This window comes from Pseudomonas sp. FG6, from assembly GCF_057809015.1.
This window is the reverse complement of the sequence record NZ_JBMDJD010000006.1, coordinates 1-55,486: the sequence shown is the minus strand read 5'-3', so window position 1 is coordinate 55,486 and position 55,486 is coordinate 1. Positions and strand designations below refer to the sequence as shown.

The window sequence follows — 55,486 nt, the reverse complement described above, 5'->3', positions numbered from 1 at the left end:
CCCCCACGGCGAGTTGCTGGCGGTGCTCGACGTGTCCTCGGCCCGGCCGGACGTGTCGCGCCAGAGCCAATTCCACACCATGGCGCTGGTCAATCTCTCGGCAAAGATGATCGAGAGCTGCTACTTCCTGCGTTGCTTCGACAATCAATGGCTGTTGCGCTTCCACTTGCAGGCCGAGTCCGTGGGGTTGTTCAGCGAGGGGCTGCTGGCGTTCGACGGCGAAGGGCGGATCAGTGCCGTGAACCAAAGCGCGTTGAACCTGCTCGGGCATCTGCGCGGCGGTTTGCTGGGCCAACGGGTGGAAGACTTTTTTGATTGTTCCCTGGACGAGTTGTTGGGCCGGGCCAGTGCCCAGGCCAGCGCGAGTTGGCCGTTGCGCACCCGTGACGGTCGGCACTTGTTTGCCGTCTTGCGCGGGCAGCCGCGCAGCGTGCCGGTGCCGGTCGTTCCGGCGCTTAAAGCCCTCGAACCGGCCCGCCTGCCAGGTATCTGCCTGGGGGATGCGGCGTTGCAGGAGCATTTTCGCAAGGCGCTGCGGGTGTTCGAGCGCGATGTGCCGCTGCTGATCCACGGCGAAACCGGCTCCGGCAAGGAGGCCTTTGCCAAGGCCGTGCACCTCGCCAGCCAGCGGGCCGGCAAGCAATTCGTCGCCCTCAATTGTGCGGCCATCCCGGAAAGCCTGATCGAAAGCGAGCTGTTCGGTTACCGCGGCGGCAGTTTCACCGGTGCCCGCAAGGAAGGCATGCGCGGCAAGCTGCAACAGGCCGACGGCGGCACGCTGTTCCTCGACGAGATCGGCGACATGCCCCTGGCCTTGCAGACCCGTTTGCTGCGGGTGCTGGAAGATCGCCAGGTGGTGCCGATTGGCGGCGAAGCCGAAGCCGTGAACGTGCGCATCATCAGCGCCACCCACCGGCAACTGCTTGAACGGGTGCAGGACGGCAGTTTCCGCGAGGATTTGTACTACCGGCTCAACGGCCTGGAAATCCCCTTGCCGGCGTTGCGCGAACGCAGCGACAAGTCGCAGTTGCTGGATTTCCTGCTGGCGGAAGAAAGCGGCAGCGAGCAGGTCACCCTCGATGAACCGGCGCGCCGGGCGCTGCTGGCGTTCGATTGGCCGGGCAACGTGCGGCAACTGCGCAACGTGCTGCGGACCCTGGCGGCATTGTGCGAGGACGGGCGGATTGGCCTGGAGGACTTGCCGGCGATGATTCGCCAGGTGCGTCCAGTGTTGGAGGAAGCCCCCGTATCTGACCATCCGCTGGAAGATGCGGAGCGACTGGCATTGCTCAATGCGCTGGAACAGACGCGCTGGCACATGACCAACACCGCCGAACAACTGGGGATCAGCCGCAATACCCTGTACAGGAAGCTGCGCAAGCACGCGATTGCTCGTTGAATTGCTGACTGCTGACTGCTGACTGCTGACTGCTGACTGCTGACTGCTGACTGTGGATTGCTGTTGTGGCGAGGGAGCTTGCTCCCGCTGGGCTGCGCAGCAGCCCCCAAGCTTTCCTTTCCACCCAAAAACGAGGGCGACTGCTGCGCAGTCGAGCGGGAGCAAGCTCCCTCGCCACCAAAGCCGGGTGCGCGCATCAACTGTGTACCAGGTTCAAACACAAGGTGCGATTTCCCCCTCCCTACGCTAACCTGCGGCCATGTTTTACGAGGTCGACTATGCACATCCATATTCTCGGTATCTGCGGCACTTTCATGGGTTCGATGGCGGTCCTGGCCAAGGAGCTGGGTCATCACGTGACCGGTTCCGACGCCAACGTCTACCCACCGATGAGCACTCAATTGGAGGCCCAGGGCATTGAACTGACCCAGGGCTACGACCCGGCGCAGCTGGATCCGGCGCCGGACCTGGTGGTCATCGGCAACGCCATGTCCCGTGGCAACCTGGCGGTGGAGTACGTGCTCAACAAGGGCCTGCCCTACGTCTCCGGGCCGCAGTGGCTGGCCGATCATGTGTTGCAGGGCCGTTGGGTCCTGGCCGTGGCCGGCACGCACGGCAAGACCACCACCAGCAGCATGCTCGCCTGGGTGCTGGAGCACGCGGGTATGAGCCCGGGCTTCTTGATCGGCGGCGTGCCGCAGAACTTCTCGGTGTCGGCGCGCCTGGGCGGCACGCCGTTCTTCGTGATCGAGGCCGACGAATATGACAGCGCGTTTTTCGACAAGCGCTCGAAATTCGTCCACTACCGTCCACGCACCGCGATCCTCAACAACCTTGAGTTCGATCACGCGGATATCTTCCCGGATCTGGCGGCCATCGAGCGGCAATTCCATCATTTGGTGCGCACCATTCCGAGCGAAGGCCTGGTCATTCACCCGACCACCGAGCCGGCCTTGCAGCGCGTGATCGAGATGGGCTGCTGGACCCCGGTGCAGACCACTGGCGCGGGCGGGCAGTGGCAGGTGAAGTTGCTCAAGGACGATGCGTCGCAGTTCGAAGTGATGTTCGAAGGCCAGTCCCAAGGCGTGGTGGAATGGGACCTGACCGGTCAGCACAACGTCGCCAACGCCCTGGCGACCCTGGCAGCGGCCCGTCACGTCGGCGTGGTGCCGTCCATGGGCATCGCCGCGTTGAGCGCGTTCAAGAGCGTGAAGCGGCGGATGGAAAAAGTCGCCGAGGTGAAGGGCATCACCATTTATGACGACTTCGCCCACCACCCAACCGCCATCGCCACCACCCTCGACGGTTTGCGCAAGCGCATCGGCGATGCCCCGTTGATCGCGATCATTGAGCCACGCTCCAATTCCATGAAGCTCGGCGCCCACCGTGACGGCCTGCCGGAAAGCGTGGTCGATGCCGACCAGGTGATCTGGTATTCGCCGGCCAACCTCGGTTGGGACCTGGGCGCCACCGCCGCGTTGTGCACGGTGCCGTCGATTGTCAGCGATTCGCTGGAAGGCATCATCGAACGCGTGAAGAGCCAGGCCCAGCCCGGCACCCACGTGGTGATCATGAGCAACGGCGGCTTCGGCGGCCTGCACGGCAAACTCGCCGAGGCGCTGAAATGAACACGCGCCTGGAGAGCAACGGGCCCGAACGCATCACGCTGGCGATGACGGGTGCGTCTGGCGCCCAGTACGGCTTGCGCCTGCTCGATTGCCTGGTGCGCGAAGACCGCGAGGTGCATTTCCTCATCTCCAAGGCGGCGCAATTGGTGATGGCCACCGAGACCGACGTGACCCTGCCGGCCAAGACCCAGATGATGCAGGCCTTCCTCACCGAATACACCGGGGCGGCGGCGGGGCAGATCCGCGTGTACGGCAAGGAAGACTGGATGTCGCCGGTGGCCTCGGGCTCCGGTGCGCCGGCAGCGATGGTGGTGGTGCCGTGTTCCACCGGGACGTTGTCGGCGATTGCCACCGGGGCCTGCAACAACCTGATCGAGCGGGCGGCGGACGTGACGCTCAAGGAGCGCCGGCAGTTGATCCTGGTGCCGCGTGAAGCGCCGTATTCGAGCATTCACCTGGAGCACATGCTCAAGCTGTCGAACATGGGCGTGACCATCCTGCCGGCCTCGCCGGGGTTTTATCACCAGCCGCAGACCATCGATGACCTGATCGATTTCGTCGTCGCGCGGATCCTCAACCTGCTGAACATTCCCCAGGACATGTTGCCGCGCTGGGGCGAGCATCATTTGAGCAGCGATGAATAAGCTGCTGATGGTGGTACTGGCGCTGCAACTGACCGGCTGCGCCACCGCCCGCACCCTCGACGCCGCCAAGCCCGGTGCGCCAGTGGTGTATGCGGGCACGCGCCTGGACCTTTATGCCCTGAACGGCGGCTGCTGCGCCAAGGACCGCTTCGGTGCCGAGGCGCCAAGTTACCCGGGCATCGATCTGCCAGGCAGTGCACTGCTCGATACCTTGTTGTTGCCGTTGTCGTTGTTTACGGCGATGGGGGTGGGGTTTCAGGCCACGGGCGGGTTGTAACAAACACCGCCAAACCCCGTGGCGAGGGAGCTTGCTCCCGCTCGACTGCGCAGCAGTCGCCTTGGGTTTCAGCTTGAAAAGCTTGGGGCTGCTTCGCACCCCAGCGGGAGCAAGCTCCCTCGCCACAATAGGGGTTTGGCTTTGGATCGGGGATGAGCCCATCGCGAGCAATTATTTGCCCAGCTTACGCAACTCATCCGACTCCACCACCCGCACCCCATCCTGCTCTTCCAGCGCCAGGCGCCACATGGCGCGGGCCAGTTGGCAGGCTTCGATGCCGTGGTATTTGCCCGGGATCAGCTTCGACAACGGACCGGCCAGTTGCTCGGCCAGGCGCGGTTCGACGCGTTCGCCCAGTAGCAGGGAAGGACGGCAAATGGTCAATTGCGGCCAGCCTTGGGCCTTGAGCGCCGCCTCCATTTCGCCTTTGACCTTGTTGTAGAAGACCGATGATCGCCGGTCGGCCCCCAATGCGCTGATCACAACCAGGTGCCGTGCGCCCAGTTCCCGGGCGCGCTTGGCGAAGGCCACGACCAGGTCCAGGTCCACCGCCCGGAAGGCGGATTCAGAGCCGGCCTTCTTGAGCGTCGTGCCCAGGCAGCAGAAGGCGATGTCCACCTGGCCGCCGAGCCGGGGCAGGACCTGGTCCGGTTCGCCGACCGGGTTTTCCAGTCGTGGGTGCACGGCCAGTGGCCGGCGGGAGGGCGCCAGTACCCGGGTGATGGTCGGCTCGTTGAGCAGCCGGTCCAGTAGGTGTTCCCCGGTCAGCCCGGTGGCGCCGGCGAGCAAAACATGCTGAGGCGTCAAGTACATAGTGTTTCCCCCTTGATACGCTTTAGCTTAGTTGCTCTTTGTCGCCTCGTCGTTCAATGCAGCACTTTGCAACGCTTTTCGCGCTTGTTGCTTGCGCAGCAACTGCCAGTGGGAAAGCACCGTCCTGGGCGCCCACATCTGCGGTTCGGAGGCCTCGAAATTGTCGGCCTGCTCACGCTCGGCCACGGTGGCCTTGGCGCGCTTGAAGGCTTGCTCCAGGTCGTCGGTCTGGTTCAGTGCCTGGGCGAACAGGGCGTCGCCAAAGTAGGTGAAGTTGGCTTCTTCGGAGCAGCCGAAGGACACCCGGTCAGCCCGCGAGGCGGTCATGATCAGCGTGCGATCATCCTTGAGCGCCGGGATGAAACCGCCGGAATAGCACGCCGAGATCACCACGATCTTGTCGCGGTTCTTCAGAGGGGCCAGCACAGCGGCCAGTTCGTCGGCGGGCAGGTCGGCCAGTTCCATGCGCGGCTGGTCGAGCACCAGTTCATGGTCGCTGGTGCCGTGGCTGGTCAGGTAGATGAAGATCAGGTCTTCCGGGCCGCTGCGCTCGGCCAGGGTGGCGGCGGCGCGGCGCAGGCTTTCTCGGGTGGCCATGGGCCGATCGCCGAGGTGATCGCGGTGGTTCACCAGGCGAATCTGGCCGAACGCGCCGAAACGGCTGGCGAGCATGTTGGCGACGTAGTCGGATTCGCGCAGGAATACGCTTTGCTTGCCATCGCCGCCCAAGGTCAGGCTGTACAGCTCGACGGCTGGCGTGGAGGCCGGGATATTGGCCAGGGCGTCGTCGAGCAGGCGACCCTGGGCCAGCAAACCCAGCTCAAGGACGTCCGGCAGCAATTTGCCGTCGGCATCGCGCACGCGTTGGCCGTTGGTCCAGGTGCCGCTCTGTACCGTGCCGTCGGCCAGCGCCAAGGTGCCGTGGCCGTGGTAGCTGTCGTTTTCGAACTCGCCGATGTAGAAGCTGCCGTCAGGCAGGTTCAGGCGGCCCTGGCCGGTAAAGCGCCACTCGTTGAATTGGCCGAGGTAATGGCTGCCGTCGGCACCGATCAGTTCGCCCTTGCCGGTCAGCGCGCCCTCCTTGAACTGGCCGATCCAGACGTCGCCGTCGGCATTTTCGTAGCGGCCGCGACCGCTGAGCTGGTTGTCCTTGAAGCCGCCGATGTAGACATCGCCATCGGCGCTGTTGAAGGTGCCCTTGCCCTGCAGTTGCCCGTCGACGAAGTGGCCGGTGAACTGGTTGCCGCTGGCGTCGAAGCGCTGGCCTTCGCCATTGGGCTTGCCGTTGGTGAAGGGGCCTTGGTACTGGCTGCCGTCCTCCAGCTCCAGGCGGCCGAGGCCGGAATACCGGTCGGCCTTGAACTCGCCCCGGTAGGTCATGCCGTTTTCCTTGAGCGTCCCTTCGCCGTCGCGCCGGCCTTGCTTGAAGCCGCCGGTGTAGCTGCTGGTGGGGGTGTTCAGGCTGCCCTGGCCGTGGAACAGGCCTTGCTGGAATTGCCCGCGATAGATCTCGCCGTTGCTGCCATGCCACTCGCCGGTGCCGTGCCACTGGCCCTGGTCGAACTGCCCGGCGTACCAGCTGCCGTTGGGGTAGTCGATGCGTCCCTGGCCTTGCAGCAGGCCATTGACCAGGTCACCGCGATAGCGGCCGCCGTCGGGAAGGCGTGCATCGGCTGGCAGGAACGATTCGCCGTCGCCGCAGGCGGTCAGCAACACAATCAGGGTCAGGGGGACGAGTAAGCGCATAACGGGATCCAGGTCATCAGGCCACGAGTATGCCGCAGCTCTCTGGATATAGCGAAGCGCTGCGAAACTGCCGGGGCGGTTTCGCATTCGCGAAGGTTTACACGAAGCAGAGCGACAACGGCTCGGCGATGTAGGCCGGTTTTTCCGAACCTTCGATTTCCAGGGTGGCGGTGGCCTTGAGCAGCCATTGGCCGGGTTTCTTTTCGGTGACGTCCACCAGTTCGACCTTGAGCCGGACCTTGGAATCGACTTTCACCGGCTGGATAAAGCGCACGCTGTCCAGGCCGTAGTTGACGACCATCTTCACGCCTTCGGGCAGGATCAGGATGTCTTCCATCAGCTTGGGCATCAGCGACAGCGACAGGAAACCGTGGGCGATGGTGCTGCCGAACGGAGTTTGCGCGGCCTTGACCGGGTCGACGTGGATGAACTGAAAGTCACCCGTGGCTTCGGCGAACAGGTTGATGCGCTCCTGGTCGATGGTGAGCCAGTCGGAACATCCGAGTTCCTTGCCGACATAATCCTTGAGCGCTGCAACGGGAACGTAGGGCATCGAGACTCTCCTTGATTCATCGGTTCTGTCTTTTTTTGGGTGCGGAGCGCTTGGCCCCGAAAGAACCACTGTAGATCAACATGGCGGGCGAAGAAGGTCACCGACCATGCTTTTTGCGAATGCCGAACCATAGCGTCGGCATGCTTATAATGCTGGCGCATTCATTGGGGCTGTTGTGGGGGAGAGAGCAAATGTTGCTACGGGGCCTGACCTGGCTGGTGCTGTTTCAATTGCTGGGCACTGCGATCAATCATTTGTTCCTGCCGGTGTTGCCGGGGCCGATCGTGGGCCTGCTGCTGTTGCTGGGTTACCTGATCATGCGTGGCGAAGTGAGCGAGCCGTTGAGCCAGGCCGCCGCCAGCCTGTTGCGCTACCTGCCGCTGCTGCTGGTGCCGCCGGCGGTGGGCGTGATGGTCTACGCCCGGGCCATCGCCGCGGATTTCTGGGCGATCGTCGGCGCGCTGACGCTGTCGCTGGTCCTGTCCGTGGCGCTGACGGGGTTGCTGATGCAACGCCTGGCCCGGCGCCACGCCGCAGCGGAGGACAGCCAATGATGCTCGACTGGCAGGGCGCCTGGGCTTCGGTGATTCATCATCCGCTGTTCGGCATCGGCATTACCCTGGGCGCTTATCAAGTAGTGCTGGCGGCCTTCGAAAAGACCCGCTGGATGTTCCTGCAACCGGTGCTGATGTCGATGGTGCTGTTGATCGGCGTGCTGCTGGGGTGCGGCATCGGCTACGCCGAATACCGCAAGAGCACCGAAATCCTCAGCATTCTGCTGGGCCCGGCCACGGTGGCCCTGGCGGTGCCGCTGTATTTGAACCTGCGGCGGATCCGGCAGTTGTTCTGGCCGATTTTTACTACGCTGGTGATAGCAGGGGTGTTCGCCACCGGTTCTGCGGTGGTGCTGGGCTGGAGTTTTGGCGCCGATCACATGATCCTGATGACCATGGCGCCCAAGTCGGTGACCTCGCCGATTGCCATGTTGGTGGCCGAGCAGATCGGCGGCGTGGCGGCCCTGGCGGCGGTGTTTGTATTGATTACCGGCGTGCTCGGGGCGATCCTCGGCCCGAGCATCCTGACGAAGCTCGGGGTCCGCAGCCCCGAGGCGCGTGGCATGGCCCTCGGCTTGACCGCCCATGCGGTGGGAACGTCCGTGGCGTTGCAGGAAAGCGAAGAGGCGGGCGCCTTTGCGGCGCTGGCGATGAGTCTGATGGGCGTGGCCACGGCGGTGCTGTTGCCGTTGGTGGTGTCGATGACGGTTTAAGGAACTGTTTATGAGCTTGCCGCTTTTCCCGTTAAACACCGTGCTGTTCCCCGGCTGCACCCTCGACCTGCAGATCTTCGAGGCGCGTTACCTCGACATGATCGGGCGTTGCATGAAAAAGGGCGAAGGTTTTGGCGTGGTGTGCATCCTTGAGGGCGAAGAGGTTGGCCTCGCGCCAGACGGTTATGCCCGGGTTGGCTGTGAGGCGCTGATCACCGATTTTTCCCAGCAGGGCAATGGCCTGTTGGGGATTCGTGTGCAGGGCGGCCGGCGCTTTATCGTGCACGAAAGCAGCGTCCAGCCCGACCAGTTGACCGTCGCCGAGGTGGAGTGGCTGGAAGAAGAGCCGGAGCAACCGTTGCAGGATGAGGACGCGGACCTGGTGGCGCTGTTGCTGGCGTTGGCCGAGCATCCGATGGTCGAGGCGTTGAACATGGGCACCGAGGCGACCGGCCAGCAGTCACTGGCCAACCAATTGGCCTACCTGCTGCCGTTCAAGGAACTGGACAAGATCGAGCTGCTGCAACTGGGCGACCCGCAACAGCGCCTGGATGCGATCCAGGCCTTGCTCGATGAGTTGCAGGGTGAGTTGTTCGCCTGACATCACTCATCTTCACTGGACAACACTCAATCCCACAGGGGGGCAGTGTCTGTGGGGCGGCGCTTACTTAATAGGCATACCGCAACATCGCATGGGGCAAATGCCGCAGTGCGAAGAAGCTGAACGTCGCCACCAGCGCCGGCAGGACCAGCCACCAGATTTTCGGCGACATCGCCGGCAACGGTGCCTGGCGCTGGCTCAGCCATAGGGCGGCGGCGCAGACGCTGGCGGCGAGCATGGCGCCGGCGAGGACATCGCTGGGCCAATGCACGCCCAGGTATACCCGCGACAAGGCGATGGCCAGCGCCGGCAGGCAACCCAGCAGCAGCCAGGTCAGGCGCAGGCGCGGGGGTTGGCCGCGACCGGCCAGGACGGCGAGGGTCAGGAACAGGGCGAAGGCGCCGGAGGCGTGGCCGCTGGGCATGCTGTAGCTGCCCAGTGGGTCGGTCAGGATTTCCGGGCGCACCCGGGCGAAGAAGTGCTTGCTGGCGGTATTGGCGAGGGCCGTGAACAGCATCGTGCCACCGGCGAAGAGCGCCGGGCGCCACTGGCGTGCCAGCAACAGCAATGCGGTGACCAGCGCGCAGATCACCAGCATGTTGCGAAATTCGCCGATCAGCGTGAAGGTCACGGCGATTTCGTCCAGCGCCGGGCTGCGGTGTTCCTGGACCAGCGTCATCAGGCCCTGGTCGAACGCCGTCAAATACCGAAAACCGAGGAACAGGCCGATCAGGATTACCAGGCCCAGGCCGGCAATCAGCGCCGTGGCGTGCCGATGGCGGCGCAGGCTGCTGCTGACGCTCAGGCCGATCATCACCGCGACGCTGCCCATCACCACGCCGGCCTGTGGCCAGAAACCCTCGGGCAATGGCAGGCGAAACGCCGCCCCGGTGGCCCAGCCTGGGAGCAGGTACGCGACGCTCCAGCCTGTCGCGGCCAGCACGCTGACGGCGGCGAAGCGCGGGAACGGCATGTCGCACATCCCCGCCACCATCGGCAGCATGGGCCTGAGCGGGCCGATAAAGCGGCCCACCAGGAGGCTGGCGATGCCGTAGCGCTGGAAATAGTTTTCTGCCGCGCTCATCCACTCCGGGTGATGCCGCAGCCCCGGCAAGCGGCGAATGTTCTGGTGGAAATGCCGACCGAGGAAGTACGACACCATGTCCCCCAGCAACCCGCCGAGCAGGCCCAGCAACAGCGTCTCACCCAAGGGCAGCGCACCGCTGCCGGCCAGCACCGTTATCGCAAACAGCAACACGGTGCCCGGCACGATCAGGCCGACGATGGCCAGGCACTCCCCGCAGGCCACGATGAACACGGCCATCGCCAGCCATTGCGGGTTCACGGTCAGCCAGGCGGTGATGCTATCGAGCCATGGGCCCATAAGGACAACTCCATTGAATTTTGATTGGCGTGCATTGTTACCGTGGGCGAAAGTTTGTGGGAGCAAAGCTTGCTCGCGACGAACGATGACACGAATTTACTGTTGATCCGTGTCGCCTGCATCGCGAGCAAGCTTTGCTCCCACAAGCCCGCTCCCACAGGGGGATGAGGTATTTCATCAGGGCAGCAAAAAATAATCCCGACCTTCGACCTGTCCACGGCGCAAGGGGTTGCGGGTGCACCAGGGGGCGTAGGCGGCGTCGACGAAGCGATAGGGCAGGTGCTCGTCGCGTCCCTGGGGAATGCCCAGGCGTGTGGTCTGGATCACATTGACCGTCGGCACGCCCACTTCTTCCACCAACAGGCGTTCGGGGTCGAAGCGCTTGGCGTCCCACTCCGGGACTTTCAGCCCCAGGGCCTTGCACAGCAGGGTCTGGCCGGCACAGAGTTTTTGCGGCGTGCGCGGCCGGCCTTGGGCGTCGGGGTTGTTCAGCAGCATCTGCGCCAGGCTCTGGGGGGCGCTGAGGGCATCGACCCAGGGGTAGGCCGATTTGATCAGCACGGCATTGCCCGGCCCTTGCGCGCTGAAGTTCAGCGAATCGCCGCCGCGGGCGTAGTACATATAGATGTGGCCGCCGTCGAGGAACAAGGCCTTGCGCTTTTCCGTGTAGCCGAGGGAGGCGTGGCTGCCTTTTTCGGCGAAGTAATACGCTTCGGTCTCGATGATCCGCGCGCTGAGCCACAGGCCGTTGACCTTGTGGCGGATGACCTTGCCCAGCAGATCCTGGGCCAGCACTTGGGCGTCGCGGTCAAAAAAGGCGTGGGGCAGGGCGTTTGGCGGACGGAGCGAATCAGTCATGGTCGATAGGCAGAGTGAGGCCAAGGGAGGCGCGATGATAACAATGGAATGCTTAATCGCCGCTGAACATCGGATATTTCTGCCGGTTTTGCGCCTCCGCCGGTCACCGCTGTGAGTCCATGCTGTTAGTCGAGGGAGACGACAGCTATAATCTGCCGCTTTCCTCATCGCCAAGACCTCACAGACCATGACTGAGTCCGTTCTTGACTACATGACCCGCCTGGGTCGCGCCGCCCGCGAAGCGTCGCGCATCATCGGCCGGGCCAGCACCGCGCAGAAAAACCGCGCCCTGCAGGCCGCTGCCAATGCGCTGGACGCTGCTCGCGCCGAGTTGTCCGCCGCCAATGAGCTGGACCTGGCCGCCGGCCGGGCCAATGGCCTGGAGCCGGCCATGCTCGAACGCCTGGCGCTGACCCCGGCCCGCATCGACGGCATGATCGTCGGCCTGCGCCAGGTCGCGGCACTGCCGGACCCGGTCGGGGCGATCCGCGACATGAGCTACCGGCCATCGGGCATCCAGGTCGGCAAGATGCGCGTACCCCTGGGCGTGGTCGGGATCATCTATGAGTCGCGGCCCAACGTGACCATCGACGCCGCGAGCCTGTGCCTGAAATCCGGTAACGCGACCATCCTGCGTGGCGGTTCCGAGGCGATTCATTCCAACCGTGCCATTGCCGCGTGCATCCAGCGCGGCCTGGCCGAGGCCGATCTGCCGGCCGCCGTGGTGCAAGTGGTGGAAACCACCGACCGTGCCGCCGTTGGCGCCCTGATCAGCATGCCCGAGTTCGTCGACGTCATCGTGCCCCGCGGTGGCAAGGGCCTGATCGAGCGGATCAGCCGCGATGCCCGCGTGCCGGTGATCAAGCACCTGGACGGCATCTGCCACGTCTACGTCAGCGCCCACGCCGACCAGCCCAAGGCCCAGCGCATCGCCTTCAACGCCAAGACCTACCGTTATGGCATCTGCGGCGCGATGGAAACCCTGCTGGTGGACGAGGCTGTTGCCGCGCAGTTCTTGCCGGCGATGGCTGCCCAATTCCGCGAAAAAGGCGTCGAGCTGCGCGGTTGCGAGCGTACCCGGGCGATCATCGAGGCGGTGGAAGCGACCGAAGAAGACTGGGACACCGAATACCTGGCGCCAATCCTGTCGATCCGCGTGGTCGACGGGCTGGACCAGGCCATCGACCACATCAATCGCCACGGCTCCCATCACACCGATTCCATCGTCAGTGAAAACCTGGGCGAAACCCGGCGCTTCGTGGCCGAAGTGGACTCGGCCTCGGTGATGATCAACACCCCGACCTGCTTCGCCGACGGCTTCGAGTACGGTTTGGGTGCCGAGATCGGCATTTCTACTGATAAGCTGCACGCCCGCGGCCCGGTGGGCCTCGAAGGGCTGACCTGCGAGAAGTACATTGTGGTCGGTGACGGCCAGTTGCGTGGACAGGAGCCTGCCTGACTTGGGCAACCTTGATCCGGCGCCTGTGATGACGCACCCTGCGACGACCGCCGCGCCCCGGCGCATTGGTATCCTGGGCGGCACGTTCGACCCGGTGCACATCGGTCACTTGCGCGGTGCCCTGGAAGTCGCCGACGCCCTGGCCCTCGATGAGCTACGCCTGCTGCCCAGCGCCAGGCCGCCTCATCGGGATACGCCGCAGGTGTCGGCGCAGGATCGCCTGGCAATGGTCGAGTGCGCGGTGGCCGGTGTGGCGCCGTTGGTGGTGGACGCCCGCGAATTGCAGCGGGACAAACCGTCCTACACCATAGACACCCTGGAGCTGATACGCGCCGAACTGGCCGTGGATGCCCAGGTTTTTCTGCTTCTGGGCTGGGACGCATTTTGCGGCCTGCCCACTTGGCATCGCTGGGAAGAGTTGCTCCAGCATTGCCACATCCTGGTGCTGCAACGCCCGGATGCCGACAGCGAGCCGCCGGATGCCTTGCGCAACCTGCTGGCGGCCCGCTCGGTGAGCGACCCGCTGGCCCTGAAAGGGCCGAGCGGACAGATTGCATTCGTCTGGCAGACGCCGCTCGCGGTATCCGCCACCCAGATCCGTCAACTGCTGGCCAGCGGTAAGTCGGTACGTTTCCTGGTGCCCGACGCGGTCCTGGCCTACATCGATGCGCACGGACTGTACCGTGCGTCGAACTGAAAGCGGCGCGCTTCAAGGTACGTGAATGCGTAGCGAAGCGCCCGAACATACGAGCAAAACGAGTTTTATATGACTGACAAAGACGTAAGCAAAGTAAAGCGCAAGGGCACGTTCAAGAGCGCCCCGTTGCCTGCAGAGGCCCCAACCGGCGTCGTGCTGGCCGGTGAAGAACTGGTCAAGGTGGCCGTTGCGGCCCTCGAAGACGTCAAGGCCCAGGACATCCAGGTGATCGACGTTCGCGAAAAGCAGAGCATCACCGACTTCATGATCATCGCCACCGGTACCTCCAACCGCCAGATCAATGCGATGCTGGAGAAGGTCCGTGAAATGGTGAAGGCCCGTGGCGTCAAGCCGCTGGGTGAAGAAGGCAAGGGCGAAAGCGACTGGGTCCTGCTGGATATGGACGACGTCATCGTGCACATGATGACCGCCTCGGCCCGCCAGTTCTACGACCTGGAGCGCCTGTGGGCCGGTGCCGAGCAGAGCCGTGCGGCGGACGCTCGCCACCACAGCCCGGAAAACCCCCATGAGCACTTCACCAAGCTCAACAAAGACCAGCAATAAGGGATCGCTGTGCGACTGCGCCTGATCGCCGTCGGTTCTCGCATGCCCAAGTGGGTGGAAGAAGGCTGGCATGAATATGCCAAGCGTCTTCCTTCCGAGCTGGCCCTGGACCTGGTGGAAATTCCGCTCAATACCCGTGGCAAGAACGCCGACGTGGCGCGCTTTATCCGCCAGGAAGGCGAAGCCATGCTGGCCAAGGTCGGGCCGAACGAGCGCATCGTCACCCTGGAAGTCCACGGCAAGCCCTGGAGCACCGAGCAACTGGCGGTGGAGCTCGATCGCTGGCGGTTGGATTCGCGCACAGTCAATTTCATGGTTGGTGGCCCGGAAGGGCTGGCGCCGGAAGTCTGTGCCCGGGCCGACCAGCGTTGGTCATTGTCGCCGTTGACGCTGCCGCACCCCCTGGTGCGGATCCTGATCGGTGAACAGCTGTACCGTGCCTGGACAGTCCTGTCCGGGCACCCTTACCACAAGTAATCCCGCCCCCATGCCTCAGCCGATCCGCATCAAGGACCACGAAAAAGACGCCCGCCTGGTGCGCAGTCGCGTCGTGTTCGGCGCCATTACGGTGGTGACGCTGATCGGCGTGCTGATTGCGCGGTTGTATTTCCTCCAGGTGATCCAGTACGAGTACCACTCGACCCTGTCGGAAAACAACCGTGTGCATGTGCAACCGATTCCGCCGACGCGTGGCTTGATCTTCGACCGCAATGGCGTGGTGGTGGCCGATAACCGGCCCAGCTTCAGCCTGAGCATGACCCGCGAGCGTTCCGGTGACTGGCAGCAGGTGCTCGACGTGATCGTCGAAGTGCTGCAACTGACACCCGAGGACCGGGCGATCTTCGAGAAGCGCATGCGCCAGGGCCGGCGCCCGTTCGAGCCGGTGCCGATCCTGTTCGAGCTGACCGAAGAGCAGATTGCCCTGATCGCGGTGAACCAGTTCCGCCTGCCGGGCGTCGAGGTGGTGGCGCAGTTGGTGCGGCATTACCCCCAAGGCGAGCACTTTGCCCACTCGGTCGGCTACATGGGCCGGATCAACGAGAAAGAGCTCAAGTCCCTCGACCCGGTCAACTACAGTGGCACCCACCACATCGGCAAGACCGGTATCGAGCGCTTCTACGAGCCTGAGCTGCACGGCCAGGTGGGCTATGAAGAAGTCGAGACCAACGCCCGTGGCCGGGTATTGCGGGTGCTCAAGCGCACCGACCCGATTCCTGGCAAGGACATCGTCCTGAGCCTGGACATCAAATTGCAGGAAGCCGCCGAAGCGGCGCTGGGCGGACGGCGTGGCGCGGTGGTGGCCCTGGACCCGAACACCGGCGAGGTGCTGGCGATGGTCAGCCAGCCGAGTTTCGACCCGAACCTGTTCGTCACCGGTATCAGCTTCAAGGCCTACGCCGAATTGCGCGATTCCATCGACCGGCCGCTGTTCAACCGGGTGCTGCGTGGCCTTTATCCGCCGGGTTCGACCATCAAGCCAGCCGTGGCGATTGCCGGGTTGGACGCTGGCGTGGTGACCGCTTCGAGCCGGGTCTTCGACCCCGGTTACTACATGCTGCCCAACTATGACCACAAGTACCGCAACTGGAACCGCACCGGTGACGGCTACGTGGACCTGGAAACGGCGATCATGCGGTCCAACGACACCTATTTCTATGACCTGGCCCACAAGCTGGGGATCGATCGGCTGTCGTCGTACCTGAACAAGTTTGGCATTGGCCAGAAGGTCTCCCTGGACATGTTCGAGGAATCCCCTGGCCTGATGCCGTCCCGGGAGTGGAAGCGGGTGACTCGCCGGCAGGCGTGGTTCCCGGGCGAGACCCTGATCCTGGGGATCGGCCAGGGCTACATGCAGGCCACGCCCCTGCAATTGGCCCAGGCCACGGCCTTGGTGGCGAGCAAGGGCAAGTGGTATCGCCCGCATCTGGCCAAGACCATCGAAGGCGAGAAGCCGGTGGACCCGAACCCGATGCCGGACATCGTCCTGCGCAACGCGTCGGACTGGCAGAAGGTCAACAACGGCATGCAGCAGGTAATGCACGGTGCCCGGGGTACCGCCCGCAAGGCGGCCATCGGCTCGCCTTATCGCATCGCCGGCAAGAGTGGTACGGCCCAGGTCGTGGCCATCAAGCAGGGCGAGAAGTATGACCGCTCCAAAGTCCAGGAACGCCACCGCGACCACGCCTTGTTCGTCGGCTTCGCGCCGGCGGACAACCCGAAGATCGTCGTGTCGGTGATGGTCGAGAACGGCGAGTCCGGTTCCGGCGTGGCCGCGCCCGTGGTGCGCCAGGTGATGGACGCCTGGCTGCTGGATGAACACGGCCAGCTCAAGTCCGAATTCGCAAGCCCCACTACCGCGGAGGCTACGGCCCGTGAAGAGTAATTTCGACCGGATCCTCTCCAGCGAAGACGTGATGCGCCGGCGGGCGACGTTGTTGCAGCGCATGCACATTGACGGTCCGTTGCTGGTCCTGTTGCTGATCCTCGCGGCGGGCAGTCTGTTCGTGCTGTATTCGGCCAGTGGCAAGAGCTGGGACCTGCTGGCCAAGCAGGCCACCTCGTTCGGCATTGGCCTGGTGTCGATGATCGTCATCGCTCAATTCGAACCGCGGTTCATGGCGCGCTGGGTGCCGCTGGCCTATGTGGTGGGCGTGGGCCTGCTGGTGGTGGTGGACGTGATGGGCCACAACGCCATGGGCGCTACTCGCTGGATCAACATTCCGGGGGTGATCCGCTTCCAGCCTTCGGAGTTCCTCAAGATCATCATGCCGGCGACCATCGCCTGGTACCTGTCCAAGCGCACCCTGCCACCGCAGCTCAAGCACGTGTGCATCAGCCTGCTGCTGATTGGCATCCCGTTCATCCTGATCGTGCGCCAGCCGGACCTCGGCACCTCGCTGCTGATCCTGGCCGGCGGCGCTTTCGTGCTGTTCATGGGCGGGCTGCGCTGGCGCTGGATCCTCAGCGTGGTCGCCATCGCGGTGCCGGTCTCGGTGGCCATGTGGTACTTCGTGATGCACGACTACCAGAAGCAACGCATCCTGACCTTCCTTGACCCGGAGAGCGATCCGCTAGGCACCGGCTGGAACATCATCCAGTCCAAGGCCGCCATCGGTTCCGGCGGGGTGTTCGGCAAGGGCTGGCTGATGGGCACCCAGTCGCACCTGGACTTTTTGCCGGAAAGCCACACCGACTTCATCATTGCGGTGATGGGCGAGGAGTTCGGCCTGGTGGGTATCTGCATCCTGCTGTTGATCTACCTGCTGCTGATCGGCCGCGGGCTGGTGATCACCGCCCAGGCCCAGACGCTGTTCGGCAAGTTGCTGGCGGGCAGCCTGACCATGACGTTTTTTGTTTATGTTTTCGTCAACATCGGTATGGTCAGTGGCTTGTTGCCGGTGGTGGGGGTTCCGTTGCCGTTCATTAGCTACGGAGGAACTTCGCTGGTGACGCTACTGTCAGCGTTTGGGGTCTTGATGTCGGTCCATACCCACCGCAAGTGGATCGCACAGGTTTGAATAAGGTGAAGAGTTCAATGCAAGCAATGCGTGGCTGGTCGACGCGATACGCGCCGTGGATCGGCCTGTTCGGCCTGCTTGGGGGCGCGCAGCCGGCCCTGGCGGCGGGGGAATACGAAGGCTCGCCCCAGGTGGCCGAGTTCGTTGGCGAGATGACCCGTGACTACGGGTTTGCCGGTGAACAGTTGATGGATGTGTTCCGCGAGGCTGAGCGCAAGCAGTCGATCCTCGATGCGATTTCCCGGCCCGCCGAACGCGTCAAGCAGTGGAACGAGTATCGGCCGATGTTCATCACCGATGCGCGCATCGCCCGTGGCGTGGACTTCTGGCGCCAGCACGAGGCCGCCCTGGCCCGTGCCGAGCAGGATTACGGCGTGCCGGCGCAGATCATCGTGTCTATCATTGGGGTCGAGACGTTCTTCGGGCGCAATACCGGTAATTTCCGGGTGATCGACGCGCTGTCGACCCTGGGTTTCGATTACCCGCCCCGGGCCGAGTTTTTCCGCAAGGAGCTGCGTGAGTTCCTGTTGCTGGTCCGCGAGGAGCAGGTCGACCCGTTGACCCTCAAGGGCTCTTACGCCGGGGCCATGGGGCTGCCGCAATTCATGCCCAGTAGTTTTCGCGCCTACGCGGTGGACTTCGACGGCGATGGCCACATCAATATCTGGACCAACCCGACCGATGCCATCGGCAGCGTGGCCAGCTATTTCAAGCGCCATGGCTGGGAGGCCGGCCAACCGGTGGTCAGTCGCGCCGACGTGCGTGGCGACCGGGTGGACGAGGGCCTGACCGAGGGCATCGAGCCGACGAAAACCGTCGGGGAGTTGCGGGCGTTGGGGTGGTCGAGTCATGATGCGCTGCGTGATGACATGCCGGTCACCGCGATGCGCCTGGAAGGCGAGCAGGGCCCCGAATATTGGATGGGCCTGAAGAATTTCTACGCGATTACGCGTTATAACCGCAGCGTGATGTACGCCATGGCCGTATATCAACTGTCTGAAGAGCTGGTCAAAGCACGGGGCGTCAAATAATGCAGGCATTGCCTACCTATCAACCCCTGAAAGCCAGGCGCCTGAAGTTCGTGGCGCTGGCTGCGCTGTCGTTGTTGGTCGTCAGTTGTTCGACCAGTCGCGCGCCGACCCAGAAAAACTCCACCGCCGTGCGATCGGCGCCGGGCCTGGACATCAACCGGGCCCACAAGGACGGCGCGCCGTGGTGGGACGTGGATGTCTCGCGCATCCCGGACGCGACACCGACCCTGCACACCGGTCCCTACAAGGCCAACCCATACACGGTGCTGGGCAAGACCTATTTCCCGATGGCCGACTCCAAGACCTATGTCGCGTCGGGCACCGCCTCCTGGTACGGCACCAAGTTCCACGGCCAGAACACCGCCAACGGCGAGGTGTATGACCTGTATGGCATGAGCGCGGCGCACAAGACCTTGCCGCTGCCCAGCTATGTGCGAGTGACCAACCTGGACAACAACAAGAGCGTGATCCTGCGGGTCAATGACCGTGGGCCGTTCTATTCCGACCGCATCATCGACCTGTCGTATGCGGCGGCAAAAAAACTCGGTTATGCTGAAATCGGCACCGCGCGGGTCAAGGTCGAAGGCATTGACCCGCAGGAATGGTGGGCCCAGCGCGGCCGTCCGGCGCCTTTAATGCTCAACGAGCCTAAAGTGGCGCAAAATGCCGCGCCAACCGTGACGGCGTCCACCGGCACGGTCGAGCAGTGGACACCGCCGCCGCAGCAACACGCTGCGGCCGTCGTGCCGGTGCAGATCGATGCAAAAAAAAACGCTTCTGCAACAGCGTCTGGCCAGTTTCTGCAAGTGGGCGCGTTCGCCAACCCGGACGCTGCCGAACTGCTGAGGTCGAAGCTCAGCTCGATGGTGAGCGCCCCGGTGTTCATCAGCTCGATCGTGCGCAACCAGCAGACACTGCATCGGGTGCGCCTGGGGCCGATCGGTTCTCCGGGTGAGGTCCAGCAAGTGCAGAACAGCGTGCGCCTGGCCAATCTCGGTTCGCCGAGCCTGGTCACCGCCGAGTGACAAGAGATAGACGGCCTGCTTGCGGTTCGAGCGGGCCCGGTTGTTGGCTCGACAAATAACAAAAGCCCGGCAAGGGATATGAGTGAGCAACGTAAGCACGCGGCAGTTCGTTGAAAGGCTGCCAGTTACCATTAGCGATTTTCGAGAGACGGATGAACATCACCACCTTTGCCAAACGCCTTTGCCTGCTAGTCCCGCTGCTACTCTCACCTGCCGCGTTCGCGGTCGAGATGATGCCTTCGCCTCCACAACTGGCAGCCAAGGCCTATGTACTCATGGACGCCAGCAGCGGCAACGTGCTGGTCGAGAACAACGGTGACCAACGTCTGCCGCCGGCCAGCCTGACCAAGCTGATGACCGCCTACATCGCGACCCTGGAAATCCGTCGCGGCCAGATCGGCGAGAACGATCCGGTGACCGTCAGCGAAAACGCCTGGCGTACCGGCGGTTCGCGGATGTTCATCAAGGTCGGCTCGCAAGTGACCGTCAGCGACCTGCTGCACGGCATCATCATCCAGTCCGGCAACGACGCCAGCGTGGCCCTGGCCGAACACATCGCCGGCAGCGAAGACGCCTTCGCCGACATGATGAACAAGACCGTCGGCGACCTGGGCATGAGCAACAGCCACTTCATGAACCCGACCGGCCTGCCGAACCCCGAGCACTATTCCTCGGCCCACGACATGGCGCTGCTGGCCCGGGCGATCATTCATGAAGACCCGGCGCACTACGCCATCTACTCCCAGAAGGAATTCTTCTGGAACGGCATCAAGCAGCCTAACCGCAACCTGCTGCTGTGGCGCGACAAGACCGTCGATGGCCTGAAGACCGGCCACACCGACGAGGCTGGCTACTGCATGGTGTCCTCGGCCGTGCGTGATGGCATGCGCCTGATCGCCGTGGTGTTCGGCACCAGCAGCGAAGTGGCCCGTGCCGCCGAGACCCAGAAGCTGTTGACCTATGGCTTCCGCTTCTTCGAAACCCAGACCTTCTACCAGAAGGGCACCGAACTGGCCCAGGCTCCGGTCTGGAAGGGCACCAGCAATCAGGTCAAGGCCGGCCTGGCCGAGGACCTGACCATGACCCTGCCCAAGGGCCAGCTCAAGAAACTCGCTGCCAGCATGACCATGAACCCGCAGCTGACCGCCCCCATCGCCAAGGGCGACGTGATCGGTAAAGTCGAAGTCAAGCTGGAAGACAAAGTGGTCCACAGCGCCGATCTGATCGCGCTGGACGCCGTCGAGGAAGGTGGTATCTTGCGCCGCATGTGGGATAGCATCCGTCTATTCTTCTACGGCTTGTTCAACTGATTCGAGTGTTGAGCTGCATGGCCCCGTTCCTATCCGGTCCGGGGCCATGTTCGTTACCAAGGCTTACGAGGCCGCTACGCCATGACAGATTCCGAAGTAAAGGCGCCAAAAATCGAATTTCCGTGCGCGGATTATCCCATCAAGATAATTGGCGACACTGGGGTGGGCTTCAAGGACAAGATCGTCGCGATCGTCGAGAAGCACGCCACCGTCGACTTCAAGACCCTGGCCGAGCGCCAGAGCACCAACGGCAAGTACACCACGATCCAGGTGCACATCGTTGCCACCGGCCAGGAACAGCTTTACGACATCAACAGTGAGCTGCGGGCGACCGGTTTCGTGCACATGGTGTTGTGATGCCCGGTACGCTGGGCTTTCGCGAGCTGGGCCAGATGGCTTACGAGCCGGTCTGGCACGCCATGCAACGCTTCACCAATGAACGCGGCAACACCGCCGACGATGAGGTCTGGTTGGTGGAGCACCCGCCGGTCTTCACCCAAGGCCAGGCCGGCAAGGCCGAGCACTTGTTGCTGCCGGGAGATATCCCGGTGGTCAAGGTCGACCGGGGCGGGCAGGTGACTTACCATGGCCCCGGCCAACTGGTCGCCTACCTGTTGCTGGACGTGCGCAAGCTGGGCTTCGGCGTGCGCGAGTTGGTGACCCGCATGGAAACCTGCCTGATCGAGCTGCTGGCCAGCTATGGAATCAGTGCGCAGGCCAAGCCGGACGCGCCAGGTGTCTATGTCGACGGGGCGAAGATCGCCTCCCTGGGTCTGCGGATCCGCCACGGCTGTTCGTTTCACGGCCTGGCGTTGAACGTGGACATGGACCTTGCCCCGTTTCGACGGATTAATCCCTGTGGCTACGCGGGGCTGGCAATGACCCAGCTGCGCGATCACGCAGGTTCGATTGAATTTGCCGAGGTAAGTGCCCGGCTGCGTGCGCAGCTTGTCAAACACCTCGACTACGCTGAGCAGACGACCCTAACGGGCGGAATCGATTGATATGACGAATGATGCAGTGCAAACCGTAACTCCGACGCAGGATGGTACCGAGCGTCCGGCCCCGCGCACCAAGGTCGAGGCGGGCGTAAAGCTACGCGGCGCCGAGAAGGTTGCACGCATCCCGGTCAAGATCATCCCGACCACCGAACTGCCGAAGAAACCTGACTGGATCCGCGTGCGTATCCCGGTTTCCCCTGAGGTCGACCATATCAAGACGCTGCTGCGCAAGCACAAGCTGCACAGCGTCTGCGAAGAGGCCTCCTGCCCGAACCTGGGCGAGTGCTTCTCCGGCGGCACCGCCACCTTCATGATCATGGGTGACATCTGCACCCGTCGCTGCCCGTTCTGCGACGTCGGCCATGGCCGTCCGAAGCCTTTGGACGCCAGCGAGCCGGAAAACCTGGCCATCGCCATCGCCGACCTCAAGCTGCGCTACGTGGTCATCACCTCGGTGGACCGCGACGACCTGCGCGACGGCGGTGCCCAGCACTTTGCCGACTGCATCCGCGAGATCCGCAAGCTGTCGCCGAACGTACAGCTCGAAACCCTGGTGCCGGACTACCGCGGCCGCATGGACATCGCCCTGGAAATCACCGCGGCCGAGCCACCGGATGTGTTCAACCACAACCTGGAAACCGTGCCTCGCCTGTACAAGGCCGCGCGCCCGGGTTCGGACTACCAGTGGTCGCTGACCTTGCTGCAGCGCTTCAAGCAGATGATGCCGCACATTCCGACCAAGTCTGGCTTGATGCTGGGCCTGGGCGAGACCGATGAAGAAGTGATCGAGGTCATGAAGCGCATGCGTGAGCATGACATCGACATGCTGACCCTTGGGCAGTACCTGCAGCCTTCGCGCAATCACTTGCCGGTGCAGCGTTTTGTGCACCCGGATACCTTTGCCTGGTTTGCTGAGGAGGGGTACAAGATGGGGTTCAAGAACGTGGCTTCGGGGCCGTTGGTGCGGTCTTCGTATCATGCGGATGAGCAGGCTAAGTTGGTCAAGGCTGAGCTGATCGGGTCCTGATTTTTTTGCGTCGGTTTTTGGGGTGGTGTGTGTATCCGTTTTTTGCGTAACGGCTGCTTATGGTTCCGCCCTTACGGCGGGTCACTTTTTTCAAACGCCAAAAAAGTAACCAAAAACGCTTCGCCCCACCACTCGGTGCCTCGCCTAGGCTCGGCATGCCTGAACGAAGGCATCGCTCCGTGGGCCGCCGCGAAGGGCCATCCATGGCCCAGCGCGGCTAACCCGGCCTCCATGCCGGGTTACCCACTGCGCAATACCTTCGTTCAGCCATCGTGGTTAATGGGGCGCAAGAGCCAAAGCCAAAGCCAAAGCCAAAGCCAAAGCCAAAGCCAAAGCCAAAGCCAAAGCGAAGCGGTCTAGGAACCGGTCTGTTTTGGGCTGATCTGCGCCCTTGCGGCGCTGTGGGCCTCAACTGTGGGAGCAAAGCTTGCTCGCGATGACGATGAATCAGCTACAAAGATGCTGAACGCACTTTGCTCTGCTTTGCTTTTGACTTTGATCTAAGCGCCCCATTAACCACGCCGAGTGGTGGGGCACAGCGTTTTTGGTTACTTTTTTGGCGTTTGAAAAAAGTAACCCGCCGTAAGGGCGGAACCGCCAGTAGCCGTTACCGCAGAAACGGATATACATACGCATGCAAGCCTCAGGGAGCCCACGGATGACCGTGCAACCGCCAAGCCCACATCACCCCGTCCCAGCCCTCCCTAAAGAAGGCCTGATCGCCCTGATCGCCCCCGCCGGCCCCGCCCCCCTGGACACCGACAAAGCCATCCAATGGATGCACGCCCAGGGCCACGGCTTGCGGATATTCCCCGGCGTCTACGAAAAAAACGGCTACCTGGCCGGCAGCGACGAAGTGCGCCTCAACGACTTGCACGCCGCCTTCGCCGACCCCCAAGTCAAAGCCATCATCTGCCTGCGCGGCGGCTACGGTACGCCACGTCTGCTGGATCGCATCGACTTCGACCTCCTACGGCGCAACCCCAAGCCCTTCGTCGGCTACAGCGACATCACCGCCCTGCACCTGGCCATCAGCCGTTACGCAGGCTTTGTGACGTTCCACGGGCCATTGCTCAACGCCGACCTCCTGGGCGACAAGCAACCCCCAACCGTCACCTCGTTTTTCAACCTGCTGCATGGGCAGTTGAAGGCCGGCAGTGTGCTGAGTCATCCAGTGGCGTATCCCTTGACCACCGTCGAGCCAGGTGTCGCCCAGGGGCGTCTGCTGGGGGGCAATCTGTCGATGATTGCCGCGACCCTGGGTACGCCTTACCAGATCGACGCCGACGGCGTGGTCCTGTTCATCGAAGACATCAACGAGCCGCTGTACCGCATCGATCGCCTGCTGACCCAGTTACGACTGGCTGGCACCCTGGCGAAGTTAAGGGGCGTATTGGTGGGGGACGTGGCCGGGGTGGACGTCGAGGCGTTGAACCGCTTGCTCAAGCAGACGTTTGAGCCGCTGCGGATCCCGGTGGTGTCTGGCTGGCGCAGTGGGCATTGTGATCCGAACCTGACGTTGCCCATGGGGGCGTTGGTCAGGCTGGATGCGGATGCTCAGACCTTGGTGCTGGAGCAGGATGTGGTGATTAGCCGGTAGTGCTGTGTTGCCCGGAAGTCAGTCCTCGCGAGCAGGCTCGCTCCCACATTGGACAGTGTTCAAAAATCCTGTGGGAGCGAGCCTGCTCGCGATGAAAGTAGCCGCCATAAGGCAAATCAGCGGTTACGCAAGCCTTCCAGCAACTTGTGCGTCGGGTACCCATCCGCTGGCCAGCCGAACGACTGCTGGGCGCTGCGGATCGCCTTGCGGGTGTTGGCGCCGATGATGCCGTCGGGGGTGCCGGCGTCGTAGTTGTGCTGGGCCAGCAGTGTCTGCAACTCGATGCGCTCGCTGCGGCTCAGCGGCAGGTCGTCCTTGGGCCATTGGCCGTAGATCAAGCCTTCTCCCGCGAAGCGTTCCGACAACAACCCTACTGCCAACGCGTAGGACGAGGAGTTGTTGTACTTGAGGATGGCGCGGAAGTTATCGAACACCAGGAACGCCGGGCCGCGATAGCCGGCTGGCAGCAACAGGGCTGCCGACAGCTGGCGATCACCTGGGGCAATTGGCATGCCGGCATAGGTGGAAACCCCCAGTTTTATCCATTCGGCGACGGGTTTGCGGATCGTGCCGTCGGCCAGGGCGTAATCGAAGCCCTCTGCAAGTTGGACCTCGAATCCCCAAGGCTGGCCGCGTTGCCAGCCGGAGCTTTGCAGGTAGTGGGCGGTCGAGGCCAGGGCATCGGTGGAGCTGCCCCAGATGTCACGGCGCCCGTCGCCGTCGAAGTCCACCGCGTGGGTGTTGTACGTGGTGGGGATGAACTGGGTCTGGCCCATGGCTCCGGCCCAGGAGCCGAGCATTTTTTCCGGCGAGATGTCGCCCTGTTGCAGGATGTGCAGCGCGGCAATCAGTTGCGCATGGGCAAAACCTGGGCGTCGCCCTTCATAGGCCAGGGTCGCCAGGGAGTTGATCACCGATTTGGTGCCCTGGAACTGGCCGAAGTTGCTTTCCATGCCCCACACCGCCACCAGGGCCTGGCGGTCGACGCCATAACGCTGTTCGATGCTTTGCAGGACCTGGGCGTTCTGTTGGATCAGGCTCTTGCCTTTGTTGATCCGCAAGGGCGATAGCGCACCGTCGAGGTATTCCCAGACGGGCCGGGTAAATTCGGGCTGGCTGCGATCGGCCTTGATCACGCTCATGTCCGGGCTGACGCCGATAAAGGCGCGGTCGAACAGGTCGGCGCGGATTCCGGCGGCCAGCGCTTCCTTGCGAAAGCCAGCCTGCCATTCAGCGAAGGTCTGGGTCGGTGCGATGTCCAGGTTTTCACCGGTTGGCACCACCGGTGGCACGGCGGCCGGAGCGGTCAGGGCGGGGACGGTCTGGAGCGGTTGGGCGTCGGCGGCGGTAGGCTTTTCGGCGCAGGCGACAAGCAGGGCGACGCTTGTGGCGGCAATCAATTGGCGCATGGGCCAACGGCGGGAAAGACAAAAGGGCATGCACGGATCCAGAAAAACAAATCAGGTGCTGACCTTAACATGCGAAAGGGGCGTAGGGCTTGTCCGAGTGTTTCAGGCTGCCAGAAAGCAAGAAGCCTCCCAGTTGTCAGACTGGAAGGCTTCGCGGCGGTAGCTGCCCTTGCCCTTGGTGGGTCGTTCCTGACGGCTGCGGAACAGAGGCTGGGCGATGATGGACTTGGCCTTGTTGGGGCCGTGCCTGGATGGCTTTTTGCTCATGGTGCGATCTCTCATGGATGGTTTTTGCGGGGCAAATCATGGGGCAGGGGTGGGGTGTTGTCCAGTCCTGCATTGCGTAGGAAATGTAATCTGACTGAAGAGCTTTTGTGGCGAGGGAGCTTGCTCCCGCTGGGCTGCGCAGCGGCCCTAAAATTTTTGGGAGCGCTGCGCACTGGAGCGCCAGCCCGGTCCAGCGGGAGCAAGCTCCCTCGCCACAGAAGCATCTTTGCCACAAAAATCTGGGGCGCAGGATTATTCTGCAGGTAAAGGCAGCCGCTGCCCAGCCATCAACAGCGCCAGCCGACTCAGGCTCATCCACGGCGAACCAGCCGCCTGGCCCTTGATCTGCGCATCGATGCGCTGGGCTTCGAGCAGCAACTGTGCCCAGCGCGATGCCGAGTAGCGTTGCAGGGCCTTGCTCATCAGCGGCTTGCGTTTGTCCCAGACCGGTGGCCGGGCTTGGCTGAAAGCTTTGTCCAGCGGTACGCCCTGGCTGTATTGCAACGAGAGGTTGGCCAGCAGGCGCAGTTCCCGGGCCAGGGCCCAGAGGATCACCGGCGGTTCGACGCCTTCGCCCCGCAGGCCCTCAAGCATGCGCAGGGCGTGGGCGGCTTCGCCGTTGAGGATTGCGTCCGTCAGCCCGAAGACATCGAAGCGGGCGCTGTCGGCCACGGCGGCCTGTACCGTTTCCACGGTCACTTGGCCACCTTCGGCCATCAGCTTGAGCTTTTCGATTTCCTGGGCAGCGGCCAACAGGTTGCCTTCGACCCGCGCGGCAATCAGCTCCACCGCGTCCTGGCTGGCCGACAGACCGGCCTGGGATAGGCGCTGGCGGATCCAGCTGGGCAATTGACTGACGTCGACCGGCCAGATCTGCACGAACTGGGTCTGTTGACCTTCGACCAGGGCCTTGCCCCATTTGGTCTTCTGCGCACTGCCATCGAGTTTCGGCAGGCTGATGAGCAGTACCGTGTCTTCGGCTGGCCGTGAGCAATATTCGATCAGCGCGGCGGCGCCTTTGTCGCCGGGTTTGCCGGACGGCAAGCGCAGCTCCAGCAGACGCTTCTCGGCGAACAACGACATGCTCGCCCCAGCCTGCAGCAGTGTGCCCCAATCGAAGTTGGCGTCGGCGGCGAACACTTGGCGTTCGTCGAAGCCTTGCTGGCGAGCAGTGGCTCGGATGGCGTCGGCGGCTTCCTGGCACAGCAGCGGGTCATCGCCGCTGATGATGTAGACCGGCGCGAGGGCGCCTTGCAGGTGTTTGCCGAGTTGGGCGGGGGCCAGCTTCATAAAGCACAGCTCATAAGAGGAAGCGAGCGGGGCGCCAAAGCGCCCCGCAAGGCTTATTCAGCCGGGATCTGCATCGGCGACTGTTGCGGGGTTTCCGCTTCAGCCTTGCGTGCCGCTTCCAGCGCATCGGCGTCGGCCTTGGCGCGGGCGTTGGCGGCCTGTTGCAGTTGTTCCAGCTGGGCAGGGCTCAGCTGTTGCAGGCGCAGCATCATGCGCTGGACGAGGTCACGACGCATTTCGTTGCGAGTTTCGACTGACTCTTGGTCGGAGCCGGTGATGTTGTTGCCGTCATGCAGGTAGACCTTCTGCACCTGAAGCTTGTCGTCCAGCAGCGACAGGTTGTTCTGGCCACGGATCTCGTAGCTCAGTTCGTTGGTCAGTTGATATTCAGCCGAACGACCCGCGCCTGCATAGCTCAGGCTGCGCTGGCTTTGCTGTTCATTGGTCAGCACCAACTTGTAGGGGGCACCGTTATAAATCCTTACCCCGCTGTTCTCCAGGGTCTGGCGCAGCATTTTCACGGTGTCGCCGTAGGCGTTCCGTGCGCTGAGGTCCAGCTCCTTGATCGCCAGCTCGGTGGTGCCGGTGCCGCGCAACTGGAAGCCGCAGGCGCTCAACAGGACCGCCAGGCCCATCACCAGCAGATTACGTTTGATCATCTTGTTGCTCCCCTTGAAACCCATGGGTCGATCGGGCGACCCCGCAGGTTAAATTCGGCGCCCGGCCTTTGGCCAGGCGCCCGGTCCAATTAGCTTGCGACGATGTTGACCAGTTTGCCCGGCACGACGATCACTTTGCGAATCGTCAGGCCATCGACGAAGCGCAGTACGTTCTCATTGGCCCGTGCGGCGGCTTCGACTTCTTCGCGAGTGGCGGCGGCCGGCATTTCGATCTGGCCACGCAGCTTGCCGTTGACCTGGATGACCAGGGTCAGGCTGTCCTGTACCAGCGCGGTTTCGTCCACCACCGGCCAACTGGCGTCGATCACCGGGTCGGCGTGACCCAGTTGACTCCACAGCTCGTGGCTGATGTGCGGTGTGATCGGCGCCAACAGCAGCGTCACGGCTTCCAGGCCTTCATGGACCAGTGCGCGATCCTGCTCGGTGGCTTGTGCGGCTTTTTCCAGCACGTTCATCAGCGTCATCACCTGGGCGATGGCGGTGTTGAACTTGTGGTTCTGGCCGACGTCGTGGCTGGCCTGCTTGATGGCCAGGTGGATCGAGCGGCGAATGGCTTTCTGTTCGTCGTTCAGGCTGGCGACATCCAGCTTGCCCGGCAGGCCCAGGGTGACGTGGGCCTGCGCCAGGCGCCAGACGCGCTTGAGGAAGCGGTGCGAGCCCTCGACGCCGGAGTCGGACCATTCTGCGCTCATGTCGGGTGGCGAGGCGAACATCATGAACAGGCGGCAGGTGTCCGCGCCGAACTGGTCGATCATCGACTGTGGGTCGACGCCGTTGTTCTTCGACTTGGCCATCTTCTCGGTGCCGCCGATTTCCACCGGCAGGCCGTCGGCGATCAGCTTGGCGCTGATGACCTTGGCCTTGCTGTCGCGTTCGAGTTCGACATCGCTCGGGTTGAACCAGGTGTAGGCACCGTTGGCTTCGCGACGATAGTAAGTCTCGGCGATCACCATGCCCTGGGTCAGCAGGTTCTTGAACGGCTCGTTGGAGCTCACCAGGCCTTCGTCACGCATCAGCTTGTGGAAGAAGCGCGCGTAGAGCAGGTGGAGAATGGCGTGTTCGATCCCGCCGATATACTGATCCACCGGCAGCCAGTGGTCAGCCGCGGATTTTTCCACCAGCCCGCCTTCATAGCGTGGCGAGGCGTAGCGGGCGTAGTACCACGAGGACTCGACGAAGGTGTCCATGGTGTCGGTTTCACGCTTGGCCGGCGCACCGCATTTCGGGCAGTTGCACTCGTAGAACTCGGGCATGCGCGCCAGGGGCGAGCCGGCGCCGTCGGGTACGACGTCTTCCGGCAGGACCACGGGCAACTGGTCTTCCGGCACCGGTACGTCGCCGCAGCTGTCGCAATGGATGATCGGGATCGGGCAGCCCCAGTAGCGCTGGCGGCTGATGCCCCAGTCGCGCAGGCGGAACTGGGTGCGCGAGGCGCCGAGGTTCTTCTTGATCAGCGCAACTTCGATGGCATCGAATGCACCGGCGAAGTCCAGGCCGTTGAATTCGCCGGAGTTGATCAGTTCGCCGTGTTCGCCGTAGGCGTCTTGCCACGGTGCCGGAGTCTGGTCACCGGCGCTGGTGCGCACCACGGTCTTGACCGGCAGGTTGTACTTGTGGGCGAACTCGAAATCGCGCTCATCGTGGGCGGGCACGGCCATGACCGCGCCGTCGCCGTAGTGCATCAGCACGTAGTTGGCGACCCACACCGGGAGTTTTTCGCCGGTGAGCGGGTGCTCGACGAACAGGGGCGTCGGCAGGCCTTTCTTTTCCTGGGTGGCGACATCGGCTTCGGCGACGCTGCCGCCCTTGCATTCGGCGATGAACGCCTGCAGCTCAGGGTTGTTCTGTGCCGCCAGGGTCGCCAGCGGATGCTCGGCCGCTACGGCCACATAGGTGGCGCCCATCAGCGTGTCCGGACGGGTGGTGAAGACCTTCAGCGCGCCGGCTTCGCCAATCGAGGCGACGTCGTAGGGGAATTGCACTTCCATGCCCCGGGACTTGCCGATCCAGTTGCGCTGCATGGTCTTGACCTGCTCGGGCCAGCCGGTCAGCTCGTCGAGGCTCTCCAACAGTTCATCCGCATAGGCGGTGATCTTGAAGTAGTACATCGGGATCTCGCGCTTCTCGATCAGCGCGCCGGAACGCCAGCCGCGACCGTCGATCACCTGCTCGTTGGCCAGTACGGTCTGGTCCACGGGGTCCCAGTTCACGGTGCCGTTCTTGCGGTAGATCACGCCTTTTTCGAACAGACGCGTGAACAGCCACTGTTCCCAACGGTAGTAGTCGGGCTTGCAGGTGGTCACTTCGCGAGACCAGTCCACCGCCAGGCCCAGGCTGCGCAGCTGGCTTTTCATGTAGGCGATGTTTTCGTAGGTCCACTTGGCGGGCGCTACGTTGTTCTTCATCGCGGCGTTTTCCGCCGGCATGCCGAAGGCGTCCCAACCCATGGGTTGCAGGACGTTCTTGCCTTGCATGCGCTGGTAGCGGGAGATCACGTCGCCGATGGTGTAGTTGCGCACGTGCCCCATGTGTAGCTTGCCGCTGGGGTAAGGGAACATCGACAGGCAGTAGTAGGTCTCCTTGCCTGGCTGTTCGCTGACTTCAAAGGACTTTTGCTCGTCCCAGAACGACTGGGCGGCGGCTTCGATTTCACGGGGCTGGTAGTGTTCGTGCATGGCTACTTTTGTACTGAATGGGGTGGCCCAATCCTCTTCGTGGCCCTGTTGGACGCTGACGACGCCGATTGCGGCGTTTTCGATGCCCAGCCAGGCTGGAATTGGAGTTACAGGAAGCGCCGTAGCATACATGACCGCGCTCTACCGAGGGAAACCCTGATTGCGTGGTGGTCATCGTCGACACCCGCCGATGGGCGGCGTTCAGGGCCGTTGGTCGCGGCGGCCTGCCGGTTCGCCCAGCGAAGCTAAGCTTCTCAATGGGGAGTGAGTCTTATCTTCAATGAGGTGAGGGATGGTTGAATCACAACGAAAAGTCGCTACACCAGAGTTGTATGAAAAACTGATCGATCGTCTCGGGATGGCATTGGATGCCGCAAGAACCGCCGGTCGCTTGCGCGACGAGCGTCCGGCAGAGCTGGAACTGCGCGGCTTGAGCCCCGCAGAGTTCGAACTGGTCAAGGCATACCTTGAGCAGGTCGGACATCGAGCCCGCACAAGCGGATCCCCGATGCTCGAGCGTCTCGATGCGCCCCGTTCGGCCAAGGTGGTCTGGCTCAAGGAGCGGTTATCCGATAAAAACGCGGCCAAGCGCCGGTCGCTGCAGTTCAAGTAAAGCCGGGTCCACGCGTACCGCTGTTTTCGAATCCAGGTCTTGTCGAATCTGTTGTCGCTTTGCGCCAACCCACTTAGGCTTCGGGCATCTATGGAGATGCCCGATGCCGTTTCGTTATTTCATCAAACAACTTTTATTGCCGCCCGGCATTCTCTTGCTGCTGCTGGCGCTTGCCTGGTGGTGGCGAAACTCCCGGCCGCGCCTGGCCCGCTTGTGTTTTGGCGTGGGGCTGGGCGGGTTCTGGTTGATGAGCCTGCCGGTGGTGGTGCAGTGGAGCGCCAAGGCACTGGAGCGCGAACCGCCGCTGGCGCGCAGTGAATGGGCGAGCCTGGCCCAGCGTGCCGATGCCATTGTGGTGTTGGGCTCGGGCCGTGAGCGTGGCGATCCGGCCTGGGGCAGCGACCAGCCCACTGGCGTGGGGCTGGAGCGCCAGCGTTATGCGGCGCGGCTGGCCAAGGCTTCGGGCTTGCCCGTGCTGACCACCGGCGGCTTGCACTACGGCACGCCGCCGAGCGAGGCGAAGCTGATGGCCGACTCGATGCTGGATGATTTTGGCGTCACCGTCCGCTGGCAGGAGGAACGCAGCCGCACGACCTGGGAGAACGCGCAGATGAGCGCCGAGATTTTGCTGCCGGCAGGCATCAAACGGGTCGTGCTGGTCACCCAGGCCTGGCACATGCCGCGGGCGCTGTTGAGCTTCGAACGGGCCGGCTTTGAGGTGATGCCGGCACCGGTGGGTTTCCTGGGGCAGGACAATGCCCGACCGTTGGGCGGCTGGATGCCGGAGTTCAAGTCGATCTGGCAGTCAGGGCAGTTGATGAATGAGGCAGTGGGGTTGGTGGGGTACTGGTTGTTCTACCGCTGAGTCGTGGGGGAGGACATCTGTGGGAGCAAGGCTTGCCCGCGATGAAATCGACGCGGTCCTACCTTGGGAGCCAAGGCGCCTGCATCGCGGGCAAGCCTTGCTCCCACAAGAATCTCTTTGATCCCAAGGTTTTTCATTCGCATGGGGAACGCGTTAAACCGTCTTGGCCATCCGCCCCGCCATCAACGCCCAGCCCAGCAGCAACCCGCACAGGATGATCAACGGCCACGACCGCCATTGCAGGTAGGGCGTCAGGTCGTGCATCGGCACCACTTCGCCGTACAGGATGCCGCGCTCGAATTGCGGGATCTGTGTGGTGATCTGGCCGAACGGGTTGATCAGGCCGGTCACGCCGTTGTTGGTGGCGCGGATCATCCAGCGTCCGGCTTCCAGGGCGCGCATCTGGGCCATTTGCAGGTGTTGCAACGGGCCGATGGAGGTGCCGAACCAAGTGTCGTTGCTGATGGTCAGCAGCAGGTCGCTGCGGGCCGAGAGGCCGGCGGCAAATTCCGGGTAGACCACTTCATAGCAAATGAACGGGGCGATCTGGTAACCCTTGGCTTGCAGCAATGGCTGGTCGGCCGGGCCCCGGGCGAAATCCGACATGGGCAGGTCGAAGAATGCGATCAGGCCACGCAGGATGTCCTGCAACGGTACGTATTCGCCGAACGGCACGAGTTTCTGCTTCAGGTACGTGCCGTCGCCTTCGCCGGTCACGGTGATGCCGTTGAAGTAGCGCTTCTCGTGGCGCACCAGTTGGCGGACCGGCACGCCGGTAATCAGGGCCGAATGCCGCTCGGCGGCGAAGCTGCCCATCATGTCCAGGTAACCCTGGGCCGACTCCTTGAGCACCGGCACCGCGGTTTCCGGCCAGATCAGCAGATCCACGCGCTTGGAGGTAAAACTCATGTCGCGGTACAGCTCCAGTTGCGCGTTGAGCTGTTCCGGGTCCCATTTCATGCTTTGTTCGATGTTGCCCTGGATCGCCGCGACGCTCAGCGGGTCGCCCGAGGGACTGGTCCAGGCGTGGCCCTTGAGCGCCATGCCGACCACCCATGGGCCGACCAGCAGTGCGACGCCGGCGGCGATGAAACTTTTGCGCCCGCCGCCCAGCAGACGGCGCGCGTTGTACAACAGCGCGGCGGTCAGGGCCAGGGTGAAGGAGATCAGCCACATTCCGCCCAGCGGTGCGAGGCCGGCCAATGGGCCGTCGAGCTGGCTGTAGCCGGAATAGAGCCATGGGAACCCGGTGAGGAACCAGCCACGAAAGGCTTCCTGGCCCAGCCACAGGGCGGCGAAGGCCAGGGCATCGGCCAGCGGCGCCTCGTTGCGCCGCAACCAGCGCGCCCATAGCCAGGCGGGCAGGGCGAAGAACCAGGCGATGGCGGCGATGAACAGCAGCATCAGCAACCCGGCCAGCAGCACCGAGGCGCCGCCGAAGTTATGGATGCTGACGTAGATCCAGCTGGTGCCGGCGCCAAACAGGCCGAAGCCGAAGCACCAGCCACGGCCCAGGGCCTGGCGCGGCGAGAGCTCGCGCAGGCCGGCATAGAACAAGCCGACCGCCAGCAGTGCCAGCGGCCAGATATTGAACGGTGCCAGGGCCAGGGTGGTGATCGCGCCGGCCACCACGGCCAGCAGGTTACCGGGCCAGCCGGGGCGGGATATCCAGCGCATGTTTGTCCTTAACAGGTCTTGCAGGGGTTATCGGGCAATGGGTGACAGGCGCAGCAAGTGAATCCGACGGCTGTCGGCATTCAAGATGCGGAAACGCCAGGCGCCGATTTCCGTGGTTTCGTTGCGCTTGGGCAGGTGCCCGAAAGCACTCATCACCAAGCCACCGACGGTGTCGAATTCGTCGTCGGAGAACTGGCTGTCGAAGAATTCGTTGAAGTTCTCGATCGGCGTCAGCGCCTTGATCAGGAAGTCGCCGCTGGGAAGCGGCTTGATGTAGCTGTCTTCCTCGACGTCGTGCTCGTCCTCGATGTCGCCGACGATCTGCTCGAGCACGTCTTCGATGGTCACCAGCCCGGCCACGCCGCCGTACTCGTCGATGACGATGGCCATGTGGTTGTGGTTGGCGCGAAACTCACGCAGCAGCACGTTCAGGCGCTTGGATTCCGGCACGAACGTGGCCGGGCGCAGCAGATCCTTGATGTTGAAGCTGTCACCGTTTTCCTGAAGGATCAACGGCAGCAGGTCCTTGGCCAGCAGCACGCCCATGACGTCGTCATGGCTCTCGCCGATGACCGGGTAGCGCGAGTGAGCGGAGTCGACCACGGCCGGCAGGAATTCGCGAGGGGTCTGGGTTGCCTTGATGCTGACCATCTGCGAGCGCGGGACCATGATGTCGCGCACTTGCAGGTCGGCGACCTGGATGGCGCCTTCGACGATGGCCAGGGCTTCGCTGTCCAGCAGTTTGTTCTGGTGGGCGTCACGCAGCAGCTCCAACAGCTCCTGGCGGTTTTTCGGCTCATGGGCAAAAGCCTGGGTGAGCTTGCCCAGCCATGACTTCTGCCCGTTGCTCGATCGATCTTCGCTCATAGCGATTACTCTGAATCCTTTGTCGTTACAGGTTGATGTATCAATGCTCGTCGCCGGCGTAGGGGTCGGGATGACCCAACTCTGCAAGCAACGTTCGTTCCAGTGCTTCCATTTCTTCGGCTTCGTCGTCTTCTATATGGTCGTAACCCAGAAGATGCAAGCAGCCGTGAATCACCAGATGAGCCCAGTGGGCCTCGGCAGTCTTGCCTTGTTCGGCGGCTTCGCGCTCGACCACCGGGACGCAGATCACCAGGTCGCCCAGCAGCGGGATATCGAGCAGTTCATCCGGCACGTCGGCGGGGAACGACAGCACATTGGTGGCGTAGTCTTTCTGGCGCCAGGTGTGGTTCAGTTCGCGGCCTTCGGGCTCGTCCACCAGGCGGATCGTCAGCTCCGAGTCGGCGCTGCGCTGGCGCAGGGCCAGTTCGCACCACTGGCGGAACTGGGCTTCGCTGGGGGCGGTGTGTTCGCTGGCCAGTTGCAGGTCAAGTTCAAGCATCTTGGCGGCTGCCTTTGCTTTCCTGCATGTCCTCGGCGCGCTGCTCGAAGCGCTCGTAGGCTTCGACGATGCGCTGCACCAACGGATGGCGCACGACGTCCTTGGGCATGAAGTGCGTGAAGCTGATGCCCTGCACGTCCTTGAGCACCTGGATCACATGGTGCAGCCCGGACTTGGTGCCACGGGGCAGGTCGACCTGGGTGATGTCCCCGGTGATGACGGCGGTGGAGCCGAAGCCGATCCGGGTCAGGAACATCTTCATCTGTTCGACCGTGGTGTTCTGGCTTTCGTCGAGGATGATGAAGCTGTTGTTCAGGGTCCGACCGCGCATGTAGGCCAGTGGCGCGACTTCGATGACCTGGCGTTCGATCAGCTTGGCGACGTATTCGAAGCCGAGCATTTCATACAGCGCGTCATAGAGCGGGCGCAGATATGGGTCGATCTTCTGGCTCAGGTCACCAGGCAGGAAGCCGAGTTTTTCACCCGCTTCGACCGCCGGGCGTACCAGCAGGATGCGCCGCACCTGTTCGCGTTCCAGCGCGTCGACGGCGCAGGCCACGGCCAGGTAGGTCTTGCCGGTACCGGCCGGACCGATGCCGAAGTTGATGTCGTTGGCCAGGATTTCCTTCACGTAGCGCTGCTGATTCAAGCCGCGAGGGCGAATCATGCCTTTTTTCGTGCGCAGGGCCACGGCAGGTTCCGCAGGTGCGTGGTTGTCGAGTTCCTCGACGGCCGATTCCTGCAGGAACAGGTGGACCATGTCCGGCGACAGCTCGCTTCCCTTGGTTTCCCGGTAGAGACGGCGCAGCAGGTGTTCCGCGGAGGTGGTGTGCTTGGGTTCGCCGATCAGTTCGAACTGGTTTCCGCGGTTGCGGATCTCGATGGCCAGGCGCTGTTCGATCAAGCGCAGGTGCTCGTCGAATTGCCCGCACAGATTGGCGAAGCGGCGAGCCTCGAAGGGCTCGAGAATGAAACGATGGGGTTCGATGGGTGCGTTCAAGGTCGTTTTTAGCCGCCCGGGGCAATTAAGGTGAAATCAAGGATAACGCCAGTAGGCTGGGTGCGAAAGCTATTAAACAGGCGAATCTGATCACAGGCCTGGCACAATCCATGTGGGAGCAAGGCTTGCCCGCGATCAAGGCGCCGCGGTCTTCAGTAAGATTGCGGTGCCTTGATCGCGGGCAAACCTTGCTCCCACAGGTCTTGCTTCCACAGGCAATAGTGTTTTGCAGAAGGCTACTGGATGAGCGAACCGCGCAAGGAGTGCGGCTGTGCGGAGTCGATGTGCACGTCGGCGAACTGGCCGATCAGGGCCGGGGTGTCGCAGCGGAAGTTGACGATGCGGTTGTTCTCGGTGCGTCCCTGCAATTCGCCCGGGTCCTTTTTCGAGTAGTCGGTCACCAGGATCCGCTGGACCGAGCCGACCATTTGTCGGCTGATCTCGAAACCTTGCTGGTTGAGACGATGTTGCAGGGCGTTGAGCCGTTCCTTCTTCACTTCCTCGGGGGTGTCATCGGCCAGGTCGGCCGCCGGGGTGCCGGGGCGCTGGCTGTAGACGAAGGAATAGGAGAAGTCGAAGCCCACGTCTTCGATCAACTGCATGGTCTGCTGGAAATCTTTCTCGGTTTCGCCGGGGAAGCCGACGATAAAGTCCGAGCTGATGCAAATTCCCGGCACCGCCGCGCGCAGCTTGCGCAGTTTGGACTTGTACTCCAGTGCGGTGTGGTTGCGCTTCATTGCCGCCAGGATCCGGTCGGAGCCCGACTGCACCGGCAAGTGCAGGTGCTTGACCAATTCGGGCACCTCGACGTGGGCCTGGATCAGGCTGTCGGAGAACTCCAAGGGGTGCGAGGTGGTGTAGCGAATACGGTCGATGCCCTCCACCGCCGCCACGACGCGGATCAGCTCGGCGAGGTCCGCCAGGCGCCCGTCGTGGGTCAGGCCGCGATAGCCGTTGACGTTCTGGCCCAGCAGGGTCACTTCGCGCACACCGTTTTCCGCCAGGTGGATGATCTCGGCGATCACGTCGTCGAACGGCCGGCTGACTTCTTCGCCACGGGTGTAGGGCACCACGCAGAAGGTGCAGTACTTGCTGCAACCTTCCATGACCGACACATAGGCGCTTGGGCCATCGATGCGCGGTTCGGGCAGGTGGTCGAATTTCTCGATTTCGGGGAACGAAACGTCCACTTGCGGCAGCTTGGTGACGCGCGCGGCGTCGATCATCTCAGGCAGGCGGTGCAAGGTCTGCGGGCCGAAGACCACGTCCACGTAGGGCGCGCGATCACGGATGGCGGCACCTTCCTGGCTGGCCACGCAGCCACCCACGGCGATGACCATTTCCGGGTTGGCCAGCTTCAGTTCGCGCCAGCGGCCCAGTTGGGAATACACCCGGTCCTGGGCGCGTTCGCGGATCGAGCAGGTGTTGAGCAGGATCACGTCTGCGTCTTCGGCGCGGGCGGTGACTTCCAGGGCCTGGTGATCGCCCAGCAGATCGACCATGCGCGAGCTGTCGTACTCGTTCATCTGGCAACCGTGGGTTTCGATGTAAAGCTTCTTGGCCATGGACGGGTCATCACGTGATTCAAAGAACCGCGCATTATAAGGAAATAGTGGCCTGTGTGGCTAATTCGCGCACTCAACTTCGGCGCCAGGACTTACCAGGCTGCGTTGCCATTCCTCGCCGTAGCGGGCTACGACTCGTCATGGCACCTTGCCTGGCAAGCCCTGGCACTCGTAACCGTACAGGCCACTGGTTTCCTACCGCTGTGCGAGCAGTGGCTATGCTATAGTTTGCGCCCTCATTTTTACCCGCCGATGTGTTTCGCCTGCCATGACCAAACGTGAAGCTCCAATCTACAAGGTGATTTTTCTCAACCAGGGCCAGGTGTTCGAAATGTACGCCAAGCAGATCTATCAGAGCGATCTGTGGGGGTTCCTGGAGGTGGAGGAGTTCATCTTTGGCGAGCGCACGCAGGTGGTCGTCGACCCGAGCGAAGAAAAGCTCAAGGCGCAGTTCGAAGGCGTGGTGCGCAGTTTCGTGCCGATGCATTCGATCGTGCGAATCGACGAGGTGGAGCGCCTGGGCGTTGCGAAGATCAGCGAAGCTCGCGGCACGGGTGGCAATGTCATGCCGTTTCCGATGCCGATGCCTGAGAAGTAAACCCGTCGATCGCTAGGCGCCGTCCTTTGTGGCGAGGGAGCTTGCTCCCGCTCGGTCGCGCAGCGACCGCAAAATCTTAGGGCCGCTGCGCAGCCCAGCGGGAGCAAGCTCCCTCGCCACAGCAAGCTCCCAGCCACAGGAGCCACTGGTGAATTCAGGGCAGCGGCGAGAAAGGCGTGCGCCCGTCGGCGTTCTGCAATTCCATCAGGTATTTGCGAAAGATCTGTCCCAGCACCTGGGTGGCGACTTCGAGTTCATCGCGAGGCATCTGTTCGGCGACTTCGTCGGCGGTGTCCAGGGCGTCTTCGGCGCCGTTGACCGCCGCCATTTTCAGGACAATGTAGGCCTGGACGTTATTGGCCGGTACGCCTTCGCCATGGAAGAACATGCCGCCAAGCTTGAATTGCGCCTGGGCATGGCCTTGCAGGGAGGCCTTTTCGAAGTAGTTGAGGGCTTGCTTGAGGTCACGCGGCGCAGCCTTGCCTTCGTAGTAGAACTCACCCAACTCGTATTGTGCTTGCGCATCACCTGCATCCGCCGCTTTTTGACAGGCGTCGAGTGCCGGTGCGAGATCTTGTGGCTGGGTGTTGAGCGTGCAACGGCCCAGTGCCGGGATCAACAACGAGTTACCGCCTGCCTGCGCATTCGCGAGCAGCGGCTGAAGGAGCAACAGGCAGCCCAGGGCAAGGGTGCGGCCGGTGCGGTTCATGGGAATCGACTTACCTCTGAGGGGCGCGCGGACCCTCCGGGGGATCCAATAAGCGCGCATTATGAAATAAGCAGGGCCATCCTTACAAAGTCTTTACTCGTTTTTCTGTCGCGAAGGAACATCAACGACCGCTTCGCGGGGAAATACGTAGGAAAAGGGTGGGGGGTTGTCAGTCATCACTGACGCCGGCGTCAGCCAGCGTCAGTTATCCACAGGCTTATTTCAGCGCAGCAAAGGCTCGTTCGGCCGCGTCGAGGGTGATCTTCAACTCCGCCTCGCCATGGGCGATGGACGTGAAGCCCGCTTCGAACGCGCTCGGCGCCAGGTACACGCCTCCTTCGAGCATCAGGTGGAAGAAGCGCTTGAAGCGGTCGGCGTCGCTGGCCATCACGTCTTCGAAGGTGACGATGTCATCGGCACCGCTGAAATACAGGCCGAACATGCCGCCGGCCTGAGTGGTGACGAACGGGATGCCGGCCGCGTCGGCGCGGATCTGCAGGCCGTCGAGCAGGCGAGTGGTGTAATCGGTCAGTTCGGCGTGGAAGCCTGGGCGGCTGATCAGGCGCAATGTCGTCAGGCCGGCGGCCATGGCCAGCGGGTTGCCCGACAAGGTGCCCGCTTGGTAGACCGGGCCCAGCGGTGCGATGCATTCCATGATGGCGCGCTTGCCGCCGAAGCAGCCGACCGGCATGCCGCCGCCGATGATCTTGCCGAAGGTGCTCAGGTCCGGTGTGACACCGTAATGGGCCTGGGCGCCGCCAAGGGCGACGCGGAAACCGGTCATCACTTCGTCGAAGATCAGTACCACGCCGTGCTGGTCGCACAGGCTGCGCAGGCCTTCGAGGAAGCCCGGGGCCGGCGGCACGCAGTTCATGTTGCCGGCCACTGGCTCGACGATGATGCAGGCCACTTCCTTGCCGACTTCGCCAAGTAGCTTCTCGACTTCTTCCAGGTTGTTGAACGGCAGTGTCAGGGTGTGCTTGGCGAACGCTGCCGGTACGCCGGCCGAACTCGGTACGCCTTGGGTCAACGCGCCGGAACCGGCCTTGACCAGCAGGCTGTCGGAGTGGCCGTGGTAGCAGCCTTCGAACTTGATGATGCTGTCGCGGCCGGTGTAGCCCCGCGCCAGGCGGATCGCGCTCATGGTCGCTTCGGTGCCGGAGCTGACCATGCGCACCATTTCCATCGACGGCACGATCGAGCAGACCAGGTCGGCCATCTCGGTTTCCATGGCGGTCGGGGCGCCATAGGACAAGCCATGCTGCAACTGGTTGCGCACCGCTTCCAGCACGTCCGGGTGGCTGTGGCCGAGGATCATCGGGCCCCACGAGCCGACGTAGTCGACGTAGCGCTTGTCGTCTTCGTCGGTCACGTACGCGCCTTCGGCGTGCTTGAAGAACAGCGGGGTGCCGCCCACGCTCTTGAACGCACGGACGGGGGAGTTCACGCCGCCGGGGATGTGTTTCTGGGCGTTGGCAAACAGGGTTTCGGAACGGGACATGGTTGGGCTCTCGAAAACGAAAAAAGGGTTACTGGATCTGCAACAGATCGTTGAAGGCGCGGGCGCGGCGTGTCACTTCAGCGCTGCTGTCGGCGCCGAACAGGCCATGGACCACGGCCAGCAAGTCGACGCCGTGGGCGACCAGCGCCGCGGCGTTGTCCAGGGTGATGCCGCCAATGGCACACACCGGTATATGCAGTTTGAGGCGTGCCTGTTCGAGCAATTCAAGGTTTGCACTGGGCGCGCCGGGCTTGGTGTTGGAATTGAAAAACCGGCCGAACGCGACGTAGCTGGCACCTTCGGCGCTGGCCTGCTCGGCCAGTTCGAGGCTGGCGTGGCAGGTAGAACCGATGATCGCCTTGGGCCCGAGCAGCGCGCGCACGGGCGCCAGCGGGCCGTCGGTCTGGCCCAGGTGGACGCCGACGCCCAGGCGCGCGGCCAGTTCGGCGTCGTCATTGATGATCAGTTGGGTCTTGTAGCGCTCGCACAGGGTGCGCAGCGCTTCGGCTTCGCGCAGGCGACGGGCCTCGTCGCTGCTTTTGTCGCGGTATTGCAGCAGGGTGACGCCACCCTCCAGCGCCGCTTCGACATAGGCGAGGAACTTGCCGGCCAGCAACTGGCTGTCGGTGATGGCGTAAAGGCCACGTAATTTCATGCCACAGGCCTCCGGTGTAATGAATTAGAACCTTACGAGCAGAAATCCAGCGGCAGGCGACGCGGCACGAACTGGCCTTTGCCCAGTTGTTCGGCGTCGCGCAGGGTTCGCCAGGTGTAGTCCAGTGCGGTCTTCACCGCGCTGGCCAGTTGCTCGCCCTGGGCCAGCCGACCGGCGAGGGCGCTGGCCAGGGTGCAGCCGGAACCGTGATAGCTGCCGGGCAGGCGCTGGCAGGTGAACGTTTCGCGGCGACCGTCGCGGCTGTACAGGCGATTGTGGACTTCGTGTTCATCGCCATGACCACCTGTGATCAGCAGGTGCTTGACGAAGGGCAGCAGTTTTTCGGCGCACTCGTCGGCGCTGCCCTCGGGCAATTCGGCGAGGATGCGTGCCTCGGGCAGGTTGGGGGTGGCGATGATCGCCAGGGGCAGCAAGCGTTCGCGCATGGCGTAGCCGACTTCATCCTTGCCCAGGCGTCCGCCACCGCCGGCGCGCAGCACCGGGTCGCAGACCATGGGCAGGTGCGGGTGGGCCTGGAGCAGTTCGACCACCGTGTCGACCATTTCCAGCGAGCCGAGCATCCCCAGCTTGACCGCCGCGACCTGGGCGTCGTTCAGCACCGCATTGGCTTGGGCCAGGACCCATTCCCGGTCGAGTACACGGAAATCGCTGACGTTGACCGTGTCCTGCACGGTCAGGGCGGTAACGGCCGGGGCCGCGTGGCAACCCTGGGCGAGCAGGGCTTCGATATCGGCCTGCAGACCGGCGCCGCCACTAGGGTCGTGGCCGGAGAGACAGAGGACAACGGGACGAGAGCTGTAGATATTCATGGTGCGCGAGCTTACCACCAAACCTGTTTCATCGGTGCTCGGGTCAGGGGGTTTCTGGTGCAGGGCCACATTGGCGATTGCTTTTGTGGCGAGGGAGCAAGCTCCCTCGCCACAGGAAATCACCTTCGCCAGCGCTTTCGCTCGATCAATCCCTAACCTGACCAAAGCAACAGCTCTATCTCAATACTTTGCTCTGAAACTGCCGTTCTAGAGCCTTTTGTAGGAAAGAATTCAATGGTGCAAATTGGCCATCAACGGCTATGCTAGTGATGGATCCAACCAATAACAGGTCGTGCCGGTGTTACGTCTACTCAGGGAATGGGGGGCTTCCTGATTCAACCGGACAAGCCGCGCTGGGGCTAAAATGCGTTATTTGCTGATGTTGTTGCTGTGCTTGTCCCCCTTGGCGAGCGCCCTAGAATTCGATGAGTTCACCCAAAGCCTGCCCTTGGGCCATGCCTTGCAAGTGTTCGAAGATGCGAGCGGCACGGCCACCCTCGACGACGTCCTGGCCCTGGCAGCGACCCCTGCCTTCAAGCCCCATGATAAAGCCACGCTGAATGCCGGTTATTCGCGGTCGGCGTTCTGGCTGAAAATCGATCTGCACTACCGTCCCGGCAATCCGGATGCCCAGCGCACCTGGCTGCTGGAACTGGCGTATCCGCCGCTGGATCATCTCGACCTGTACCTGCCCGATGCTGCCGGCGCCTATCGCCTGGTTCGCCAGACCGGGGACGCATTGCCGTTCTCCAGCCGCGAGATTCGCCAGAACAACTACCTGTTCAGCCTGGATTTCAAACCCGACCAACGACAGACCCTGTATCTGCGATTGCAGAGCCAGGGCTCGATCCAGGCGCCGCTGACGCTGTGGTCCAGCACCGCTTATCTGGAGCAACAGCCGTTGCGCCTGTATGTGCTGGGGGTCATTTATGGCGTGCTGTTGGGGATGCTGGTCTACAACCTGTTCATTTACCTGAGCGTGCGCGACACCAGCTACCTCTACTACATCTTCTACATTGCCTCGTTTGGCCTGTACCAATTGTCGGTCAATGGCGCGGCGGTGGAGTATTTCTGGCCGGACAACCCCTGGTGGGCCAACGCCGCGACGCCGTTCTTCATCGGCTGCGCGGGCCTGTTCGGCAGCCAGTTTGCCCGCAGCTTCCTGCAGACCGCGCAGCACAGCCGTTGGGTCGACCGTCTGCTGCTGGCCTTGATCGCCTACAGCGCGACGGTGGTGAGCCTGTCGCTGATGACCAGCTATGCCTTGGCGTTGCGCCTGGCGACGCTGTTGGCGCTGGTGTTCACGGTGGTGATCTTTGCTGCCGGGCTGTTTGCCTGGTGGCGCGGCTTGCGGGTGGCGCGTTATTTCATCATTGCCTGGTCGGCGTTCTTGCTGGGGGGCATCGTTAATACGCTGATGGTGCTCGGCTACCTGCCGAATGTGTTCCTGACCATGTACGCCAGCCAGATCGGCTCGGCCATCGAGGTCGCGCTGTTGTCCCTGGCCCTGGCCGATCGCATCAACGCCATGCGCGAGCAGCAGGCCCAGACCCTGTTCGACGCCGGGCAGAAGCTGGAAGTGCTCAACCAGCAACTGGCCCACGGCAACAAGCTCAAGGATGAATTTCTCGCCACCCTGACCCACGAGTTGCGCACGCCGATGAATGGCGTGATCGGTTCCCTGGAACTGATGGAAACCGTCGAGATGGACGAAGAGCTGACCCAGTATCAACAGACCGCCGCCGGTTCGGCGCGGGACATGATGCGCATGGTCAACGGCATCCTCACCCTCACCGAGTTGCAGGCCGGCAAGCTCAAGGCCTACCCGGCGCCGTTCAGCTTGCGCGAGGTGATCGATGCGTTGCAGGTGCAGTTTGCCGCCAATGCCATGGCCAAGGGGCTGGATTTCAAGGTGGACGTTGCCCCGGGCCTGGCCGACCGACTGCTCGGCGACAGCGGCAAACTGGCTCAATGCCTGGAATGCCTTTTGGATAATGCCATCAAGTTCACCCGGGTCGGTGGCGTTGCGTTGCGTGTCAGTGGCAGGCCGACGGAGCTCGATCGGTTGGCGCTGTCGTTCGCGGTGATCGACACCGGCATCGGCTTCACCGATCTGGGGGAGGCGACCTTGTATCAGCGTTTCTTCCAGCTCGACGGCTCGATGACCCGCGAATACGGAGGCCTCGGCGTGGGCCTGGCGATCTGCCGGCAACTGGTGGAACTGCTGGGCGGGCGCCTCACCCATACCACCGAACCCGGTCGTGGCAGTCGTTTTCAGTTGGACGTTGAATTTGACGTGGCCTTGCCGGCGGGGGCGCCTTCGGCGTTTTCCTTCAACAAGCGTCCGGACGCGCGGGATCCCCGGGATTGCACGGTGCTGTTGGCCGATGACAATGCGATCGACCAACTGGTGATGCGCGGCATGTTACTCAAGCTGGGTTACCGGGTGCGCACCGCCGACAACGGCCGCGCGGCGCTGGATCTGTTGCAGGGCGAGAGCTTTGACGCGGTGTTGCTCGATTGCCAGGCATCGTTGGACGGCGTCTCGCTTTGCTGTCAGATCCACACGCTGTCCGGCTGTGAGGCGCTGCCGGTCGTGGTGGTCGGCCCGAGCGTGGATCATCCGCACGGTCCATCGGGCGCATTGATCGATTACTTGAGCAAGCCGGTCAAGTTCGAGGCGTTGCAGGCGATTCTGCAGCGGCGGGTGTTGTGTCCGAAGCAGGGCGAAAGCGCCGGTATTTAGGCGGGTATGACACTATGTTCGGCCTGGAGGCGGTGCTTAACTGAATCTCTGCTGGCCGACCGAGGAGCCCCGTCATGAACCTGCACCAGTTCGCCGAAACCCACGACGTCACCAACCAGCCGCCGTCTCTGGACGGCGCCAACCTGTACCGCATCGACCTGCCGTTGCAGCAGTGGTCGCAGCGTTTCGGGGCGGGTTGGGCCCAGGCGCGGATCGACGCATACGGTGCACTGGCCGGTGGGCCGCTGATGGAAGCGGGGTTCCTGGCGAACCGCAACAAACCGGTGTTTTCCAGCCACGACCGCTACGGCCATCGCATCGACCTGGTGGAGTTCCATCCCGCTTATCATCAGTTGATGCGCACGGCCGTCGAGCACGGCTTGCCCAGCCTGCCTTGGGCTCATCCGCAACCCGGCGCCCATGTCGCCCGGGCCTCGATGACTTATCTGCACAGCCAGGCCGAAGCCGGCAGCGGCTGTCCGCTGACCATGACCTTTGCCAGTGTGCCGGCGCTGCGCTTGCAGCCGGACCTGGCCGAGCGCTGGTTGCCGAAGGTGCTCGCCACCGAGTATGACCCGCGCAACGTCGGCATGGCCCACAAGACCGGGGTGACCCTGGGCATGGCGATGACCGAAAAACAGGGCGGCACCGATGTTCGCGCCAACACCACCAAGGCTTACCCGGTGGGCGCCAGCGGCCCGGGCCAGGCTTATGAATTGGTGGGGCACAAGTGGTTCTGCTCGGCGCCGATGTGCGATGCGTTCCTCACCCTGGCCCAGACCGACAAGGGCCTGACCTGCTTCCTGCTGCCGCGCCATCGCCCGGACGACACCCGCAATCAGTTCTACATCCAGCGCTTGAAGGACAAGTTGGGTAACTGGTCCAACGCCTCCAGCGAAGTCGAGTTCCGTGGCGCCCTGGCCTGGATGATCGGTGAAGAAGGGCGAGGCGTGCCGACGATCATCGAGATGGTCGCCATGACCCGTTTCGATTGCATGGTCGGCTCCAGCGCCTTGATGCGCCAGGCGCTGACCCAGGCCAGTCACCACTGTGCCCACCGCAGGGTCGGCGGCAAGGTGTTGAGCCAGCAACCGCTGATGCAAAACGTGCTGGCCGACCTGGCGCTGGAAAGCGAGGCTGCCCTGGCCTTGAGCCTGCGCATGGGGCGGGCGCTGGATCACTTGAGTGACGAGCACGAAGCCAAGTTCGCACGGCTGGTGACGGCGGTGGGCAAATACTGGATCTGCAAGCGCGCCCCCGCGATGATCAATGAGGCCGCCGAATGCATGGGCGGCGCCGGTTATGTCGAAGACAGCATCCTGCCGCGGCTGTACCGCGAGGCACCGGTCAACTCGACCTGGGAGGGCTCCGGCAACGTGCAATGCCTCGACGTGTTGCGGGCCCTGTCCAAGGAGCCAGGCGTGCTCGAAGTGCTGTTCAGCGAGCTGGGCGACGGCCACGGCGACAAGCGCCTGGCCAACCACATCAAGCAGTTGCACGCCGCCTTCAAGGACACCGCCGACATCCAGTACCGCGCCCGGCAACTGACCGAAGACATCGCCGTCGGCCTGCAAGCCAGGCTGCTGCTCGAAGCGGGGAACAGCGACGTCAGCGATGGGTTCATCGCCAGCCGCCTGGGCGCCGGTGGCCGGGTGTACGGCGTATTGCCGAGGGGCTTGAATGTCGAGGCGATCGTCGCCCGCTCCACCCCGCATGGTTTCTAAGCAGGCTCAGGACAGCACATAACCCTGTGGGAGCGGGCAGAGTGAGGGTTGGGTCATTACGCCACTGTTCCCGTCGGACGACGATGCAGGCAAGATGAAGGCCTGCAAGCCAGAACACAGGAAGCTGATCGTGACCGAAGCGTTTATTGTCGTTCAAACCGCCGAACAAGCCGTGGATCGCCTGGCGGCGTTGCATGAGCGTGCGACTACCGCGCTGAACCAGGCGCTCATGCGTTATCTCAAAGACCGCATCGAGCCGGACGCCGAGCAACGTGCATTGTTTCGCTACCCCGCCCTGCGCCTGACCTATCACTGCCATGGCGAAGTCCCGCAGACCACGCGCGCCTACGCCAAGGTCCAGCTGCCGGGCACCTACAGTGTCACCGTGACCCATCCTGCCGCGTTCCGTAAGTACCTGCTGGAACAACTGGTCCCGCTGATGCACGACTTTACCGTCACCGTGGAAGTGGGCGTCAGCGAGCAGAACATCCCGTATCCGTACGTGGTGGAACAAGGCGATGAACTGGCCGGTTCCGGCGTGACCGCAGCGGTGTTGGCGCGGGTGTTCCCCAGCACCGACCTGTCGGCCGCCACCGATGGCATCGCCGATGGCCTCTACGACTGGGAGAACACCGATCCGCTGCCCTTGGCGCTGTTCGACGCCGCCCGGGTGGATTTCTCCCTGCGCCGGCTGGTGCACTACACCGGCAGTGACTGGCGACATGTACAGCCGTGGATCCTGCTGACCAACTATCACCGCTATGTGGACCAGTTTATCGTCCACGGCCTGGAGCAGTTGCGCAGCGATCCGCGTTTCGTGCGCATGGTCTTGCCGGGCAACGTGATCATCGACAAGAGCATGAGCCACGACGAAGCGTCGGCGATTGCGGCAGGCGTGGTCTGGCACCGCTATCAGATGCCGGCCTATCACCTGCAGGCCAGCGATGGCCATGGCGTGACGCTGGTGAACATCGGCGTCGGCCCGTCCAACGCCAAGAACATCACCGACCACCTGGCGGTGCTGCGCCCGCATTGCTGGTTGATGATCGGCCACTGCGGCGGTCTGCGGCAGTCACAGACCATCGGCGACTACGTGCTGGCCCACGCCTACATGCGCCGCGACGGCATTCTCGACCGCGTGGTGCCGCCGAACATTCCGATCCCGGCCCTGGCCGAAGTGCAGCTGGCGCTCCAGCAGGCCGCGGCGAACGTCACTGGCGAAAAGGGCGACGAGTTGAAGAAACGCCTGCGCACGGGCACCGTGCTGACCTACGACGACCGCAACTGGGAATTGCGCTGGGCCCAGGAGCGTCCGTTGATCAACCTGTCCCGCGCCGTGGCGGTGGACATGGAAAGCGGCACCATCGCCGCCCAGGGTTATCGCCTGCGGGTGCCCTATGGCACGTTGCTCTGTGTGTCGGACAAGCCGCTGCACAGTGAAATCAAGCTGCCGGGTTCGGCGAACGCGTTCTATGAGCGGGCGGTCAGCCAGCACCTGAAGATCGGTATCGCCGCGCTGGACCTGTTGCGCACCGAGCTCAACTCCCTGCACTCACGCAAGCTGCGCAGCTTCGACGAACCGCCGTTCCGCTGATCGGAGAGTGGTTATTTAACGGTCGGGCCACTAGCATGGTCGGCCCTGACCGTTAGATGTTGTGTTCGCCATGTCCCGTCCCCCACGCCCCGCTTCCCGCCGCCCCGGCGCGAAGCCGCACGTTCCTGGTCCGCGCCGCGTGGCCAAGGCCCCGCCGGCCGAGCCCAGGCTGATCCTGTTCAACAAACCCTTCGATGTGCTGACGCAATTCAGCGACGGCGAAGGGCGGGCGACGCTCAAGGATTTCATCGACGTACCGGGGATCTACCCGGCCGGACGGCTGGATCGCGACAGTGAAGGGCTGCTGTTGCTGACCAACGATGGGCAATTGCAGGCGCGGATTGCCGATCCCAAGCACAAACTGGCCAAGACCTACTGGGTGCAGGTGGAGGGGGAGCCGAGCGTCGAACAATTGCAGCGTTTGCGTGAGGGCGTGGAGTTGAACGACGGCATGACCTTGCCAGCCGAGGCGCGGCAACTGGAGGAGCCGCAATTGTGGGCCCGCAACCCGCCGGTGCGTTTTCGCAAGAGCGTGCCCACCAGCTGGCTGGAACTGGTGATACGCGAAGGGCGCAACCGTCAGGTACGGCGCATGACTGCGGCCGTGGGCCTGCCGACATTGCGCCTGGTGCGGGTCAGGATCGGTGACTGGACGATCGATGGGCTCGATCAGGGCCAGTGGAAAGAAGTGCCGGCGCGCTTATAGGGCGCCGGATTCGATCAGGCCGATCACCACGCTCTTGATCACGAACGCGGCCACGCCAAGGCCCAGCACGAAAAACAGGATGAACGAGCCGAAACGCCCGGCCTTGGATTTCTTCGCCAGGTCCCAGACGATAAAACCCATGAAAATGATCAGGATGCTGACCAGGCCGGTCATCATCCACTCTTCGAATACAGCAGGATCCATCGGGACACTCCGGCGTGGGCGGGGTTGAAAAGGCGCGGCGAGTATAAGGCATGAGGTGCGGGCGCGGGATTGACCTGCGGCGGTGTGTCGCAGCCTGGGCAGTCATGAGGTCGAGCTTTTTGTGGCGAGGGGATTTAGCGAAACGTCGCACCGCCCCGTTGGGCTGCGCAGCAGCCCTAAAGCTGTGAACTCAATCTTACTGACACACCGAATTGCCTGGTTTTGGGGCTGCTACGCAGCCCAGCGGGGATAAATCCCCTCGCCACAAAAGCAAAGCGGTCAGCTGCGCAGATGGGTCAACGGCAGTTCGGTGCTGCTGAGCACCTGGTTCAGCACGAAGCTCGAGCGCACGCTGGTGACGCCGTCGATCCGGGTCAGGTGACCCAGCAGCAGTTTCTGGTAATGGTCCATGTCGGGCACCACGACCTTGAGCTGGTAGTCGGCGTCCATGCCGGTGACCAGGCTGCACTCCAGCACTTGCGGCAGGTTGCGGATGGCGGCTTCGAAGTTTTCGAAGCGTTCGGGGGTGTGGCGGTCCATGCCGATCAGCACGTAGGCGGTCAGGCTCAGGCCCAGCATCTTGCGGTCGAGCAGGGCGACCTGGCGGGAGATGTAGCCGTCGTCCTCCAACTGCTTGACCCGTCGTGAGCAAGGGGAGGGTGACAGGCCAATGCGCTCGGCCAGTTCCTGATTGGAGATGCGCGCGTCACGCTGCAATTCCGCCAGAATGCTCAGGTCGTAACGGTCGAGTTTGCTCATTGAATGGCCCTTTATCTTGATAATTGCGACAGATTATCTATCCGGGGTTAAAAATTGCGCAAGTGATGTTTATCCAAGCAATCTTAGCAATCATCTGTCGCTGCCCCAGGCCTATGCTTATCACCAAGATCACTGCTCGGACAAACAGTCCAGTGCAGCCCGCCCAATCCGGCCGGCTGCGGCCGCAGTGCCCACCGGTACTGGCAGGCCCCCGAGCTGCACACCGTCCAGAAGACCGTGTGAGGTGAGCCGACGTCAAAAGCGTCGAGCACGGACTAGATTTTCGAAGGGAGGCCGACGGGTCTCCCTTTTTTAATGCCTGCGAAATAAACCCCGTGGCTGATAATCTGTTGCAGAACCGGCCTGGGCTTTTCCAGTCTTATAAACAGGCCCCGAACCGTTGTGAGGAATTTCATGAAGTCGCGCATCTGGCGTTTGGCAGGTGTTGGTCTGTTATGGGCAAGTGTCAGTGCGCAGGGAATGGCCGACGATCAGCAAAACCGCGGTGGGCCGGACGGCGATCGCGGCCATGAAGGACGGGGGGGCGGCCAGGGCTATTCGGGTCAGCCACGGCCGCAAGGCAACGAGATCATTCGAGGCGACAACAGCCGTCAGTTCGAGGTCAAGCCGCTGCCTCAATACGAGGGCGGCCAGCATGATAACCGCATCCAGCTGGACACCAATGTCCATGGCCGTCCACAGCTGCAACCTGGTAACAACCTGCCCATCCAGGGCCGACCCGACAGCGTGACCCAGACCCGGGAACCGCAACCGGGCTATTACCGGGATATTCCCCGTCGCAGCGACGGTTATCCGAGTGGCGGCCAACGGCCAACCTGGGACCATCGCCAAGATTGGAGCCAACGCCCGGATCAGGACCATCGCCCCGACCAACGTTGGCAAGGCCGGCCGGACGGTCGTGGCAACGGCTGGGGGCCAGGGCCAAAGTATCGCCCTGGCTACGTGATCGACCGGTTCCCGGAACGCAACTACCGCGTCCCCTATCGCGGCCAGGACTATTTCTATTCGGGCGGCTACTGGTATCGCCCCCAGGGGCCGCGCTATGTGGTGGTCGAGCCGCCACGGGGCATTCGTACCCGCTACCTGCCCGATTACGCCCGGGAGGTGTGGATCGGCAGCTCGTTGTTCTTCCTCGCGGCCGGCGCCTACTACGCCTATGAGGCCAGCACCCAGGATTACGTCGTGGTCGAGCCGCCGGTGGTCAATCCGTCGCCTCAACCTCAAGGCAACAGCTTTGACGTGGTGGCCTACCCGGCCAACGGCCAATCGCCCGAGCAAATCAACCAGGATGGCTACGACTGCTATCGCTGGGCGGTGCAGCAGAGCGGCTTCGACCCGCGCAACTACAGCTACCCACCGGCTCCGGAAGTGGTGCAGACCTATCGCCAGGCCGAGGGCAGTTGCTTGAGCAGTCGTGGGTATCAGGTGACGTACTGAGGCTGGTCGCGGACCTGTGGTGGTGGCGAGGAGATTTTCTGTGGGAGCAAAGCTTGCTCGCGATACTGGCACCTCGGTTTCAGATGACCGAGTTGTTTTCATCGCGAGCAAGCTTTGCTCCCACAGAAATAACCCTCTCTCACCGCAGAGACAGCTACGCGCTGGCGTGCTTCACCACCTCCGACGGATCCGCATGAACCAGCACTTCCGCCTTCGGATAAGCCTCATGGATAGCATCGGCGGCCTGGTCGCTGATGCCGTGGGCCACTGAGAGGGTCAGTTCGCCCGGCAATTCCAAATGCAGTTGTACGAACCAGTGGTTGCCGGAGATTCGTGTGCGCAGGTCGTGGGCGCCCAATACGCCGGGCACGGCGCAGGCCAGTTCCAGCATGTGCTGGCTGACGTCGGGCGGCAGTTCTTCGTCCATCAGCACCGCAAAGCTTTCCCGGGCGATCTGGATCGCGCTCCACAAGATGTACACCGCGATCCCGAGGCCGAACCAGGCGTCGAGTTGATACCAGCCGAACCCGGCCAATACCAGCGCGATCAGGATGCTGCCGTTGAGCAACAGGTCGGAGCGGTAGTGCAGCGAGTCGGCGCGCACGGCGTTGGAACCGGTGGCGCGGATCACCCGGTGCTGCAACGCCAGCAGCGCCAGGGTCAATGCCAGGGAGAACACGATCACGCCGACGCTCAGCCAAGGCGCGTCCACGGGGACCGGGTTTTTCAGGCGCTCGAACGCCTGCAAGGCAATCAATACCGCACTGCCGCCGATAAACAGCGCCTGGGCCATGCCGGCCAGGGATTCAGCCTTGCCGTGACCGTAGCGATGGTCGTCGTCGGCCGGGCGGAGCGCGTAATGCACGGCCAACAGGTTGAGCAGCGAGGTGACGCCGTCCAGCGCCGAGTCGGTCAGGCCGGCGAGCATGCTCACCGAGCCGCTGAGCCACCAGGCCAGCGCCTTGGCGATCACTAGAGTGAGCGCCACCGCCACTGAAGCACGGGTGGCCAGGCGTAGCAGGCGAGCATGTTCGTTACTGGGGGTCATGGGGCGCTGATTCCTTCCTTGATGGCGGTTATGCGGCTGGCTTGAGGCCGAGGGCGGCCAATTGCTGGGCGCTGCCCTTGTGCTGGATCAGGCGTGGGTCGTCCAGCGGGAAGCTGTGGCCCAGCTCGCTTTCCAGGATCGCCTGCAATTTGTGGTTATCGACGCTGCCGTCGGCGTTGATGGCGGGCTTGAGTTTCTCCGGTGCGATCTGGGCGGTCTTGCCTGGCTCGAAGTAGATGGCGCCGGTGGCGAAGTCCACGGCGAACGCGATCAGGCCGGGGATGATGTAGAACAGCAGGCCGACGGCGTCGAGCGCGGCAATCGCCGGGTCGATCTTGCCGTCGATCTGGCCGCGACGGTCCGGGTAGAAGATCGAGCCGCAGGCACTGAGCTGGGTCAGCAGGGTCACGACCAGGGCACCGCCGATCACGCGAAAGGGAATACGCATAACAATCTCCTGAGCAGGTAAAGGTGTTGCTGGTTGGAGTCCGGACCACGCTAAACAGTTCGCCGTTATACTCGGCCCTCTGTCTTGGAGCCAGCATGATTTCTTTGCCGATTGATGAAGTTTTACCCGCCCTGCGTCAAGCCTTGGCGTCCCGCCACGAAGCCGTGCTCGAAGCACCGCCCGGCGCCGGTAAAACCACCCGCGTGCCCCTGGCCTTGTTGAACGAGCCTTGGCTGGCCGGGCAGACCATCCTGATGCTTGAACCACGGCGCCTGGCCGCACGTGCGGCCGCCGAGCGACTGGCCAGCGAGCTGGGGGAAAAGGTCGGCGAAACGGTCGGCTACCGGATTCGCCTCGACAGCAAGGTCGGTCCCAGGACCCGCATCGAAGTGGTCACTGAAGGTATTCTCACCCGCCGCTTGCAGGACGATCCGGCACTGGAAGGCGTGGGCTTGCTGATTTTCGACGAATTCCACGAACGCAGCCTGGACGCCGACCTGGCCCTGGCCCTGAGCCTGAACGGGCGCGAGCTGTTTCGTGATGACCAGCCCCTGAAGATTCTGTTGATGTCCGCCACCCTGGAAGGCGAGCGCCTGGCCGGGTTGCTGGATGACGCGCCGATCCTGCGCAGTGAAGGGCGGATGTTTCCGGTGGCGGTGCGTTGGGGGCGTCCGTTCCAGCCGGGCGAATTCATCGAGCCACGGCTGGTGCAGACGGTGCTCGAAGCGCTGCACGACGAAACGGGCAGCGTCCTGGTGTTCCTGCCGGGGCAGGCGGAGATCCGACGGGTGCACCAGCAACTGGCCGATGCCTTGGGCGAACGCAGCGATGTGCTGTTGTGCCCGCTGCACGGTGAGCTGGACCTCGGCGCCCAGCGCGCGGCCATCGACCCGGCGCCGCCGGGCCTGCGCAAGGTGGTGTTGGCCACCAACATCGCCGAAACCAGCCTGACCATCAACGGCGTGAGGGTGGTGGTCGATGCCGGGTTGGCTCGTGTTCCGCGTTTCGATCCGGGCAGCGGCATGACCCGCCTCGACACCCAGCGCATTTCCCGGGCCAGCGCCACCCAGCGGGCAGGTCGCGCCGGGCGCCTGGAACCGGGGGTGTGCTACCGGTTGTGGTCCGAAGATCAGCATGAACAATTGGCCGCCTACGGCAGCGCGGAAATCCTCTCGGCCGACCTGGCGGGGTTGGCCCTGCAATTGGGACGCTGGGGTGTCGCGCCGCAGCAGTTGGTCTGGCTCGACGTTCCGCCGGCGGCCGCTTATGCGCAGGCCCAGGACCTGCTGCAACGCCTGGGCGCGCTGGAGGGCGAGCAACTGACCCGTCACGGCCAGGCCATGGCCGAGCTGCCGGCCCATCCGCGCATCGCCCATCTGTTGCTGCGCGGGCAGGCGCTGGGGCTGGCGGACATGGCCTGTAACGTCGCCGCGCTGCTGGGCGAGCGCGACATTCTTCGCGGCGCTGGTGCGGATCTGCACAGCCGCCTGATGTTGCTGTCCGGTGAAGAAAGGGCCGCACGTGGCGGGCAGGGTGGCGTGCAGCGGGCTCGGCAACTGGCCCGGCAATATCGCGGTTACCTGCGCGGCAAGGCCGAAGAAGCCGTGGCCGATCCCGATCATCCACGCTGGCTCGGCGCCTTGCTGGCGCTGGCCTATCCGGATCGCGTCGCCCAGCAGCGTCGGCCCGGCGGCGCGGAGTATCGCTTGGCCAACGGTCGAGCGGCGCTGTTTGCCGAGGTCGACAGCCTGATGAAGCAAGCGTGGTTGGTGATCGCCGACCTGGGCAGCCGCCAGGGCCAGCGGGAAGAGCGAATCTACCTGGCGACGGATTTCGACCCGGCGCTGTTCGATTCGGTGCTGGCCGAACAGGTGCGCGTGGTGGATCAATTGGATTGGGACGAGCGCGAAGGCGTGCTGCGGGCCGAGCGCCAACGCAAGGTCGGCGAACTGGTGCTCAGTCGCGAACCGCTGACCGGCCTGGATGAGTCGACGCGCAGCCAGGCGCTGGTCAACCTGGTGCGCCGCAAGGGCCTGGAACTGCTGCCCTGGACGCCAGAGTTGCGGCAATGGCAGGCCCGGGTGGCGCTGCTGCGCCGGCTCGACCTCAAGGCCAAGGGCGAAAGCGAATGGCCCGACGTCAGCGACGCGGCGCTGCTGGACAGCCTCGAACATTGGCTGATGCCGTACCTGGGGCGGGTCTCGCGCCTCAGCCATTTCGCCAACCTGGACCTGTCGAGCATCGTCCACAACCTGTTGCCCTGGCCGTTGCCGCAACGCCTGGATGAACTGGCGCCCCATCACCTGAGCGTGCCTTCGGGCTCGTCGATCCGCCTGGACTACAGCGAACATCCGCCCATCCTCGCGGTGCGCTTGCAGGAACTCTTCGGCCTGGCCGACACCCCGCGCATTGCCGGTGGTCGGCAAGTCGTCAAGTTGCATCTGCTGTCCCCGGCGCGCCGGCCGGTGCAGGTGACCCAGGACCTGGCGAATTTCTGGCGCAGCACCTATGCCGAGGTGAAGAAGGATCTCAAGGGGCGTTATCCCAAGCATTACTGGCCGGACGACCCGCTGGTGGCGGAAGCGACGGCGCGGGTGAAGCCGCGTAAGTAAGCTGAGTAAATTCAGCACATGAAATACAAACCCTGTGGGAGCCGAGCTTGCTCCGGGCGGCGATCCGACGATAGCGGTGTGTCAG

General features: G+C 63.3%; 52 protein-coding genes (1 of these 52 cut by a window edge). 29 read left to right on the top strand and 23 right to left on the bottom strand.

Annotated elements, in window-relative coordinates; all coding sequences use genetic code 11:
• The 4 genes from ACODSJ_RS05635 to ACODSJ_RS05620 form a co-directional block, all read left to right on the top strand.
• Window positions 1-1,399, top strand: partial view of a sigma-54-dependent Fis family transcriptional regulator gene (locus tag ACODSJ_RS05635; RefSeq protein ID WP_489100795.1) — the 3' portion only. The gene continues 509 nt to the left of window position 1, outside the view; only the last 1,399 of its 1,908 coding nucleotides appear in the window; the start codon falls outside the window, past its left edge; the stop codon is at window positions 1,397-1,399.
• A 278-nt stretch (window positions 1,400-1,677) separates the two neighbouring features.
• Complete coding sequence (gene mpl / locus ACODSJ_RS05630) at window positions 1,678-3,027, top strand: UDP-N-acetylmuramate:L-alanyl-gamma-D-glutamyl-meso-diaminopimelate ligase (RefSeq protein ID WP_489100794.1); 1,350 nt, start codon at window positions 1,678-1,680, stop codon at window positions 3,025-3,027.
• Complete coding sequence (gene ubiX / locus ACODSJ_RS05625; protein WP_489100793.1) at window positions 3,024-3,671, top strand: flavin prenyltransferase UbiX; 648 nt, start codon at window positions 3,024-3,026, stop codon at window positions 3,669-3,671. The genes mpl and ubiX overlap by 4 nt, the downstream gene beginning before the upstream one ends.
• Window positions 3,664-3,948 (top strand): YceK/YidQ family lipoprotein, encoded by a 285-nt coding sequence (locus ACODSJ_RS05620; RefSeq protein WP_489100792.1) that lies wholly within the window; start codon window positions 3,664-3,666, stop codon window positions 3,946-3,948. The genes ubiX and ACODSJ_RS05620 overlap by 8 nt, the downstream gene beginning before the upstream one ends.
• Window positions 3,949-4,119: 171 nt before the next feature.
• Here the strand turns inward: ACODSJ_RS05620 and ACODSJ_RS05615 are convergent, their stop codons facing one another.
• The 3 genes from ACODSJ_RS05615 to ACODSJ_RS05605 all read right to left on the bottom strand — a co-directional run bounded on the left by ACODSJ_RS05615 (window position 4,120) and on the right by ACODSJ_RS05605 (window position 7,060).
• A complete protein-coding gene (locus ACODSJ_RS05615) occupies window positions 4,120-4,761 on the bottom strand; it encodes an oxidoreductase (protein WP_489100791.1) in 642 nt (213 codons plus the stop codon).
• A 27-nt stretch (window positions 4,762-4,788) separates the two neighbouring features.
• Window positions 4,789-6,507, bottom strand: coding sequence for a C13 family peptidase (locus ACODSJ_RS05610; protein ID WP_489100790.1), 1,719 nt, complete (start codon window positions 6,505-6,507; stop codon window positions 4,789-4,791).
• Between the two features lie 97 nt (window positions 6,508-6,604).
• Window positions 6,605-7,060, bottom strand: coding sequence for a MaoC family dehydratase (locus ACODSJ_RS05605; protein WP_489100789.1), 456 nt, complete (start codon window positions 7,058-7,060; stop codon window positions 6,605-6,607).
• A gap of 191 nt (window positions 7,061-7,251) precedes the next feature.
• Between ACODSJ_RS05605 and ACODSJ_RS05600 the strand changes: the two genes are divergently transcribed.
• Genes ACODSJ_RS05600 through ACODSJ_RS05590 form a run of 3 tightly spaced genes read left to right on the top strand, consistent with a single transcriptional unit; the run spans window position 7,252 to window position 8,928 of the window.
• On the top strand, window positions 7,252-7,614 hold the full coding sequence (locus tag ACODSJ_RS05600; RefSeq protein ID WP_489100788.1) for a CidA/LrgA family protein: 363 nt from the start codon (window positions 7,252-7,254) through the stop codon (window positions 7,612-7,614).
• Complete coding sequence (locus tag ACODSJ_RS05595; protein WP_489100787.1) at window positions 7,611-8,327, top strand: LrgB family protein; 717 nt, start codon at window positions 7,611-7,613, stop codon at window positions 8,325-8,327. Before ACODSJ_RS05600 ends, ACODSJ_RS05595 begins: the two co-directional genes overlap by 4 nt.
• Before the next feature lie 10 nt (window positions 8,328-8,337).
• Window positions 8,338-8,928, top strand: a complete 591-nt coding sequence (locus ACODSJ_RS05590) for an LON peptidase substrate-binding domain-containing protein (protein ID WP_489100786.1) — start codon at window positions 8,338-8,340, stop codon at window positions 8,926-8,928.
• Between the two features lie 67 nt (window positions 8,929-8,995).
• Here ACODSJ_RS05590 and ACODSJ_RS05585 read toward each other — a convergent pair whose 3' ends face one another.
• Window positions 8,996-10,312 (bottom strand): bifunctional DedA family/phosphatase PAP2 family protein, encoded by a 1,317-nt coding sequence (locus ACODSJ_RS05585; protein WP_489100785.1) that lies wholly within the window; start codon window positions 10,310-10,312, stop codon window positions 8,996-8,998.
• A gap of 177 nt (window positions 10,313-10,489) precedes the next feature.
• Window positions 10,490-11,170, bottom strand: a complete 681-nt coding sequence (locus ACODSJ_RS05580; protein ID WP_489100784.1) for a DNA-3-methyladenine glycosylase — start codon at window positions 11,168-11,170, stop codon at window positions 10,490-10,492.
• Between the two features lie 187 nt (window positions 11,171-11,357).
• Between ACODSJ_RS05580 and ACODSJ_RS05575 the strand changes: the two genes are divergently transcribed.
• The 13 genes from ACODSJ_RS05575 to ACODSJ_RS05515 all read left to right on the top strand — a co-directional run bounded on the left by ACODSJ_RS05575 (window position 11,358) and on the right by ACODSJ_RS05515 (window position 24,402).
• Complete coding sequence (locus ACODSJ_RS05575) at window positions 11,358-12,629, top strand: glutamate-5-semialdehyde dehydrogenase (protein ID WP_489100783.1); 1,272 nt, start codon at window positions 11,358-11,360, stop codon at window positions 12,627-12,629.
• A gap of 28 nt (window positions 12,630-12,657) precedes the next feature.
• Window positions 12,658-13,326: a nicotinate-nucleotide adenylyltransferase gene (gene nadD, locus ACODSJ_RS05570; protein WP_489100782.1), complete on the top strand. Its 669-nt coding sequence runs from the start codon at window positions 12,658-12,660 to the stop codon at window positions 13,324-13,326.
• Window positions 13,327-13,395: 69 nt separating this feature from the next.
• Window positions 13,396-13,890, top strand: coding sequence for a ribosome silencing factor (gene rsfS, locus ACODSJ_RS05565; RefSeq protein ID WP_489100781.1), 495 nt, complete (start codon window positions 13,396-13,398; stop codon window positions 13,888-13,890).
• Between the two features lie 9 nt (window positions 13,891-13,899).
• Complete coding sequence (gene rlmH, locus ACODSJ_RS05560; protein WP_489100780.1) at window positions 13,900-14,367, top strand: 23S rRNA (pseudouridine(1915)-N(3))-methyltransferase RlmH; 468 nt, start codon at window positions 13,900-13,902, stop codon at window positions 14,365-14,367.
• Window positions 14,368-14,377: 10 nt separating this feature from the next.
• Window positions 14,378-16,273: a penicillin-binding protein 2 gene (mrdA, locus tag ACODSJ_RS05555; protein WP_489100779.1), complete on the top strand. Its 1,896-nt coding sequence runs from the start codon at window positions 14,378-14,380 to the stop codon at window positions 16,271-16,273.
• Window positions 16,274-16,304: 31 nt separating this feature from the next.
• Window positions 16,305-17,408, top strand: a complete 1,104-nt coding sequence (gene rodA, locus ACODSJ_RS05550) for a rod shape-determining protein RodA (RefSeq protein WP_489100881.1) — start codon at window positions 16,305-16,307, stop codon at window positions 17,406-17,408.
• A 17-nt stretch (window positions 17,409-17,425) separates the two neighbouring features.
• Window positions 17,426-18,439: a lytic murein transglycosylase B gene (gene mltB / locus ACODSJ_RS05545; RefSeq protein WP_489100778.1), complete on the top strand. Its 1,014-nt coding sequence runs from the start codon at window positions 17,426-17,428 to the stop codon at window positions 18,437-18,439.
• Window positions 18,439-19,464, top strand: a complete 1,026-nt coding sequence (locus ACODSJ_RS05540) for a septal ring lytic transglycosylase RlpA family protein (protein ID WP_489100777.1) — start codon at window positions 18,439-18,441, stop codon at window positions 19,462-19,464. The genes mltB and ACODSJ_RS05540 overlap by 1 nt, the downstream gene beginning before the upstream one ends.
• 152 nt (window positions 19,465-19,616) lie before the next feature.
• Entirely contained in the window at window positions 19,617-20,774 is a 1,158-nt protein-coding gene (locus tag ACODSJ_RS05535) for a D-alanyl-D-alanine carboxypeptidase family protein (RefSeq protein WP_489100776.1), read from the top strand.
• Window positions 20,775-20,855: 81 nt separating this feature from the next.
• Complete coding sequence (locus tag ACODSJ_RS05530) at window positions 20,856-21,131, top strand: DUF493 domain-containing protein (RefSeq protein WP_489100775.1); 276 nt, start codon at window positions 20,856-20,858, stop codon at window positions 21,129-21,131.
• Entirely contained in the window at window positions 21,131-21,778 is a 648-nt protein-coding gene (lipB, locus tag ACODSJ_RS05525; RefSeq protein WP_489100774.1) for a lipoyl(octanoyl) transferase LipB, read from the top strand. Before ACODSJ_RS05530 ends, lipB begins: the two co-directional genes overlap by 1 nt.
• Window position 21,779: 1 nt before the next feature.
• Entirely contained in the window at window positions 21,780-22,802 is a 1,023-nt protein-coding gene (gene lipA, locus ACODSJ_RS05520; protein WP_489100773.1) for a lipoyl synthase, read from the top strand.
• A gap of 658 nt (window positions 22,803-23,460) precedes the next feature.
• The gene (locus ACODSJ_RS05515) at window positions 23,461-24,402 is read left to right on the top strand and encodes a S66 peptidase family protein (protein ID WP_489100772.1); all 942 of its coding nucleotides are present in this window, start codon (window positions 23,461-23,463) and stop codon (window positions 24,400-24,402) included.
• Window positions 24,403-24,518: 116 nt separating this feature from the next.
• Here the strand turns inward: ACODSJ_RS05515 and ACODSJ_RS05510 are convergent, their stop codons facing one another.
• The 5 genes from ACODSJ_RS05510 to leuS form a co-directional block, all read right to left on the bottom strand.
• Window positions 24,519-25,841: a lytic murein transglycosylase gene (locus tag ACODSJ_RS05510; protein WP_489100771.1), complete on the bottom strand. Its 1,323-nt coding sequence runs from the start codon at window positions 25,839-25,841 to the stop codon at window positions 24,519-24,521.
• Between the two features lie 72 nt (window positions 25,842-25,913).
• Window positions 25,914-26,078: an alternative ribosome rescue factor ArfA gene (gene arfA, locus ACODSJ_RS05505; RefSeq protein ID WP_489100770.1), complete on the bottom strand. Its 165-nt coding sequence runs from the start codon at window positions 26,076-26,078 to the stop codon at window positions 25,914-25,916.
• 252 nt (window positions 26,079-26,330) lie between these two features.
• A complete protein-coding gene (gene holA / locus ACODSJ_RS05500; protein WP_489100769.1) occupies window positions 26,331-27,368 on the bottom strand; it encodes a DNA polymerase III subunit delta in 1,038 nt (345 codons plus the stop codon).
• Window positions 27,369-27,421: 53 nt separating this feature from the next.
• Window positions 27,422-28,027, bottom strand: a complete 606-nt coding sequence (locus ACODSJ_RS05495) for an LPS-assembly lipoprotein LptE (protein ID WP_489100768.1) — start codon at window positions 28,025-28,027, stop codon at window positions 27,422-27,424.
• Between the two features lie 89 nt (window positions 28,028-28,116).
• On the bottom strand, window positions 28,117-30,723 hold the full coding sequence (gene leuS, locus ACODSJ_RS05490; protein WP_489100767.1) for a leucine--tRNA ligase: 2,607 nt from the start codon (window positions 30,721-30,723) through the stop codon (window positions 28,117-28,119).
• Between the two features lie 292 nt (window positions 30,724-31,015).
• Here leuS and ACODSJ_RS05485 point away from each other — a divergent pair, with 292 nt between their 5' ends.
• The gene (locus tag ACODSJ_RS05485) at window positions 31,016-31,336 is read left to right on the top strand and encodes a hypothetical protein (RefSeq protein ID WP_489100766.1); all 321 of its coding nucleotides are present in this window, start codon (window positions 31,016-31,018) and stop codon (window positions 31,334-31,336) included.
• Between the two features lie 103 nt (window positions 31,337-31,439).
• The gene (locus tag ACODSJ_RS05480) at window positions 31,440-32,201 is read left to right on the top strand and encodes a YdcF family protein (RefSeq protein ID WP_489100765.1); all 762 of its coding nucleotides are present in this window, start codon (window positions 31,440-31,442) and stop codon (window positions 32,199-32,201) included.
• Between the two features lie 153 nt (window positions 32,202-32,354).
• On the opposite strand, the gene lnt is transcribed toward ACODSJ_RS05480, so the two are convergent.
• The 5 genes from lnt to miaB all read right to left on the bottom strand — a co-directional run bounded on the left by lnt (window position 32,355) and on the right by miaB (window position 37,809).
• Window positions 32,355-33,878: an apolipoprotein N-acyltransferase gene (lnt, locus tag ACODSJ_RS05475; protein WP_489100764.1), complete on the bottom strand. Its 1,524-nt coding sequence runs from the start codon at window positions 33,876-33,878 to the stop codon at window positions 32,355-32,357.
• 27 nt (window positions 33,879-33,905) lie between these two features.
• Window positions 33,906-34,745, bottom strand: a complete 840-nt coding sequence (locus ACODSJ_RS05470; protein WP_489100763.1) for a CorC family transporter — start codon at window positions 34,743-34,745, stop codon at window positions 33,906-33,908.
• Between the two features lie 40 nt (window positions 34,746-34,785).
• A complete protein-coding gene (gene ybeY / locus ACODSJ_RS05465; RefSeq protein ID WP_489100762.1) occupies window positions 34,786-35,244 on the bottom strand; it encodes an rRNA maturation RNase YbeY in 459 nt (152 codons plus the stop codon).
• Window positions 35,237-36,244, bottom strand: a complete 1,008-nt coding sequence (locus tag ACODSJ_RS05460; RefSeq protein ID WP_489100761.1) for a PhoH family protein — start codon at window positions 36,242-36,244, stop codon at window positions 35,237-35,239. The genes ybeY and ACODSJ_RS05460 overlap by 8 nt, the downstream gene beginning before the upstream one ends.
• 236 nt (window positions 36,245-36,480) lie before the next feature.
• Window positions 36,481-37,809 (bottom strand): tRNA (N6-isopentenyl adenosine(37)-C2)-methylthiotransferase MiaB, encoded by a 1,329-nt coding sequence (gene miaB / locus ACODSJ_RS05455; protein WP_489100760.1) that lies wholly within the window; start codon window positions 37,807-37,809, stop codon window positions 36,481-36,483.
• A gap of 268 nt (window positions 37,810-38,077) precedes the next feature.
• Here miaB and ACODSJ_RS05450 point away from each other — a divergent pair, with 268 nt between their 5' ends.
• Window positions 38,078-38,407: a DUF1820 family protein gene (locus ACODSJ_RS05450; protein ID WP_489100759.1), complete on the top strand. Its 330-nt coding sequence runs from the start codon at window positions 38,078-38,080 to the stop codon at window positions 38,405-38,407.
• Window positions 38,408-38,561: 154 nt separating this feature from the next.
• On the opposite strand, the gene ACODSJ_RS05445 is transcribed toward ACODSJ_RS05450, so the two are convergent.
• The 4 genes from ACODSJ_RS05445 to ACODSJ_RS05430 form a co-directional block, all read right to left on the bottom strand.
• On the bottom strand, window positions 38,562-39,116 hold the full coding sequence (locus tag ACODSJ_RS05445) for a tetratricopeptide repeat protein (protein ID WP_072411482.1): 555 nt from the start codon (window positions 39,114-39,116) through the stop codon (window positions 38,562-38,564).
• A 217-nt stretch (window positions 39,117-39,333) separates the two neighbouring features.
• On the bottom strand, window positions 39,334-40,617 hold the full coding sequence (gene hemL, locus ACODSJ_RS05440; RefSeq protein WP_489100758.1) for a glutamate-1-semialdehyde 2,1-aminomutase: 1,284 nt from the start codon (window positions 40,615-40,617) through the stop codon (window positions 39,334-39,336).
• A gap of 28 nt (window positions 40,618-40,645) precedes the next feature.
• Window positions 40,646-41,272 carry a thiamine phosphate synthase gene (gene thiE / locus ACODSJ_RS05435; protein ID WP_489100757.1) on the bottom strand — a complete coding sequence of 209 codons (627 nt, stop codon included), beginning with the start codon at window positions 41,270-41,272 and terminating at the stop codon, window positions 40,646-40,648.
• A 32-nt stretch (window positions 41,273-41,304) separates the two neighbouring features.
• Window positions 41,305-42,102 carry a hydroxymethylpyrimidine/phosphomethylpyrimidine kinase gene (locus ACODSJ_RS05430; RefSeq protein WP_024616125.1) on the bottom strand — a complete coding sequence of 266 codons (798 nt, stop codon included), beginning with the start codon at window positions 42,100-42,102 and terminating at the stop codon, window positions 41,305-41,307.
• Between the two features lie 364 nt (window positions 42,103-42,466).
• Here ACODSJ_RS05430 and ACODSJ_RS05425 point away from each other — a divergent pair, with 364 nt between their 5' ends.
• The 4 genes from ACODSJ_RS05425 to ACODSJ_RS05410 all read left to right on the top strand — a co-directional run bounded on the left by ACODSJ_RS05425 (window position 42,467) and on the right by ACODSJ_RS05410 (window position 48,872).
• Complete coding sequence (locus ACODSJ_RS05425) at window positions 42,467-44,848, top strand: 7TM diverse intracellular signaling domain-containing protein (RefSeq protein WP_489100756.1); 2,382 nt, start codon at window positions 42,467-42,469, stop codon at window positions 44,846-44,848.
• A gap of 74 nt (window positions 44,849-44,922) precedes the next feature.
• Entirely contained in the window at window positions 44,923-46,572 is a 1,650-nt protein-coding gene (locus ACODSJ_RS05420) for an acyl-CoA dehydrogenase family protein (protein ID WP_489100755.1), read from the top strand.
• A gap of 94 nt (window positions 46,573-46,666) precedes the next feature.
• Window positions 46,667-48,166, top strand: a complete 1,500-nt coding sequence (gene amn, locus ACODSJ_RS05415) for an AMP nucleosidase (protein WP_489100754.1) — start codon at window positions 46,667-46,669, stop codon at window positions 48,164-48,166.
• A gap of 139 nt (window positions 48,167-48,305) precedes the next feature.
• Window positions 48,306-48,872 carry a pseudouridine synthase gene (locus ACODSJ_RS05410; RefSeq protein WP_489100880.1) on the top strand — a complete coding sequence of 189 codons (567 nt, stop codon included), beginning with the start codon at window positions 48,306-48,308 and terminating at the stop codon, window positions 48,870-48,872.
• Here ACODSJ_RS05410 and ACODSJ_RS05405 read toward each other — a convergent pair.
• Window positions 48,867-49,076, bottom strand: coding sequence for a DUF2788 domain-containing protein (locus ACODSJ_RS05405; protein ID WP_003185724.1), 210 nt, complete (start codon window positions 49,074-49,076; stop codon window positions 48,867-48,869). The genes ACODSJ_RS05410 and ACODSJ_RS05405 overlap by 6 nt on opposite strands.
• Before the next feature lie 279 nt (window positions 49,077-49,355).
• Window positions 49,356-49,835 (bottom strand): Lrp/AsnC family transcriptional regulator, encoded by a 480-nt coding sequence (locus ACODSJ_RS05400; RefSeq protein ID WP_489100753.1) that lies wholly within the window; start codon window positions 49,833-49,835, stop codon window positions 49,356-49,358.
• A gap of 414 nt (window positions 49,836-50,249) precedes the next feature.
• On the opposite strand from ACODSJ_RS05400, the gene ACODSJ_RS05395 reads away from it, so the two are divergent.
• Window positions 50,250-51,293, top strand: coding sequence for a DUF6515 family protein (locus tag ACODSJ_RS05395; protein ID WP_489100752.1), 1,044 nt, complete (start codon window positions 50,250-50,252; stop codon window positions 51,291-51,293).
• A 154-nt stretch (window positions 51,294-51,447) separates the two neighbouring features.
• On the opposite strand, the gene ACODSJ_RS05390 is transcribed toward ACODSJ_RS05395, so the two are convergent.
• Together ACODSJ_RS05390 and ACODSJ_RS05385 are read right to left on the bottom strand one after the other, a co-directional pair.
• The gene (locus tag ACODSJ_RS05390; protein WP_489100751.1) at window positions 51,448-52,341 is read right to left on the bottom strand and encodes a cation diffusion facilitator family transporter; all 894 of its coding nucleotides are present in this window, start codon (window positions 52,339-52,341) and stop codon (window positions 51,448-51,450) included.
• Window positions 52,342-52,369: 28 nt separating this feature from the next.
• Window positions 52,370-52,789 (bottom strand): polyribonucleotide nucleotidyltransferase, encoded by a 420-nt coding sequence (locus ACODSJ_RS05385; RefSeq protein ID WP_489100750.1) that lies wholly within the window; start codon window positions 52,787-52,789, stop codon window positions 52,370-52,372.
• A gap of 95 nt (window positions 52,790-52,884) precedes the next feature.
• Here ACODSJ_RS05385 and hrpB point away from each other — a divergent pair, with 95 nt between their 5' ends.
• A complete protein-coding gene (gene hrpB / locus ACODSJ_RS05380; protein WP_489100749.1) occupies window positions 52,885-55,401 on the top strand; it encodes an ATP-dependent helicase HrpB in 2,517 nt (838 codons plus the stop codon).
• The last annotated feature ends 85 nt before the right edge of the window (window positions 55,402-55,486 follow it).

What these genes read in the sequence shown, in the direction of transcription:
- mpl (WP_489100794.1), top strand. Translation starts at nt 1,678, where the DNA reads ATGCACATCCATATTCTCGGTATCTGCGGCACTTTCATGGGTTCGATG.
- ubiX (WP_489100793.1), top strand. Translation starts at nt 3,024, where the DNA reads ATGAACACGCGCCTGGAGAGCAACGGGCCCGAACGCATCACGCTGGCG.
- ACODSJ_RS05620 (WP_489100792.1), top strand. Translation starts at nt 3,664, where the DNA reads ATGAATAAGCTGCTGATGGTGGTACTGGCGCTGCAACTGACCGGCTGC.
- ACODSJ_RS05615 (WP_489100791.1), bottom strand. Translation starts at nt 4,761, where the DNA reads ATGTACTTGACGCCTCAGCATGTTTTGCTCGCCGGCGCCACCGGGCTG.
- ACODSJ_RS05610 (WP_489100790.1), bottom strand. Translation starts at nt 6,507, where the DNA reads ATGCGCTTACTCGTCCCCCTGACCCTGATTGTGTTGCTGACCGCCTGC.
- ACODSJ_RS05605 (WP_489100789.1), bottom strand. Translation starts at nt 7,060, where the DNA reads ATGCCCTACGTTCCCGTTGCAGCGCTCAAGGATTATGTCGGCAAGGAA.
- ACODSJ_RS05600 (WP_489100788.1), top strand. Translation starts at nt 7,252, where the DNA reads ATGTTGCTACGGGGCCTGACCTGGCTGGTGCTGTTTCAATTGCTGGGC.
- ACODSJ_RS05595 (WP_489100787.1), top strand. Translation starts at nt 7,611, where the DNA reads ATGATGCTCGACTGGCAGGGCGCCTGGGCTTCGGTGATTCATCATCCG.
- ACODSJ_RS05590 (WP_489100786.1), top strand. Translation starts at nt 8,338, where the DNA reads ATGAGCTTGCCGCTTTTCCCGTTAAACACCGTGCTGTTCCCCGGCTGC.
- ACODSJ_RS05585 (WP_489100785.1), bottom strand. Translation starts at nt 10,312, where the DNA reads ATGGGCCCATGGCTCGATAGCATCACCGCCTGGCTGACCGTGAACCCG.
- ACODSJ_RS05580 (WP_489100784.1), bottom strand. Translation starts at nt 11,170, where the DNA reads ATGACTGATTCGCTCCGTCCGCCAAACGCCCTGCCCCACGCCTTTTTT.
- ACODSJ_RS05575 (WP_489100783.1), top strand. Translation starts at nt 11,358, where the DNA reads ATGACTGAGTCCGTTCTTGACTACATGACCCGCCTGGGTCGCGCCGCC.
- nadD (WP_489100782.1), top strand. Translation starts at nt 12,658, where the DNA reads ATGACGCACCCTGCGACGACCGCCGCGCCCCGGCGCATTGGTATCCTG.
- rsfS (WP_489100781.1), top strand. Translation starts at nt 13,396, where the DNA reads ATGACTGACAAAGACGTAAGCAAAGTAAAGCGCAAGGGCACGTTCAAG.
- mrdA (WP_489100779.1), top strand. Translation starts at nt 14,378, where the DNA reads ATGCCTCAGCCGATCCGCATCAAGGACCACGAAAAAGACGCCCGCCTG.
- rodA (WP_489100881.1), top strand. Translation starts at nt 16,305, where the DNA reads ATGCGCCGGCGGGCGACGTTGTTGCAGCGCATGCACATTGACGGTCCG.
- mltB (WP_489100778.1), top strand. Translation starts at nt 17,426, where the DNA reads ATGCAAGCAATGCGTGGCTGGTCGACGCGATACGCGCCGTGGATCGGC.
- ACODSJ_RS05540 (WP_489100777.1), top strand. Translation starts at nt 18,439, where the DNA reads ATGCAGGCATTGCCTACCTATCAACCCCTGAAAGCCAGGCGCCTGAAG.
- ACODSJ_RS05535 (WP_489100776.1), top strand. Translation starts at nt 19,617, where the DNA reads ATGAACATCACCACCTTTGCCAAACGCCTTTGCCTGCTAGTCCCGCTG.
- ACODSJ_RS05530 (WP_489100775.1), top strand. Translation starts at nt 20,856, where the DNA reads ATGACAGATTCCGAAGTAAAGGCGCCAAAAATCGAATTTCCGTGCGCG.
- lipB (WP_489100774.1), top strand. Translation starts at nt 21,131, where the DNA reads ATGCCCGGTACGCTGGGCTTTCGCGAGCTGGGCCAGATGGCTTACGAG.
- lipA (WP_489100773.1), top strand. Translation starts at nt 21,780, where the DNA reads ATGACGAATGATGCAGTGCAAACCGTAACTCCGACGCAGGATGGTACC.
- ACODSJ_RS05515 (WP_489100772.1), top strand. Translation starts at nt 23,461, where the DNA reads ATGACCGTGCAACCGCCAAGCCCACATCACCCCGTCCCAGCCCTCCCT.
- ACODSJ_RS05510 (WP_489100771.1), bottom strand. Translation starts at nt 25,841, where the DNA reads ATGCCCTTTTGTCTTTCCCGCCGTTGGCCCATGCGCCAATTGATTGCC.
- arfA (WP_489100770.1), bottom strand. Translation starts at nt 26,078, where the DNA reads ATGAGCAAAAAGCCATCCAGGCACGGCCCCAACAAGGCCAAGTCCATC.
- holA (WP_489100769.1), bottom strand. Translation starts at nt 27,368, where the DNA reads ATGAAGCTGGCCCCCGCCCAACTCGGCAAACACCTGCAAGGCGCCCTC.
- ACODSJ_RS05495 (WP_489100768.1), bottom strand. Translation starts at nt 28,027, where the DNA reads ATGATCAAACGTAATCTGCTGGTGATGGGCCTGGCGGTCCTGTTGAGC.
- leuS (WP_489100767.1), bottom strand. Translation starts at nt 30,723, where the DNA reads ATGCACGAACACTACCAGCCCCGTGAAATCGAAGCCGCCGCCCAGTCG.
- ACODSJ_RS05485 (WP_489100766.1), top strand. Translation starts at nt 31,016, where the DNA reads ATGGTTGAATCACAACGAAAAGTCGCTACACCAGAGTTGTATGAAAAA.
- ACODSJ_RS05480 (WP_489100765.1), top strand. Translation starts at nt 31,440, where the DNA reads ATGCCGTTTCGTTATTTCATCAAACAACTTTTATTGCCGCCCGGCATT.
- lnt (WP_489100764.1), bottom strand. Translation starts at nt 33,878, where the DNA reads ATGCGCTGGATATCCCGCCCCGGCTGGCCCGGTAACCTGCTGGCCGTG.
- ACODSJ_RS05470 (WP_489100763.1), bottom strand. Translation starts at nt 34,745, where the DNA reads ATGAGCGAAGATCGATCGAGCAACGGGCAGAAGTCATGGCTGGGCAAG.
- ybeY (WP_489100762.1), bottom strand. Translation starts at nt 35,244, where the DNA reads ATGCTTGAACTTGACCTGCAACTGGCCAGCGAACACACCGCCCCCAGC.
- miaB (WP_489100760.1), bottom strand. Translation starts at nt 37,809, where the DNA reads ATGGCCAAGAAGCTTTACATCGAAACCCACGGTTGCCAGATGAACGAG.
- ACODSJ_RS05450 (WP_489100759.1), top strand. Translation starts at nt 38,078, where the DNA reads ATGACCAAACGTGAAGCTCCAATCTACAAGGTGATTTTTCTCAACCAG.
- ACODSJ_RS05445 (WP_072411482.1), bottom strand. Translation starts at nt 39,116, where the DNA reads ATGAACCGCACCGGCCGCACCCTTGCCCTGGGCTGCCTGTTGCTCCTT.
- hemL (WP_489100758.1), bottom strand. Translation starts at nt 40,617, where the DNA reads ATGTCCCGTTCCGAAACCCTGTTTGCCAACGCCCAGAAACACATCCCC.
- thiE (WP_489100757.1), bottom strand. Translation starts at nt 41,272, where the DNA reads ATGAAATTACGTGGCCTTTACGCCATCACCGACAGCCAGTTGCTGGCC.
- ACODSJ_RS05430 (WP_024616125.1), bottom strand. Translation starts at nt 42,102, where the DNA reads ATGAATATCTACAGCTCTCGTCCCGTTGTCCTCTGTCTCTCCGGCCAC.
- ACODSJ_RS05425 (WP_489100756.1), top strand. Translation starts at nt 42,467, where the DNA reads ATGCGTTATTTGCTGATGTTGTTGCTGTGCTTGTCCCCCTTGGCGAGC.
- ACODSJ_RS05420 (WP_489100755.1), top strand. Translation starts at nt 44,923, where the DNA reads ATGAACCTGCACCAGTTCGCCGAAACCCACGACGTCACCAACCAGCCG.
- amn (WP_489100754.1), top strand. Translation starts at nt 46,667, where the DNA reads ATGAAGGCCTGCAAGCCAGAACACAGGAAGCTGATCGTGACCGAAGCG.
- ACODSJ_RS05405 (WP_003185724.1), bottom strand. Translation starts at nt 49,076, where the DNA reads ATGGATCCTGCTGTATTCGAAGAGTGGATGATGACCGGCCTGGTCAGC.
- ACODSJ_RS05400 (WP_489100753.1), bottom strand. Translation starts at nt 49,835, where the DNA reads ATGAGCAAACTCGACCGTTACGACCTGAGCATTCTGGCGGAATTGCAG.
- ACODSJ_RS05395 (WP_489100752.1), top strand. Translation starts at nt 50,250, where the DNA reads ATGAAGTCGCGCATCTGGCGTTTGGCAGGTGTTGGTCTGTTATGGGCA.
- ACODSJ_RS05390 (WP_489100751.1), bottom strand. Translation starts at nt 52,341, where the DNA reads ATGACCCCCAGTAACGAACATGCTCGCCTGCTACGCCTGGCCACCCGT.
- ACODSJ_RS05385 (WP_489100750.1), bottom strand. Translation starts at nt 52,789, where the DNA reads ATGCGTATTCCCTTTCGCGTGATCGGCGGTGCCCTGGTCGTGACCCTG.
- hrpB (WP_489100749.1), top strand. Translation starts at nt 52,885, where the DNA reads ATGATTTCTTTGCCGATTGATGAAGTTTTACCCGCCCTGCGTCAAGCC.